Annotated in this window: 56 protein-coding genes and 2 tRNA genes; 38 read left to right on the plus strand and 20 right to left on the minus strand. The window is 71.2% G+C overall.

Annotation, left to right across the window (positions count from 1 at the left end):
* Positions 1 to 76: 76 nt before the first annotated feature.
* The 7 genes from birA (at position 77) to QFW80_RS14665 (ending at position 4,582) form a co-directional block, all read left to right on the plus strand.
* Complete coding sequence (gene birA / locus QFW80_RS14635; RefSeq protein ID WP_280602715.1) at positions 77 to 1,072, plus strand: bifunctional biotin--[acetyl-CoA-carboxylase] ligase/biotin operon repressor BirA; 996 nt, start codon at positions 77 to 79, stop codon at positions 1,070 to 1,072.
* A complete protein-coding gene (locus QFW80_RS14640; protein ID WP_280602716.1) occupies positions 1,069 to 1,806 on the plus strand; it encodes a type III pantothenate kinase in 738 nt (245 codons plus the stop codon). Before birA ends, QFW80_RS14640 begins: the two co-directional genes overlap by 4 nt.
* A gap of 9 nt (positions 1,807 to 1,815) precedes the next feature.
* Entirely contained in the window at positions 1,816 to 2,598 is a 783-nt protein-coding gene (locus QFW80_RS14645; RefSeq protein WP_280602717.1) for an SPOR domain-containing protein, read from the plus strand.
* Between the two features lie 44 nt (positions 2,599 to 2,642).
* Positions 2,643 to 2,718 (plus strand) — tRNA-Thr (locus QFW80_RS14650).
* 147 nt (positions 2,719 to 2,865) lie between these two features.
* On the plus strand, positions 2,866 to 3,789 hold the full coding sequence (gene rocF, locus QFW80_RS14655; RefSeq protein WP_280602718.1) for an arginase: 924 nt from the start codon (positions 2,866 to 2,868) through the stop codon (positions 3,787 to 3,789).
* 182 nt (positions 3,790 to 3,971) lie between these two features.
* Positions 3,972 to 4,115 carry an entericidin A/B family lipoprotein gene (locus QFW80_RS14660; protein WP_425603585.1) on the plus strand — a complete coding sequence of 48 codons (144 nt, stop codon included), beginning with the start codon at positions 3,972 to 3,974 and terminating at the stop codon, positions 4,113 to 4,115.
* A 266-nt stretch (positions 4,116 to 4,381) separates the two neighbouring features.
* Complete coding sequence (locus QFW80_RS14665; protein WP_149103621.1) at positions 4,382 to 4,582, plus strand: CsbD family protein; 201 nt, start codon at positions 4,382 to 4,384, stop codon at positions 4,580 to 4,582.
* Between the two features lie 232 nt (positions 4,583 to 4,814).
* Here the strand turns inward: QFW80_RS14665 and QFW80_RS14670 are convergent, their stop codons facing one another.
* Positions 4,815 to 5,663 (minus strand): hypothetical protein, encoded by an 849-nt coding sequence (locus QFW80_RS14670; protein ID WP_280602720.1) that lies wholly within the window; start codon positions 5,661 to 5,663, stop codon positions 4,815 to 4,817.
* Between the two features lie 128 nt (positions 5,664 to 5,791).
* On the opposite strand from QFW80_RS14670, the gene QFW80_RS14675 reads away from it, so the two are divergent.
* The 3 genes from QFW80_RS14675 to QFW80_RS14685 all read left to right on the plus strand — a co-directional run bounded on the left by QFW80_RS14675 (position 5,792) and on the right by QFW80_RS14685 (position 8,478).
* Positions 5,792 to 7,138: a tryptophan--tRNA ligase gene (locus QFW80_RS14675; RefSeq protein ID WP_280602721.1), complete on the plus strand. Its 1,347-nt coding sequence runs from the start codon at positions 5,792 to 5,794 to the stop codon at positions 7,136 to 7,138.
* Complete coding sequence (locus tag QFW80_RS14680) at positions 7,135 to 7,446, plus strand: hypothetical protein (protein WP_280602722.1); 312 nt, start codon at positions 7,135 to 7,137, stop codon at positions 7,444 to 7,446. The genes QFW80_RS14675 and QFW80_RS14680 overlap by 4 nt, the downstream gene beginning before the upstream one ends.
* A gap of 84 nt (positions 7,447 to 7,530) precedes the next feature.
* Positions 7,531 to 8,478, plus strand: a complete 948-nt coding sequence (locus QFW80_RS14685; protein ID WP_280602723.1) for an MBL fold metallo-hydrolase — start codon at positions 7,531 to 7,533, stop codon at positions 8,476 to 8,478.
* A 162-nt stretch (positions 8,479 to 8,640) separates the two neighbouring features.
* On the opposite strand, the gene QFW80_RS14690 is transcribed toward QFW80_RS14685, so the two are convergent.
* The 6 genes from QFW80_RS14690 to QFW80_RS14715 all read right to left on the minus strand — a co-directional run bounded on the left by QFW80_RS14690 (position 8,641) and on the right by QFW80_RS14715 (position 16,906).
* Positions 8,641 to 9,024: a VOC family protein gene (locus QFW80_RS14690; RefSeq protein WP_280602724.1), complete on the minus strand. Its 384-nt coding sequence runs from the start codon at positions 9,022 to 9,024 to the stop codon at positions 8,641 to 8,643.
* Positions 9,025 to 9,040: 16 nt separating this feature from the next.
* Complete coding sequence (locus QFW80_RS14695) at positions 9,041 to 9,424, minus strand: VOC family protein (RefSeq protein ID WP_280602725.1); 384 nt, start codon at positions 9,422 to 9,424, stop codon at positions 9,041 to 9,043.
* Between the two features lie 4 nt (positions 9,425 to 9,428).
* A complete protein-coding gene (locus tag QFW80_RS14700) occupies positions 9,429 to 10,874 on the minus strand; it encodes a dihydrolipoamide acetyltransferase family protein (RefSeq protein ID WP_280602726.1) in 1,446 nt (481 codons plus the stop codon).
* Positions 10,875 to 10,974: 100 nt separating this feature from the next.
* A complete protein-coding gene (locus QFW80_RS14705; RefSeq protein ID WP_280602727.1) occupies positions 10,975 to 12,006 on the minus strand; it encodes an alpha-ketoacid dehydrogenase subunit beta in 1,032 nt (343 codons plus the stop codon).
* On the minus strand, positions 12,003 to 13,076 hold the full coding sequence (pdhA, locus tag QFW80_RS14710; RefSeq protein ID WP_280602728.1) for a pyruvate dehydrogenase (acetyl-transferring) E1 component subunit alpha: 1,074 nt from the start codon (positions 13,074 to 13,076) through the stop codon (positions 12,003 to 12,005). Before pdhA ends, QFW80_RS14705 begins: the two co-directional genes overlap by 4 nt.
* Before the next feature lie 257 nt (positions 13,077 to 13,333).
* Complete coding sequence (locus QFW80_RS14715; RefSeq protein WP_280602729.1) at positions 13,334 to 16,906, minus strand: lamin tail domain-containing protein; 3,573 nt, start codon at positions 16,904 to 16,906, stop codon at positions 13,334 to 13,336.
* A gap of 122 nt (positions 16,907 to 17,028) precedes the next feature.
* Here QFW80_RS14715 and QFW80_RS14720 point away from each other — a divergent pair, with 122 nt between their 5' ends.
* The 5 genes from QFW80_RS14720 (at position 17,029) to QFW80_RS14740 (ending at position 23,101) form a co-directional block, all read left to right on the plus strand.
* A complete protein-coding gene (locus QFW80_RS14720) occupies positions 17,029 to 17,889 on the plus strand; it encodes a tryptophan 2,3-dioxygenase (protein ID WP_280602730.1) in 861 nt (286 codons plus the stop codon).
* A gap of 5 nt (positions 17,890 to 17,894) precedes the next feature.
* Positions 17,895 to 18,344 (plus strand): NUDIX domain-containing protein, encoded by a 450-nt coding sequence (locus QFW80_RS14725; protein ID WP_280602731.1) that lies wholly within the window; start codon positions 17,895 to 17,897, stop codon positions 18,342 to 18,344.
* Positions 18,341 to 19,942: an AbgT family transporter gene (locus QFW80_RS14730; RefSeq protein ID WP_280602732.1), complete on the plus strand. Its 1,602-nt coding sequence runs from the start codon at positions 18,341 to 18,343 to the stop codon at positions 19,940 to 19,942. Before QFW80_RS14725 ends, QFW80_RS14730 begins: the two co-directional genes overlap by 4 nt.
* A gap of 206 nt (positions 19,943 to 20,148) precedes the next feature.
* The gene (locus QFW80_RS14735) at positions 20,149 to 21,642 is read left to right on the plus strand and encodes a peptide MFS transporter (RefSeq protein WP_486624502.1); all 1,494 of its coding nucleotides are present in this window, start codon (positions 20,149 to 20,151) and stop codon (positions 21,640 to 21,642) included.
* Between the two features lie 115 nt (positions 21,643 to 21,757).
* Entirely contained in the window at positions 21,758 to 23,101 is a 1,344-nt protein-coding gene (locus QFW80_RS14740) for an MFS transporter (RefSeq protein ID WP_280602734.1), read from the plus strand.
* A gap of 53 nt (positions 23,102 to 23,154) precedes the next feature.
* On the opposite strand, the gene QFW80_RS14745 is transcribed toward QFW80_RS14740, so the two are convergent.
* Complete coding sequence (locus QFW80_RS14745; RefSeq protein ID WP_280602735.1) at positions 23,155 to 23,634, minus strand: MarR family winged helix-turn-helix transcriptional regulator; 480 nt, start codon at positions 23,632 to 23,634, stop codon at positions 23,155 to 23,157.
* Between the two features lie 92 nt (positions 23,635 to 23,726).
* Here QFW80_RS14745 and hppD point away from each other — a divergent pair, with 92 nt between their 5' ends.
* The 4 genes from hppD (at position 23,727) to QFW80_RS14765 (ending at position 28,030) form a co-directional block, all read left to right on the plus strand.
* Positions 23,727 to 24,836 (plus strand): 4-hydroxyphenylpyruvate dioxygenase, encoded by a 1,110-nt coding sequence (gene hppD / locus QFW80_RS14750; RefSeq protein WP_280602736.1) that lies wholly within the window; start codon positions 23,727 to 23,729, stop codon positions 24,834 to 24,836.
* Positions 24,837 to 24,940: 104 nt separating this feature from the next.
* Entirely contained in the window at positions 24,941 to 26,236 is a 1,296-nt protein-coding gene (hmgA, locus tag QFW80_RS14755; RefSeq protein ID WP_280602737.1) for a homogentisate 1,2-dioxygenase, read from the plus strand.
* Positions 26,237 to 26,363: 127 nt separating this feature from the next.
* Positions 26,364 to 27,029, plus strand: a complete 666-nt coding sequence (locus QFW80_RS14760) for a hypothetical protein (protein WP_280602738.1) — start codon at positions 26,364 to 26,366, stop codon at positions 27,027 to 27,029.
* Positions 27,030 to 27,085: 56 nt separating this feature from the next.
* A complete protein-coding gene (locus QFW80_RS14765; protein WP_280603072.1) occupies positions 27,086 to 28,030 on the plus strand; it encodes a sodium:calcium antiporter in 945 nt (314 codons plus the stop codon).
* Positions 28,031 to 28,069: 39 nt separating this feature from the next.
* Here QFW80_RS14765 and QFW80_RS14770 read toward each other — a convergent pair whose 3' ends face one another.
* From QFW80_RS14770 to QFW80_RS14795, 6 genes are read right to left on the minus strand one after another with little or no spacing between them, the layout of a single operon-like run.
* On the minus strand, positions 28,070 to 28,483 hold the full coding sequence (locus QFW80_RS14770; RefSeq protein ID WP_425603597.1) for a Na+/H+ antiporter subunit G: 414 nt from the start codon (positions 28,481 to 28,483) through the stop codon (positions 28,070 to 28,072).
* Complete coding sequence (locus tag QFW80_RS14775; RefSeq protein WP_280602740.1) at positions 28,483 to 28,764, minus strand: K+/H+ antiporter subunit F; 282 nt, start codon at positions 28,762 to 28,764, stop codon at positions 28,483 to 28,485. The genes QFW80_RS14770 and QFW80_RS14775 overlap by 1 nt, the downstream gene beginning before the upstream one ends.
* Entirely contained in the window at positions 28,761 to 29,249 is a 489-nt protein-coding gene (locus QFW80_RS14780) for a Na+/H+ antiporter subunit E (RefSeq protein WP_280602741.1), read from the minus strand. The genes QFW80_RS14775 and QFW80_RS14780 overlap by 4 nt, the downstream gene beginning before the upstream one ends.
* Before the next feature lie 13 nt (positions 29,250 to 29,262).
* The gene (locus QFW80_RS14785; RefSeq protein WP_280602742.1) at positions 29,263 to 30,810 is read right to left on the minus strand and encodes a monovalent cation/H+ antiporter subunit D; all 1,548 of its coding nucleotides are present in this window, start codon (positions 30,808 to 30,810) and stop codon (positions 29,263 to 29,265) included.
* Positions 30,810 to 31,181, minus strand: a complete 372-nt coding sequence (locus QFW80_RS14790) for a Na+/H+ antiporter subunit C (RefSeq protein ID WP_280602743.1) — start codon at positions 31,179 to 31,181, stop codon at positions 30,810 to 30,812. The genes QFW80_RS14785 and QFW80_RS14790 overlap by 1 nt, the downstream gene beginning before the upstream one ends.
* Positions 31,181 to 33,961 (minus strand): monovalent cation/H+ antiporter subunit A, encoded by a 2,781-nt coding sequence (locus tag QFW80_RS14795; protein WP_280602744.1) that lies wholly within the window; start codon positions 33,959 to 33,961, stop codon positions 31,181 to 31,183. Before QFW80_RS14795 ends, QFW80_RS14790 begins: the two co-directional genes overlap by 1 nt.
* Positions 33,962 to 34,065: 104 nt before the next feature.
* On the opposite strand from QFW80_RS14795, the gene QFW80_RS14800 reads away from it, so the two are divergent.
* The gene (locus QFW80_RS14800) at positions 34,066 to 34,986 is read left to right on the plus strand and encodes an NAD-dependent epimerase/dehydratase family protein (RefSeq protein WP_280602745.1); all 921 of its coding nucleotides are present in this window, start codon (positions 34,066 to 34,068) and stop codon (positions 34,984 to 34,986) included.
* Here the strand turns inward: QFW80_RS14800 and QFW80_RS14805 are convergent.
* The 3 genes from QFW80_RS14805 to QFW80_RS14815 all read right to left on the minus strand — a co-directional run bounded on the left by QFW80_RS14805 (position 34,970) and on the right by QFW80_RS14815 (position 37,371).
* Positions 34,970 to 35,881 (minus strand): DMT family transporter, encoded by a 912-nt coding sequence (locus QFW80_RS14805; protein WP_280602746.1) that lies wholly within the window; start codon positions 35,879 to 35,881, stop codon positions 34,970 to 34,972. The genes QFW80_RS14800 and QFW80_RS14805 overlap by 17 nt on opposite strands.
* A 4-nt stretch (positions 35,882 to 35,885) precedes the next feature.
* Positions 35,886 to 36,386, minus strand: a complete 501-nt coding sequence (locus tag QFW80_RS14810; protein WP_280602747.1) for an Mpo1 family 2-hydroxy fatty acid dioxygenase — start codon at positions 36,384 to 36,386, stop codon at positions 35,886 to 35,888.
* 88 nt (positions 36,387 to 36,474) lie between these two features.
* Positions 36,475 to 37,371 (minus strand): phosphoribosylaminoimidazolesuccinocarboxamide synthase, encoded by an 897-nt coding sequence (locus tag QFW80_RS14815; protein ID WP_280602748.1) that lies wholly within the window; start codon positions 37,369 to 37,371, stop codon positions 36,475 to 36,477.
* Positions 37,372 to 37,459: 88 nt separating this feature from the next.
* Between QFW80_RS14815 and QFW80_RS14820 the strand changes: the two genes are divergently transcribed.
* From QFW80_RS14820 to QFW80_RS14875, 12 genes are all read left to right on the plus strand, one after another.
* Positions 37,460 to 37,798, plus strand: coding sequence for a J domain-containing protein (locus QFW80_RS14820; RefSeq protein ID WP_280603073.1), 339 nt, complete (start codon positions 37,460 to 37,462; stop codon positions 37,796 to 37,798).
* A gap of 63 nt (positions 37,799 to 37,861) precedes the next feature.
* Entirely contained in the window at positions 37,862 to 38,536 is a 675-nt protein-coding gene (gene rpe, locus QFW80_RS14825) for a ribulose-phosphate 3-epimerase (protein ID WP_280602749.1), read from the plus strand.
* A gap of 565 nt (positions 38,537 to 39,101) precedes the next feature.
* The gene (yegS, locus tag QFW80_RS14830; RefSeq protein WP_280602750.1) at positions 39,102 to 40,046 is read left to right on the plus strand and encodes a lipid kinase YegS; all 945 of its coding nucleotides are present in this window, start codon (positions 39,102 to 39,104) and stop codon (positions 40,044 to 40,046) included.
* Positions 40,047 to 40,241: 195 nt separating this feature from the next.
* Positions 40,242 to 41,732 (plus strand): anthranilate synthase component I, encoded by a 1,491-nt coding sequence (trpE, locus tag QFW80_RS14835; protein WP_280602751.1) that lies wholly within the window; start codon positions 40,242 to 40,244, stop codon positions 41,730 to 41,732.
* A 60-nt stretch (positions 41,733 to 41,792) separates the two neighbouring features.
* Positions 41,793 to 42,509, plus strand: coding sequence for a hypothetical protein (locus QFW80_RS14840; RefSeq protein ID WP_280602752.1), 717 nt, complete (start codon positions 41,793 to 41,795; stop codon positions 42,507 to 42,509).
* A 5-nt stretch (positions 42,510 to 42,514) separates the two neighbouring features.
* Positions 42,515 to 43,573 (plus strand): hypothetical protein, encoded by a 1,059-nt coding sequence (locus QFW80_RS14845; protein WP_280602753.1) that lies wholly within the window; start codon positions 42,515 to 42,517, stop codon positions 43,571 to 43,573.
* Entirely contained in the window at positions 43,570 to 44,409 is an 840-nt protein-coding gene (locus tag QFW80_RS14850; RefSeq protein WP_280602754.1) for a polysaccharide pyruvyl transferase family protein, read from the plus strand. Before QFW80_RS14845 ends, QFW80_RS14850 begins: the two co-directional genes overlap by 4 nt.
* Before the next feature lie 15 nt (positions 44,410 to 44,424).
* Positions 44,425 to 45,006 (plus strand): anthranilate synthase component II, encoded by a 582-nt coding sequence (locus QFW80_RS14855; protein WP_280602755.1) that lies wholly within the window; start codon positions 44,425 to 44,427, stop codon positions 45,004 to 45,006.
* A 193-nt stretch (positions 45,007 to 45,199) separates the two neighbouring features.
* Positions 45,200 to 46,240 carry an anthranilate phosphoribosyltransferase gene (trpD, locus tag QFW80_RS14860; RefSeq protein WP_280602756.1) on the plus strand — a complete coding sequence of 347 codons (1,041 nt, stop codon included), beginning with the start codon at positions 45,200 to 45,202 and terminating at the stop codon, positions 46,238 to 46,240.
* 61 nt (positions 46,241 to 46,301) lie between these two features.
* Positions 46,302 to 46,664, plus strand: a complete 363-nt coding sequence (locus QFW80_RS14865; protein ID WP_280602757.1) for an antibiotic biosynthesis monooxygenase family protein — start codon at positions 46,302 to 46,304, stop codon at positions 46,662 to 46,664.
* A 178-nt stretch (positions 46,665 to 46,842) separates the two neighbouring features.
* On the plus strand, positions 46,843 to 47,670 hold the full coding sequence (trpC, locus tag QFW80_RS14870) for an indole-3-glycerol phosphate synthase TrpC (protein WP_280602758.1): 828 nt from the start codon (positions 46,843 to 46,845) through the stop codon (positions 47,668 to 47,670).
* Entirely contained in the window at positions 47,667 to 48,380 is a 714-nt protein-coding gene (locus QFW80_RS14875; RefSeq protein WP_280602759.1) for a haloacid dehalogenase-like hydrolase, read from the plus strand. Before trpC ends, QFW80_RS14875 begins: the two co-directional genes overlap by 4 nt.
* A gap of 166 nt (positions 48,381 to 48,546) precedes the next feature.
* On the opposite strand, the gene QFW80_RS14880 is transcribed toward QFW80_RS14875, so the two are convergent.
* Together QFW80_RS14880 and crp are read right to left on the minus strand one after the other, a co-directional pair.
* Positions 48,547 to 49,020 (minus strand): GNAT family N-acetyltransferase, encoded by a 474-nt coding sequence (locus QFW80_RS14880; RefSeq protein WP_280602760.1) that lies wholly within the window; start codon positions 49,018 to 49,020, stop codon positions 48,547 to 48,549.
* Positions 49,017 to 49,652, minus strand: a complete 636-nt coding sequence (gene crp / locus QFW80_RS14885; protein WP_425603598.1) for a cAMP-activated global transcriptional regulator CRP — start codon at positions 49,650 to 49,652, stop codon at positions 49,017 to 49,019. Before crp ends, QFW80_RS14880 begins: the two co-directional genes overlap by 4 nt.
* Before the next feature lie 182 nt (positions 49,653 to 49,834).
* Between crp and speD the strand changes: the two genes are divergently transcribed.
* Entirely contained in the window at positions 49,835 to 50,629 is a 795-nt protein-coding gene (gene speD, locus QFW80_RS14890; protein ID WP_280602762.1) for an adenosylmethionine decarboxylase, read from the plus strand.
* 214 nt (positions 50,630 to 50,843) lie between these two features.
* Here the strand turns inward: speD and coq7 are convergent, their stop codons facing one another.
* A complete protein-coding gene (coq7, locus tag QFW80_RS14895) occupies positions 50,844 to 51,554 on the minus strand; it encodes a 2-polyprenyl-3-methyl-6-methoxy-1,4-benzoquinone monooxygenase (RefSeq protein WP_280602763.1) in 711 nt (236 codons plus the stop codon).
* Between the two features lie 202 nt (positions 51,555 to 51,756).
* On the opposite strand from coq7, the gene rplM reads away from it, so the two are divergent.
* The 5 genes from rplM (at position 51,757) to QFW80_RS14920 (ending at position 54,770) form a co-directional block, all read left to right on the plus strand.
* Complete coding sequence (gene rplM, locus QFW80_RS14900) at positions 51,757 to 52,185, plus strand: 50S ribosomal protein L13 (RefSeq protein ID WP_280580204.1); 429 nt, start codon at positions 51,757 to 51,759, stop codon at positions 52,183 to 52,185.
* Between the two features lie 3 nt (positions 52,186 to 52,188).
* A complete protein-coding gene (rpsI, locus tag QFW80_RS14905) occupies positions 52,189 to 52,581 on the plus strand; it encodes a 30S ribosomal protein S9 (RefSeq protein ID WP_280602764.1) in 393 nt (130 codons plus the stop codon).
* 48 nt (positions 52,582 to 52,629) lie between these two features.
* Positions 52,630 to 52,704, plus strand: a tRNA-Gln gene (locus QFW80_RS14910).
* A gap of 102 nt (positions 52,705 to 52,806) precedes the next feature.
* Positions 52,807 to 53,550 carry a 2OG-Fe dioxygenase family protein gene (locus QFW80_RS14915; protein ID WP_280602765.1) on the plus strand — a complete coding sequence of 248 codons (744 nt, stop codon included), beginning with the start codon at positions 52,807 to 52,809 and terminating at the stop codon, positions 53,548 to 53,550.
* Positions 53,551 to 53,780: 230 nt separating this feature from the next.
* A complete protein-coding gene (locus QFW80_RS14920) occupies positions 53,781 to 54,770 on the plus strand; it encodes a fumarylacetoacetate hydrolase family protein (protein WP_280602766.1) in 990 nt (329 codons plus the stop codon).
* Positions 54,771 to 54,971: the final 201 nt, after the last annotated feature.

Here is a 54,971-nt window from a genome sequence, read left to right on the forward strand (position 1 = left end):
CGGCCGGCCGGCCCTGCCGTCCCCGCACGCGTGGGCCGATCCCCGATAATCCGGCCATGCTTTCGACCTTCCGTCCATGACGTCCTCCGCCGACCGCGCGCTGCTGCTGCGCCTGGCCGCCGGCCCGGCCTCGGGCGACGCCCTGGCACGCGACGCCGGGCAGACCCGGGCCGCGGTGTGGAAGCGGATCCAGGCGCTGCGCGAGGCAGGGGTGGCGATCGAGGCCCGTCCGGGGCGTGGCTATGTGCTGTCGGGAGCGGTCGACCTGCTCGATGCGGAGCGCATCCGGGCCGAGCTGCCGGCCGCCCTGAGCACCGGAATCGATTCGCTGGAGGTGGCCTGGTCGCTGGACTCGACCAGTTCCGAGCTGCTGCGCCGCAGCCAGCCGAAGGATGGTGTGCAGGTCCTGCTGGCCGAGCGCCAGACCGGCGGGCGCGGGCGCCTCGGCCGCCCCTGGACCTCGCCGCTGGCGGCCAACCTGTATCTCTCGGTGGCGCGCCGCTTCGAGGGCGGCCTGGCGCGGCTGGGCGGGCTGAGCCTGGTGGCCGGGGTCGCCGTGGTCAACGCGCTGCGCGCCCTGGGGGTCGACCGCGCGCGGCTGAAATGGCCCAATGACGTGGTGGTGGACGACGGCGCGCGCCTGCGCAAGCTGGGCGGGATCCTGGTCGAGGGCGGCGGCGAGTACGGCGGGCCGGTGCGCGCGGTGATCGGCATCGGCCTCAACGTGCGGATGCCCGACGCCGCCGGCGCCCGGATCGACCAGCCCTGGATCGACCTGCAGGCCTTGTGCGACCCGCCGCCGCGCGACGCGATCGCCGCCGCGCTGCTCGGGGCGCTGCTGCCGGCGCTCTCCGCCTTCGACCGTGAAGGACTGGCGCCGGTGCTGCCGCGCTACGCGGCCTGCGACGTGCTGTGCGGCCGCGAGGTCCGGGTGCAGGCGGCGGACGGGCACCAGGACGGCATCGCGCTCGGCCTGGCGGCGGACGGCGCGCTGCGCGTGCGCACGCCTTGCGGCGAACGCGTCTTCCACGCCGGCGAGGCGAGCCTGCGCACGGTCGGGAGCGGGACGTGAGCGCGTGGGTGTTCGATCTGGGCAATTCGCGGCTCAAGTGCGCGCCGCTCGGCGAGGACGGGCGCCCGGGCGACGTACTGGCATTCGCCCACGATGGACGCGCGCTGGACGCCGGGTGGGAGCGCGCGCTGCCGATGCGGATCGAGGCCGCGCACGTGGCCAGCGTCGCCGCGCCCGCATTGCGGGTGGCGCTGCTCGAGGCGCTGTCGGCGCGCTGCGCGCGCATCGGGCTGGCGTCCACCCAGCGTGCCTGGGGCGGCGTGCGCATCGCCTACGCCGCGCCGGAGCGGCTCGGCGTGGACCGGTTCCTGGCGATGCTCGCCGCGCATTCGCGGGGCGGCGCGTGGCTGGTCGTCGGCGTGGGCACCGCGCTGACGATCGACCTGGTCGACGCGGACGGTCGTCACCACGGCGGCCGGATCGCGCCCTCGCCGGCGCTGATGCGCGAGGCGCTGCACGCGCGCGCGACGCAGCTGCCCCCTGTCGGCGGGCATTACCGCGAATTCGCGACTGACACCGACGATGCCCTGGCGTCGGGCTGCACCGGGGCCGCGCTGGCGCTGGTGACGTGCAGTGGCGAGGCCGCGGCGCAGCTGTGCGGACGCCCGGTGCCGGTGCTGCTGCACGGCGGCGGCGCCGACGCCCTGCGGCCGCACCTGCCCGATGCGGTGCATGCGCCCGCGCTGGTGCTCGAAGGCCTGGGCTGCTGGGCCCAGGTCGGGCGCACGCCCTAGAATCGGTCGATGTTCGCGCGCGCCCTCATCGTCCTGCTCCTGATCCTCAATCTCGGGGTCGCGCTGTGGTGGGCCACGCGCGAGGAGGCGGTGCCGGCGACGTCCGTCGCGCTGCCGGCGGGCGCCGAACCCCTGCAGCTGCTGGGCGAAGCGCCGCCACCGCCGGCCGGCGCAGCTGCGCGCCCGGCGGAGACGGCGTCGGCGCGCGCGTCGGTGCCTGTTCCGGTGGCCAGTGGCGCCGATGGGGCCCCGCCACCTGCCACGGTGTCGTCCGATCCTCCTGCGGTCGCCGGGTCCCTGCCCGCGGCGAGCCAGTGCCACGCGTTCGGCCCCTTCGATGATGCCCAGGCCGCCGCGCGCGCCGCGGCGGCGCTGCGGCCCGCCGTGCTGCGCGTGGCCACGCGCGAGGTGCGCGAGGCGCGCGGCGCGTCGCGCGGCTGGGATGTCCGGCTGCCCGGGCTGTCCGATCGCGCGGCCGCGGAGGCGATGGCGGCGCGCCTGACGGCGGCGGGATTCCGGGACCATTACCTGATGCCGGCCGATGCGGCGGGCCGGGTCGACATCGCGCTCGGGCGCTTCGGCGGCGAGGACGCGGCCCGGCGCCACCGCGCCGCGCTGCAGGCGGCGGGGTTCGAGGCGGTCGAGGCCCCGATCGGCGATGGCGGGCCGGTCCGGCACTGGGTCGACGTGGCCGCGGGTCCGGAGGCCGACCTGCCCGTGCTGCAGCAGGCCGCTGCCGCCACGCAGCGCGAGCGCATCGAGTGCGACCGGTTCGCGGCAGCGGGGCGCTGAACCGCTTGGGCTAGAATGCCGCCGTCCGGCCGCGCCGGCCCGTTGCCGCTTTAGCTCAGCTGGTAGAGCAACCGCCTTGTAAGCGGTAGGTCGTCCGTTCGAATCGGACAAGCGGCACCAGCGCCGGACCTGCCCCTCGCACATGGAATCCGCGCCGGCGCATGGCGCGCCGCGGCCCGGGCCCGTGGCCGGATGTTGCGCCGCGCCACCGCGCCGCAGCGACGCATCGCTAGACTGCGGGCCCGATCCACCCAGGAGCGCTGCCCGATGCCACGACGCTATCCCCCGGTCTCGATCTTCGGCGTGCCGACCGACGTCGGCGCAGGCACGCGCGGCGCTTCGATGGGGCCCGAAGCGCTGCGGGTCGCGGGCCTGGGCGAGGCGCTCTCCGCGCGCGGCGTCGACGTGGCCGACGCCGGCGACGTGGTCGGGCCCAAGAACCCGTGGCGCGGACCTGAGGCGGGCTATCGCCATCTCGACGAAGTGGTGGCCTGGAACCGAGGCGTGTTCGAGACGGCGTCGGCGATCCTGCGCGACGGCCGGATGCCCGTGATGCTCGGCGGCGACCACTGCCTGGCGATCGGCTCGATCGCCGCGGTCGCCCGGCACTGCCGCGAGGCCGGCAAGCCCCTGCGCGTGCTGTGGCTGGATGCGCACACCGATTTCAACACCAGCACGATCACGCCCTCGGGCAACGTCCACGGCATGCCGGTGGCGTGCCTGTGCGGGATCGGGCCCGAAGCCCTGACCGGCATCGGCGGGCACGTGCCGGCGATCGTGCCGGCGCAGGTGCGCCAGCTCGGCATCCGTTCGGTCGACCAGGACGAGAAGCGCCTGGTCAAGGAGCACCGCCTCGACATCTACGACATGCGCTACATCGACGAGGTCGGGATGAAGCGGGCGATGGAGCAGGCACTGCAGGACCTCGCGCCCGGCACCCACCTGCACGTGAGCTTCGATGTCGATATCCTCGATCCGACGATCGCGCCGGGAACCGGGACCCCGATCCCCGGCGGCGTGAACTATCGCGAGGCGCAGCTGATCATGGAGATGATCGCCGACACCGGGCTGCTGGGCTCGCTGGACATCGTCGAGGTGAACCCGGCGCTGGACGCGCGCAACGCCACCGCCGAGCTGGCCGTCGACCTGGTGGAAAGCCTGTTCGGCAAGTCGACGCTGATGCGCGATTGAGGCCGGCGTTGACGCTCCATGCACATGGATGAACGGCGCGCAGGCGTGGAATCCGGGCGCGATCGCGGCAACGGGGCATTCAACGCGGCGTTCACGCGGGCGGCGGTCTGATGTCTCCCGACGGGCGCGGACTCCCGCGACCGCATCGACGAGACCCGAGGAGAAACCAGATGAAGCGTTTGATGGCCATGATGCTGCTTGCCATGTTTTCGGTCGGCATGCTGTCGGCGTGCAACACGACCAAGGGCTTCGGCCAGGATGTCGAGAAGGTCGGCGACAAGATCGAGGGCGCGGCCGAAGACACCGGCGGCACCGATCCGAACTGATCGACGACGCCAGTCGTAGCGAAGAAGCCGGCGCAAGCCGGCTTTTTCGTTGCGGCCGGTGGCGATCCGCACGCAGGCCGACGCTGCCATCGATCGTGCGCCCGGCCTACAGCTGAACGTGCGCGCCCCGCCAGTCAGGCTTGTGATCGGCGACTTACGAAAACTTGATGCGACCGTGATGGTGCGGAGCCGATGATCGATTCATCGATGCGCAGACAGCCATTGCGCAGCGATGACATTCCCACATTTCTTCAAGGATTCGAGCCATGAACAAAGACATCATTGCCGGCAAGTGGACCCAGCTCAAGGGTCAGGCCCAGGCCAAGTGGGGCGACCTGACCGACGACGTGTTCGATGTTGCCGAGGGCGACAGCAAGTACCTCGCCGGCAAGCTGCAGGAGCGCTACGGCTGGGAGCGCGAGCGCGCCGAGCAGGAAGTGCGCGATTTCGAGAAGACCCTCAACTGATCCGCACGCGCCTGCGATACGTGGGAGGCTGCCTACAGCTCTCCCACGCGCAGGCGGTACTGCGATGCACACCCAGGGGTGTGCGAGGCAAGAGGCCGGCATCGCCGGCCTCTTTTTTGTTGTCCTACCGGACACCCGCTCTGCTGTCGCGCGGGGACATAGCGCTGGAATGCCCCTCCTCGCCAGGACTCGCGCATACGCATTTGCGGGCCGAGCCGGGTGGGCGCCGCGCTCAGCGCCACCGGCCCGGCGGATCGGGGACGAATGCGCCCGGGAACGGCTGGGGCCGCCGCGCTCCGGGATCGCGCCATCCATGCGGCAGGATGCCGCGTGCCGCCAGCGCATCGGGCGCGTCGTAGCGCAGCTGGCTGACCTGCACGGGATGCCGGCTGGCGCGCACGAACGAGGTCTGTCCCGCAGGTGACCATTCGCGTGCGCCGTGGCCCGTTCCGATCTGCTGGCGCGCTTGCCCATGACCTGTCGCGTGATCTGCCGCGCCGCGCTCGGCGGCGCTCGACTCCGGACGGGCCGCGGACGCGTCAGCGTCGCGGTCCGCGTACAGGCCAGGCCGGTCGCTGTTGCGTACGACAGGCGGCGCCGGGGCGGACGGCGCCGCGACGGGCGCCTCGTCGCTCCATCCGCGCTCGCGGAACACCGCCACCCCGATCGTTCCGACGTTGCCGGGGCGGCCGGTGCGCGCCGCATAGCTGTCATCGACCGCGGTGAAGACGAACGCGGCCACATCCGCGTGCGACTTGCGCCAGCCGTTGATCTCCGCGCTCTGCCAGGGCGCGAGCACGTAGCCGGTCTGCGCCGGGTGCGCGGTCTGGCCGGTGACGGCGTTGACGCCGTCGATCGACAGCACCACCAGCATGCGTTCGCCGCTGGTGTTGGTCAGGCGCACGCCGTAGCGATGCCCCGGGGCGCCGGCGATCCACGATTCGCCGTCGAAGGGCAGGGCAGGCAGCCAGCGATCGCGGTCGCGATCGACGATGGCCACGCGCACCAGCGGGTCGGCGGCGGCGGGCAGGGCGGTCGCCCACAGGGCGAGGAGCAGCAGGGGGACGATGGAGCGTCGCATGGCGCAGGTCTCGTGAATGGGACCACGCGGCGAACGTCTGGCGGCCGGCAGCGGGGTTGCGGCGAGGGCGCGCGCGGCAGCGGTTAAACTTCCTGTCCACCTCCGCAGTCGCCTCCGGTGCCCACGCAATGCCCGCACGTCCCACCCGCGTCCTGACCGGCATCACCACGTCCGGGACCCCGCACCTGGGCAACTACGTCGGGGCGGTGCGGCCGGCGATCGCCGCCAGCCGCGATCCCGGCAGCGAGAGCTTCTATTTCCTGGCCGACCTGCACAGCCTGATCAAGGCGCAGGATCCCGCGCGCACCCAGCGCTCGACGCTGGAAATCGCCGCGACCTGGCTGGCGGCGGGGCTGGAGCCGGACCGGGTGTGGTTCTACCGCCAGAGCGACATCCCCGAGATCACCGAGCTGACCTGGCTGCTGACCTGCGTCGCCGGCAAGGGCATCCTCAACCGCGCCCACGCGTACAAGGCCGCGGTCGACCGCAACCGCGCCGAGGGCGAGGACGACGACAGCGGCGTGACCGCCGGACTGTTCATGTACCCGGTGCTGATGGCTGCCGACATCCTGATCTTCGACGCCGACAAGGTGCCGGTGGGCCGCGACCAGGTGCAGCACATCGAGATGGCGCGCGACTTCGGCCAGCGTTTCAACCACGTCTACGGGCGCGAGTGGTTCGCGCTGCCCGAGGCGGTCGTGGAGGCGCACGTGGCCACGCTGCCGGGCCTGGACGGGCGCAAGATGAGCAAGAGCTACGACAACACCATCCCGCTGTTCGTGCCGCCGGCCGAACTGCGGCGACTGGTGTTCTCGATCGTCACCGACTCGCGCGCGCCGGGCGAGCCCAAGCCGGTCGAGGGTTCGGCGCTGTACGAGCTGTATCGCGCCTTCGCGTCGGCCGACGAGAGCGCCGCCTTCGCCCAGGCCTTCGCCGACGGCATCGCCTGGGGCGAGGCCAAGCAGCGCCTGGCCGACCTGCTGGAGCGCGAGATCGCGCCGCTGCGCGAGCGCTACCTGGACCTGGTGGCACGCCCGGGCGACATCGAGGACATCCTGCGCGACGGCGCCCGCCGCCTGCGCGAACGCCACGCCACGCCGCTGATGGCGCAGCTGCGCGAGGCGGTGGGGTTGCGCGACCTGTCGCAGGTGCGGCTCGGGGCTTCGGCGTCCGCCGCCCCCGACGCATCGGGGGCGACGGCGAAACCGCCGCTGGCGACGTTCAAGCAGTACCGCGAGGCCGATGGGCGGTTCTACTTCAAGCTGGTGGAAGGCGAGCGCGTGCTGCTGCAGAGCCATGCCTTCGACGCGCCGCGCGAGGCGGGGCAGGCGATCGCGGCGCTGCGCCGCGGCGACGTGCCGCTGGCCGAGGCCCCGGCCGACCTCGTCGAGGGCGTCGCCGAGTCCGACGTGCGCGCGGCGCTGGACGCGATCGCGGCCGCCGACGCGGCAAAGGCCGCGAAGGCATCGACATGAATCCGCTGGTCGAGCTCAACCTCACCCTGATCCTGTTCCTGCCCTGGTTCGCGATCCTCGCCACGCTGTACTGCTGGTTTCCGCGCCAGCCGCGCGGCGCGGCGCGCGTGGCCTACGACGTGGCGACGCTGGCGCTGTCGGTGGGCGCGTTCCTGTGGAGCGTGTACTGGTCGGTGGACAATGCCGATACGCAGTACGGCCGGCTGTGGCCGCAGATCCTCGCCACCGCGCTCGGCTACGGCGTGTTCCTGGGCGTGCTCGGGCTCGCCTTCCTCGTCCGTCGCCGCGTGCTGCGCCCGCGGGACTGAGGCCGCCGGGGCGTCGCGCCGGACGGTCGACCGCGGCCCCGGCATCGGCGACACTGCGGGCCGGGCATGCGACGGAGACGCACGATGGCGCAGGACGACGGCATCACGCTCATCGACACCGGCTACCTGCGGCCGCGGCTGTGCGCGGCGTACCTCGTGCATGGCGAGGGCGGTCGCGCGGCGCTGGTCGACTGCGGCACCGCGCCCTGCGCGCCGCGGGTGCTGGAGGCCATCGATGCCGCGGGCGTCGCGCGCGACACGATCGACTGGGTGCTGGTCACCCACGTGCACCTGGACCACGCCGGCGGCGCCGGCCCGCTGATGCAGGCGCTGCCGGGCGCGCGGCTGGTGGTGCATCCGCGCGGCGCACCGCACATGATCGACCCCTCGCGCCTGATCGAAGGCGCGCGTCGCGTGTACGGCGAGGCGATGTTCGCGCGCGACCATGCCGGCATGCTGCCGGTGGACGCAGCGCGGGTGGTGGCGGCCGCCGACGGCCACGTCGTGCCGCTGGCCGGGCGTCCGCTGCGCTGCACCGATACCCCGGGCCATGCGCTGCACCACTACAGCGTGTGGGACGCGGCCACGCGCAGCTGGATCGCCGGCGACGCGTTCGGCCTGAGCTATCGCGAACTGGACACGGCGCGCGGCGCGTTCGCCGTGCCCACCACCTCGCCGGTCCAGTTCGATCCGGAGCAGATGAAGGCGTCGATCCGCCGGATGGTGTCCGAAGGTCCGGCGGCGATCCGGGTGGCGCACTACGGCATCGTGACCGAATGCGCGCGCCTGGCCGACGACCTGGTCGCGCGCGTCGATGCGATGGTGGCGATCGCGCGCGGGGTGGAGGATGCCGAGGCGCGCCATGCCCGGATCGTCGACGGCCTGACCATGCTCTACGTCGAGGCTGCGGCCGAGCACGGCATCGACGAACCCGCGCAGGCGGTGGCCGCGGTGCTGGGCGGCGACATCGAGATCAACGCGCAGGGCCTGGGCGTGTGGCTGGACCGGATCGCGAAGACGCGCGGCGACTGATGGTCGGACCGCGAGCGCACCGCGTGCCCGCGTCTGGCGGCATCCGCCACGCCACGCGGTCATGTCGTGTGGCGGGTTGCCTACGGACCGCTGCTCCGGATCCCGCCGATGCCGTCTGCCACGCCACCGCCATCGCCGGACGCGCCGGAATGAAGACGGGCTTCAGTCCCAGCGGTTGAGGTGCGGTCCGAACGGCTTGCGCTGCTGGCGCACCACGCAGAAGCGGTGGCCGCTGGGCGCTTCCATCACCACCCAGGTGTGCACCTGCTCGAGCCTGCGCGCGCCCAGGGCGACGAGGCGCTCGACCTCGGCCTCGACGTCGTCGGTCTCGATGTCCAGGTGGATGCGCGAGGGATGGGACACCTTCTGCAGCAGCAGGATCGGCTCGTCGGCGGCGGTGTCGAGCTTGGCGTACTTGCCGTCGCCGTCCTCGTCCAGCGTCTCGACGCGCTTGCCCAGCGCGCGGCTCCAGAATTCGACGTGCGGGGCGAGGTCCCCGGTTTCGCAGTCGAGCACGAAGCTGCACAGGCGGCTGTGGTGGGGCATGGCGTCCTCCGGTCGGTCAGCAGGGCGGGGCGGCCGGCGCGCCGAACTGCAGCAGCGTGCCGTCAGGATCGTGGATGCCGAATTCGCGCATGCCGTAGGCGAACGTCTCCGGCGGATAGGACACGCGCGCGTGGCCCTCGAGCGTCGCCCACAGCGCGTCGACGGCCGCCGCATCGGCAAGCCGCACGTACAGCGAAACCGTCGCTGCGCCGGCCGCCGGCTGCGTGTGCGTGGTCGCCAGCATCAGTTCGACGCCGTCGCGCGCCACGCTCGCCCAGCCGTCGGCGTCGCTGCGGCGGAGCAGCGAGAAGCCGAGCGGCCCGCAGTAGAACGCCAGCGCGCGGTCCAGGTCGGGCGTGCGCAGCATCGGGACCACGGCGCGGAACGTCGGGCCGGGCATGCGCCTACTCCGGCAGCGCCAGGTCGTCCAGCAGCGCCTTGAGGAAACGCGCGGCCTCGCCACCGGTGCAGGCGCGGTGGTCGAACGTGAGCGAGATCGGGATGACCCGGCGCGATTCGAAGCCGCCCACCACCGGCACCATCTGGTGGCGGCCGCGGCCGGCGGCGACGATCGCCACGCTCGGCGGCACCACCACCGGGGTGGCGTAGCGGCCGGCGAACATGCCGAAGTTCGACAGCGAGATGGTGTGGCCGGTCAGTTCGGACGCGGGAATGCTGCGATCCTCGACCTGGGCGCGGAGCCGCTCGACGCCTTCGCGGATGCCGCGGGCGTCGAGTAGGTCGGCATTGCGCAGCGCGGGCACGAACAGGCCGTCGGCGGTGTCGACCGCGAGCCCGAGGTCGACGTGCGGGTGCAGGGTACGGGTGAGCGTGTCGCCGTCGAACCAGGCGTTGAGCGCGGGCACCGTGCGCGCGGCGACGCAGATCGCGCGCACCAGGCGCGCGGTCATGTCGTTGCCGGGTCGCCAGGACTGGATGTCGCCATCGTCCACCAGGGTGGTCGGCACCACCTTCGCGTGCGCGTCGGCCATCACCCGGGCCATGTTGCGGCGGACGCCGCGCAGGGGCTCGGGCTGGCCGCTCGCGGCGACGGTCGGCGGACGGGTGCGCATCGGCTTCCCCGTGGCCGACAGCGCGGTGCGCTCATCGGGACTGCGGCGCGAACCGCCGTCCGCGCGCGATTCGCCGCCCTCGCGTGCCGCGCCCGCGGCGCGCGTCTGCCCGGCCGCAGCGCCCGTGGACGCCGAGGCCGTCCCGTCCGCGGCCGCCTGCTTCACGTCGGCCATGGTCACCACGCCGTCGGCGCCGCTACCGCGCACGCGCGAGATGTCGACCTTCAGCTTGCGCGCCAGCGCGCGCACCGCGGGCATCGCGCGCACGCCGCCGGACGCCACGGCCGCCTCGGCGTGCACCTGGTCGGAGGCCTGCATCGCGCCGACGACGGTACCGCTGTCGGCGCGCTCGCCGTCGCCCGGCTCGGACTTCTGTTCCGGCGGCGACCCGCCGGTCTGTTCGATCGCCCCGCCCTCGGTGGAGGCCACCACGCGGTCGTCCGGCGCCGGATCCTGGCTGCCCACGCCCTTGCGCGGCGGCGCGCCGTGGTGGTGGCCGGTGTCCTGGCCTTCCGCGCGCTGCGGCTGCGAGGCGTCGAGTTCGAACTCGGCCAGCATCGCACCGGTGGTGATCACGTCGCCGGCGGCGCCGGCCAGCTTCAGCACCTTGCCCGACACCGGCGACGGGACGTCGACCACCGCCTTGGCGGTCTCCATCGACACGAGGTTGTCGTCGAGGCGGATGGTGTCGCCCTCGCGCACGTACCACTCGACGATGGTGGCGTCGGGCAGGCCCTCGCCGAGGTCGGGAAGCAGGAAGGTCTTGGTGTTCGCCATGTGGTGATTCCGTCGGGCGGGCGATGCCGCCATGTCCATGTGGAGTGACGCGCCGTCCGCCGTCGTGTCGCGTCCGGTGTGCTCGGCCCCCGCGGAGGCGCTACGAATTCGCCACGGTGCGCTTCGCCGCCGCGACCACCTTGTCGACGCTGGGCATGTACTTCATCTCCAGCCGGAACAGCGGCATGTGGGTGTCGTAACCGGTGACGCGTTCGACCGGCGCCACCAGGTCGTACATCGAGTGCTCGGCCAGGCGCGCGGCGATCTCGGCGCCGAAGCCGGCGGTGCGCGGCGCCTCGTGCACGATCACGCAGCGGCCGGTCTTGGCCACCGATTCGGCGATGGTGGCGAAATCCAGCGGCTTGAGCGTGGCCACGTCGATGACCTCGGCGCTGATGCCCTCTTCGGCGAGGCGCTCGGCCGCCTCCAAGGTCTCCTTCACCTGCGCGCCCCAGGTGACCAGGGTGACGTCGCTGCCGTCGCGCAGCACGTAGCACACGTCCAGCGGCAGCGCCTCGCCGTCGTCTGGCACCAGCTCCTTGTACTGCCGGTAGATGCGCTTGGGCTCGAAGTAGATCACCGGGTCCGGTTCGCGGATCGCCGCCAGCAGCAGGCCGTAGGCGCGCGCGGGCGAGGAGGGCAGCACCACGCGCAGGCCCGGCACGTTGGTGAACATCGCCTCGTTGGCTTCGCTGTGGTGCTCGGGGGCGCGGATGCCGCCGCCCCAGGGCACGCGCAGCACCATCGGGCAGGTCAGCCGCCCGCGCGTGCGGTACCGGAAGCGCGCGGCATGGCAGATGATGTGGTCGAGCATCGGGTAGATGAAGCCGTCGAACTGGGCCTCGGCCACCGGCTTCATGCCCATCGCGGCCATGCCGACGGTGAGCCCGGCGATGGTGGTTTCGTCGAGCGGCGTATCGAGCACGCGCATCGGCCCGAACTGCTGCTGCAGCCCGGCGGTGGCGCGGAACACGCCACCGTTGACGCCCACGTCCTCGCCCAGCACCACCACCGAGTCGTCATGGCGCATTTCCCAGGCCAGCGCCTGGGTGACGGCCTCGATCAGGGTGATGGCCTTGCCGGCCGGCGCGTCGGCGGGGTCGATCTTCGAGCGGTCCACGGCGGTCTTCATGCGCGACCCTCCAGCGCCAGCAGCTGCGCGCGCTGTTCGAGGATGTCCGGCGGCAGGTCGGCGTAGAGATAGTCGAACATCACCTCGGGCGGCTGGGTCTTCGTGTCGAGGTAGGCGTCGATCTCGATGTCGACCAGGCGCGCGCATTCGGCCAGCCAGTCCTTCTCCCGGGCCTCGTCCCACAGCCCCTGCCCGCCGAGCCAGGTGCGCAGGCGCGTCACCGGGTCGCGCGTCCAGGCCTCCTTCACCTCGGCCTCGTCGCGGTAGCGGCGCGCGTCGTCGGCGGTGGTGTGGTCGTGCAGGCGGTAGGTCATGAACTCGATCACGCTGCCGCCTTCGCCGGCGCGCGCGCGCTCCATGGCGCGGCGCATGCCTTCGAGCACGGCGAACAGGTCGTTGCCGTCCACCTGCAGGCAGTGCAGGCCGCCGGCCAGGCCCTTCTGCGCCAGCGTCTGCGCGCCGGTCTGCGCGCTGCGCGGCACCGAGATCGCCCAGCCGTTGTTGATGATGCACTGGACGAAGGGCAGGGTGTACGCACCGGCCGCGTTGATCGCCGCGTAGGTGTCGGTCTTGGAACTGCCGCCGTCGCCGCAGCAGGTGACGGCCACGCGCGGTTCGCCGCGCAGCTTGAACGCCAGCGCGGCGCCGGCCGCGTGCAGGCACTGGGTGGCGATCGGCACCGCCCACGGGAAATCGTGGCGCGCGTTCTGGAAATCGTTGCCGCGCTCGTCGCCGCCCCAGTACATCAGGATCTCGCGCAGGCGCACGCCGCGCAGGATCTGCGCGCCGTACTCGCGATAGCTGGGCGCCAGCACGTCCTCGGGGCGCATCGTCGCGCCGATGCCGATCTGGGTGGCCTCGTGGCCGAGGCACGGTGCGTAGGTGCCGAGCTTGCCGGTGCGCTGCAGGGCGACCGCCTTGCCGTCGAAGGCGCGCAGGAACAGCATCTGCTTGAACAGCGCCAGCACCTCGTCCGGCGGTGGCGCCGTGGCCGGCAGGTCCGCGACCATGCGGCCGTCGGCATCCAGGTACTGCAGGTATTCGATCTCGAAGCTCGCGGCAACGCGCATGCACGGCCATCCGGTCGTCGTCGGACCGACGATGATAAGGTTTCTCCGGTAAGGATCTGTTGCGCAGCGCGTCATGCGCGCGGCCGCCGTGCGTGGCTGCGTGGGTGCGCGTGTCGGCGCCTGCGGCCGTGCGCCGCGTCCGGTGCGCGGCACGCCTCCCGCCGCCTGCTGCCGGCCCCGGCCCCGCGCCGGATGACGGAGAACCCGGGCCGGACGGCCCGGGTTCCGTGCGCGCGCGCCGGCTGCGTGCTGCCGGCCTAGGGCGTGACGTTCGCGCGCAGCGAGACGCGCGCGAAGGCACGCACGCCCGAGACCCGCACGAACCAGGTCCCCGGGGCCGGCGTCGCGATCGCCACCGTCTCGTTGTTGCCCGGGCGCTGCGAGCGGCCGTCGAAGTCGTCGGGCGTCGGCAGGCGCTCGTGGGCCAGGTGCACGCTCACGTCGCCGCTGCCGCCGTAACTGAGCACGCGCAGGCCGCTGGCACCCACGGGCACCTCGATGCGGTAGAGCAGTTCGTCGCCGGCCGCGCCCGAGAGCCCGCCGACCGTGACGCCGTCCTGCAGCCACGGAATGCCGGCGAACGGATCCTCCACCAGGACCGCCGCACCCGCCTCGTTGTTGCCGGTGTCCGGATCCTCGGTCTGCGCGGTGGCGGCGGCGGCCAGTGCGATCTCGCGGCCTTCCGCATCCGCCGGCGCGGTCGCGGTCAGCGCGAACACCGCCTCGTCGCCGGCCGCCAGCGCCTGCGCGTTGCAGGCCATCGTGGTGGTGCCGTCCTCGACCAGCGGCGCCTCGCAGCTCCAGCCCGCCGGCACGGCCACGGCCACGTCGCCCAGTGCGGCGTCGAACACGAAGCCGGCGCCCGGGAAGTCGGCCCCGTCCGGCCCGCCATTGGCGACCACCGCCGCGAACTCCATCGCCGCGCCGGGCGCGACCGTCGGCGCCAGCGCCTCGAGCGTCACCGACACGTCGGCGAAGCGCACCGCCGCCATCCGCACCAGCAGCAGCGCGGGGTCGTGGTCGGACAGCCGCGCCGGGCTGTCGGCCTCGTTGCGCGCGACCTCGGGCAGGTCGGCGTTGATGCGCGCATGGCTCAGCTCGAGCCCCGCGACCAGCGGCGAGTCGAACAGCGCATCGTTGACCAGCACGTGGTCGAGCGACTGCGCCTGGTAGTCGAACACGAACGAATAGCGCTCGTCCGCATCGGCCAGCAGGGTCAGGTTGTGCAGGTTCGGCTCCACGCGATCGACGCCGTCGCCGTCCACGGCGGTCTGCGCATCCGGCGCGGGCAGGCCGGTGACCGTGCCCATCGCGTCCACCAGCCCGTCGTTGAACTCGAACGCGTTGAAATCGCCCATCACCACCAGGTTGCGGGCCGGGTCGCCGGTCTGCAGGTCCTGCACCAGGTCGGCGAGGAAGTCCGCCTGCGCCTGGCGCTTGGCGCGCACGCGCTGGCCCTGGGTCAGCCAGCCGCTGCTGCCGGACTCGTCGCTGTCGACGTCGTTGAGCGAACGCTGGTGGACGACGATCGCGGTGACCGGCCAGCTGCGGCCGTCATTGAAGTGGACCACGCCCTCGAGCGACAGCGGCGGGCGGTCGTTGAGCAGGCTGGTGCTGCCGTCCGGGTTGTCCAGGACCTCGGCGGCACCATGCTGGCGCACGTCGAGCACCTCGACCCGCGGCGTGCCGGCCGCCACCTCCGCGCTCCTCACCAGGAAGCCGACGTCGATGCCGCCGACGTCGTTGCCCTCCAGCAGGTGCGCGGTGTAGCCCGGATCCGCGCCGCCGGCCGCGACCGCATCGGCATTGATGCGTTCGGCCAGGCGCTGCAGCACGGCCAGGTTCTCGACCTCGACCACGCCGACCACGTCGGGCGCGTGCAGGTAGCCGCGGATCGCCAGCGAGGCCTTGCCGAGGCGGCGTTCGAAGGCTTCGGTGGACAGCACCGGTTCGCCGATCGCCGGGTCGTTGACGTCGTCGAAGAAGCGCTCCAGGTTCCAGGTCGCGAGCGTGGCGTCGTCCGCGGTCGGCGCGCGCGCCGGCGCCGGCAGCCCGGTGGCGCTGCAGTCGACGTTGAGCGCCCCGTCCGGATACACGGTGTAGCGGCGGAAGGTGTAGTCCAGCGGGCCGACCAGGCTCGCATCGACGATCAGGCAGCCGGCGGCGACGTTGGCGGCCGGTGCGCCGATCGTGGTGCTGTTGACCGCGATCAGCTCCGGGTTGAAGTCCCAGCGCGGGATGTCGGTGGCGCCGGTGCCGAGCGGATCGGGGTTGGGCACCGGGATGCCGGGCTCGCGGAACGGGCGCGCCTGGCCGGTGACCACCACCGCGAAGCGGCCGTTGCTGGTGGCGGTGGCCTGGGCTTCGTTGACGTTGCCGCCAGTGGGCGCGACCACCGTGGCGCTGGGCACCACGACGCGCATCGCCTCCAGCGGTTCGAGCTGGTCGAGGCCGTCGGCCGGATTCGGCAGATCGAGTGTCAGCGCCACCGGCGCCGGCAGCGCATGGCCGCCCGACAGCGCGGTCACGCTCGCGTTCACCAGTTCGGTCAGCGGCAGCTGGTGCGGATCGGCCGCGGGAACGTATTCGTCCACCGTGCCCTGCACCAGCACCCGGTTGCCGACCGCGGCCGCGTCGGGCGGCGTGGTCGAGGTGAACACGAACACGCCTTCGGACGTCGCGGGATTGCCGTCGTCCTCGCCATCGGGCGTCTGCAGGAAGAAACCGTTGTTCTTGCGCGCGGTGACGATGCCGGTGGTGGCCACCGCCATGCCGTTGTACGGCGATAGCTGCCCGGCGCCCTGGATCGCGGAGATCGCGACGGTTTCGACGTCGTCGTTGAGGATCGTGCCGGTCGCCTGCGCGTCGGCGAGTTCCGCGCCGACCGCGCCGGACAGGTCGACGAAGAAGATCTCGTCAGCCTCGGTCGCGGTATCGCCGACCACATCCACGCCAATCGTGACCGAGGTCGAGCCTTCGGCGATCGTCGCGGTGCCGCCGGCGGCGATGTAGTCGCCGTCGGCGACCGTGGCGGTGCCGTCGGCGGTGGCCCAGGCGACGCTCACGCCACCCGCGCCGGCGGGTTGGTTGAGCTGCACGGTGAAGAAGAACGGCGTGGTGCCGCTGTCGCCTTCGGCCGCGGCGGTGTCGGCGATACTGGCGTAGACGATGCCGCCGCCGGCGCAGGGCGCGGGGATCGAGGCACGATTGCGCGGCGCGGGCGCGGCGCTGGAGAAGTCGGCGGCGTTGTCGTCGCTGTCGGTGCAGCCGCCGTCGGCGCGGAACGCGGCGCTGGCATTGTTGAGCGCCGGCGCGGCGCCGCCGCCTTCGAAGAAGTTGGCGCCGCCGAAGCCGACCAGGTCGACGATCAGCGCCAGCTGCGCCGGCGTGCACGGGGTGCTGCCGCCGTTGCATCCGAGCGAGGTGGTGGATTCGACCAGCGCCACCTTGCCCGCGCTGCCGGACATGTTGATGGTGCCGGTGGCGTCGGCCGCCGGCAGCGGCGCGCCGTTGCTGCCGCCCGCCAGCGCCACGAGGAAATACTGGCCGGGTTCGAGCGTGGCCGCGGGCAGCACCAGGATCTGGCTGCTGCCGGCGCCGAAGTTGCCGGTGCCGGTGGCGCTCGCGTACTGCACCGACAGGCCGTCGAGCGACGCCGCCTCGGTCCCGCGGTTGAACAGCTCGACGTAATCCTGCGTGTACGGCGCGCCGCTGTTGCCGCCGCCGCCGTAGACCTGGCTGACCACGACCTGCGCCTGCGCGGTCGCGGCGCAGAGGCCGGAGATAAGGACCAGGGCCGGCAACAGCCGGCGGACGAGGCGAATGCCCACTGCACGCTCCTGTGTGTCAGTCCGCTCGGACTGGGTGGCCGGCCCCCCTGCCAGGGGCCGATTGTGCACCGGTCCGGTGTCGGTTGCATGACGCCGCGGCGCGATGCGTTTACCCTCGTGCGATGGGCATCGAAGACAATGAACGGCCGCTCGAGGAAGGCATCCACACCGACCTCGACGGCAGGATCACCTACGGCGGCTACCTGCGGCTGGACCTTCTGCTGGGGGCGCAGCAACCGCTGTCGTCGCCGCCGCACCACGACGAGATGCTGTTCATCGTCCAGCACCAGGTCTCGGAGCTGTGGCTGAAACTGGCAATCCACGAGCTGTCGGCGGCGATCGGTTTCCTGCGCCGCGACCAGGTGTGGCAATGCCAGAAGGTGATCGCGCGCTGCAAGCAGGTGCTGCGCCAGCTGACCGAGCAATGGTCGGTGCTGGAGACGCTCACGCCGTCGGAGTACATGGAGTTCCGCGACGTGCTGGGCCCGTCGTCGGGCTTCCAGTCGCTGCAGTACCGCACGCTCGAGTTCCTGATGGGCAACAAGAACGCGGGCATGCTCAAGGTATTCGCGCACGATCCGGCCGGCCAGGCCGGCCTGCGCGACGTGCTCGAGGCGCCGGGGCTGTACGACGAGTTCCTGATGTATCTCGCGCGTTGGGGCCACGCCATCCCCGAACACCACCTGCGGCGCGACTGGACCCGTCCGCACGTGCGCGACGAGGCGCTGCTGCCGGTGTTCGAGGCGATCTACGAGAACACGGCCCGCTACTGGCGCGAGTACGCGCTGGCCGAGGACCTGGTGGACCTGGAGACGCAGTTCCAGCTGTGGCGCTTCCGCCACATGCGCACGGTGATGCGGATCATCGGCTTCAAGCGCGGCACGGGCGGTTCGTCCGGCGTGGGTTTCCTCAAGCAGGCGCTGGAGCTGACCTTCTTCCCGGAACTGTTCGACGTGCGCACCCAGATCGGCCCGGGACGCTGACGCGCGTGGCGCACGACTGCGTCGGCGCGCTGCTGGTCCGGGACGCCCGCGTGCTGCTCGGCCTGCGCGCCCCGGACGCGGCGTGGCTGGCCGATGCCTGGGACATCTTCGGCGGCCACGTCGAAGCGGGCGAGACGCCGGAGGACGCGCTGCGGCGCGAGCTGCGCGAGGAACTGGGCATCGAGGCCGGCGTGCTCGAGCCGATGGGCGAGATGGCCGGCGAATCGCCCGAACCGTGGCGGCTGCGCGTGTATCGCGTGCGTGCGTGGACCGGCACGCCGCAGGCGCATCGCGCGGGCGGCCACGTGGCGATGCACTGGTGCACGCACGACCAGGCGCGCGAGCGGCTGCTCCCCGCGCATCCGGGCTTCGACCGCCTGCTCGCGGCCGCATTCGCGCCGGGCGCTGCTAGCATCGGGGCCGGTCCAGACCTTGATCCGGGGAGTGCCAGATGAATCCAGCCCACGACGCCGCGGCGCCGAAATCCACCGTCGTCACCCGCATGCTCGATGCGATCGAACGCGTCGGCAACCGGTTGCCCGATCCGGCGGTGCTGTTCCTGCTGCTGATGCTGGCGGTGTGGGCGGTGTCGGCGCTGCTGTCGGGGGTGCAGTTCAGCGAGATCGACCCACGCACGGTCAACGCCGAGAATCCGGGCGGCACGCCGATCCAGGTGGTGAACCTGCTCTCGGGAACCAGCCTGACCGGCTTCATGGCGCAGATGGTGCAGACCTTCGTCACCTTCCCGCCGCTGGGCGTGGTGCTGGTGGCGATGCTGGGACTGGGCGTGGCCGAGCACACCGGCTTCATCAGCGCCGGCCTGCGCTCGCTGCTCGCGTTCACGCCGCGCAGCCTGCTCACGCCGATGCTGATCGCGGTCGGCATCCTCAGCCACGTCGCGGTGGACGCCGGCTACGTGCTGGTGATCCCGCTGGGCGCGGTGATCTTCTATGCCGCCGGGCGCCATCCGCTGGCGGGCATCGCGGCGGCGTTCGCGGGCGTGTCGGGCGGCTTCAGCGCGACCATGTTCGTGCCCTCCAGCCTGGATCCGCTGCTCGCCGGGCTGACACAGGCCTCCGCGCACCTGCTCGACCCGGCGGTGCAGGTCAATCCGCTCAACAACTACTACTTCACCACCGCCTCGGCAGTGCTGGTGATCGGGCTGGGCTGGTTCCTGACCGACCGCGTGATCGAGCCGCGCCTGCGTGGCACTGCGGTCGATGGCGATCCGTCGGCGATGCCGGTGCTCGATCCGCTGACGCCGGGCGAACGCCGCGGACTGACGGCCGCGGTGCTGGCGATGCTGGCCACGCTGGCGCTGTTCGCGGTGACGCTGTGGCTGCCGGGCACGCCTTGGGCCGCGCCCGCCGACCAGGTGCCGCCGGCCACGCACCCGCTGCTCGCGCCCGCCGCGCCGCTGATGCGTTCGATCGTGCCGCTGATCCTGATCTTCTTCCTGGTGCCGGGCGTGGTGTACGGCTATGTCGCCGGCACCGTGAAGAGCCACCGCGACATCGTCCAGGGCATGAGCAAGGCGATGGCGGGGATGGGCTACTACATCGTGATGGCGTTCTTCTGCGCGCAGTTCATCTTCGCTTTCGGCCAGAGCAACCTCGGCGCGCTGCTGGCGATCAAGGGCGCGAACGTGCTGCAGGCGATGGGGCTGCACACCAGCGTGACCCTGGTCGGCATCGTGCTGCTGTCGGGCTTCGTCAACCTGCTGATCGGCTCGGCCTCGGCCAAGTGGGCGCTGATCGGCGCGATCATGGTGCCGATGATGATGCAGCTCGGGATCTCGCCCGACCTCACCCAGGCCGCCTACCGCGTTGGCGATTCCAGCACCAACATCATCACCCCGCTGCTGCCGTACTTCCCGCTGATCGTGGTGTTCTGCCAGAAGTACGTGAAGGGCAGCGGGATCGGGACCCTGATGGCGCTGATGCTGCCGTTCTCGGTCAGCCTGCTGGTGCTGTGGAGCGCGTTCCTGCTCGGGTTCTGGGCCTTCGGGCTGCCGCTGGGCGTGGGCGCCAGCCACGCGTATCCGGCCGGCTGAGGGGCGGGGCGGGCTCTCGTTCGACGCGTGGTCGCGCCGGGCGAGTTCCCAAGACCGCCACCACCGGCTAAGTTACCGCTGCAACGACCGCAGGCCGTGGCCGCCGATTCCGGCGGACGCGGACTGCGCGAGTCCACCGTCCACCGTCGTCCTCGGGGAGTCCCCACCGCATGAGTTCCAATCGCGTCGAGCCCGCAGGCCCGGGCATGGAGCGGCCCGTGTCCAGCGCGCCAATCCCCGAATTTCCCCAGGTCATGGGCCATCCGCGTCCCCTGTGGATGCTGTTCATGACCGAATTCTGGGAGCGTTTCGCCTTCTACGGCATGCGCTGGGCGCTGGTCCTGTACATCGTGGCCCAGTTCCATGCCGGCGATTCCGCCGGCGAGGCGCCGGCGAGCGAGCTGTATGGCGCCTACCTGGCGCTGGTGTACGCGGCGGCGATCTTCGGCGGCTACGTCGCCGACAAGCTCATCGGCTACCAGCGCGCGATCCTGCTTGGCGCCGTGTTCATGGCCGCGGGCCTGTTCCTGATCACGGTGCCCAGCGATGCGTGGCTCAAGCTCGGCCTGGCCACGGTCATCGTCGGCAACGGGCTGTTCAAGCCGATCATCTCGACGATGGTCGGCAAGCTCTACGCCACCGGCGACGAACGGCGCGATTCGGGCTTCACGATCTTCTACATGGGCATCAACATGGGCGCCTTCATCGCGCCCATCCTGACCGGCCTGCTGGCCGACAAGGTGTTCGGCAGCGAGGGCATGCCCGCCTACACGGTCGTGTTCATCGCCTCCGGCATCGGCATGCTGCTCAGCCTGGTGTGGTTCTGGTTCGGGCGCAGCCAGCTGAAGGGCGTGGGCGCCGCACCGCCCGGGGGCGAGGGGATCGGCCGGGTCCTGATGGTCGCCGTCGGCACGCTGCTGGCGATCCCGCTGTTCTATTTCCTGCTCACCATCGAGGCCGGCCTGCTCAACTGGATCCTGCTGGCGCTGTTCGTGGTACCGGCGATCATGCTGCTGGTGGAAGGCATCCGCGAGGGATCCCGCCAGCGCGACATGGTGATCGCGATGCTGATCATCTTCGGGTTCAACGTGCTGTTCTGGATGTTCTTCGAACAGGCCGGCAGCTCGTTCAACTTCCTGGCGCAGAACATCGTCGACCGTGACCTCGGTGGCTGGACGTTTCCCGTCGGGTGGTTCCAGTCCGTGAACTCGATCGCGATCATCACCCTGGCGCCGGTCATCGCCTGGCTCTGGGTGAAGATGCGCAGCGCAAATCCTTCGATACCGCGCAAGTTCGGCCTCGGGCTGATCTTCAACGGCCTGGCCTTCCTGCTGCTGATGTTCGCGCTGTCGAGCCTGGTCGACCCGGAGACGCTGAAGATCCCGTTCTGGACGCTGTTCATGGTCTATGTCATCCAGTCCATCGGCGAGCTGTGCCTGTCGCCGATCGGCCTGTCGATGACGACCAAGCTGGCGCCGGCCAAGCTCACCGGCCTGGCCATGGGCGGGTGGTTCCTGTCGATCGCGATCGGCAACAACCTTTCGGGCATCTTCGCCTCCAGCGTCAGCGGGGAGGGCGGCATGACCGTCGCGTCCGCGCATGCCGGCTACACGTTCGGATTCTGGGCGCTGCTCGGAGCCGGCGTGCTGCTGTTCCTGATCGCGCCCCTGATCCAGCGGCTGATGCACGGGGTGAAGTGATGCCACGGGGGGCGCGTCGCGGGCCACCGCGTCGCACCGGCCGCGGGCAGGGTTCACCGCGGCCCGCCGGTCCTCACCGGTCCGGCGGCGCCGCAATCCGACCGAGCGCAGGCCAATGACCGATCCCACGACCGCGGCATTGCCGCGCCCCTCGCCCGCGCAGCGCTGGCTGGCGCTGCTGTTCGTCAGCGTGGCGATGTTCGGCAACTACTACGTCTACGACGCGTTCGGCCCGGTGGTCGACCTGCTGCGCGAGCAGGAAGGCTTCACCTACGACCAGATCAGCATGATCTTCAGCGCCTACAGCGTGGCCGCGGTCGTGGTCCTGCTGCTGGGCGGCTACGTGATCGATCGCTGGGGGACCAAGCGTTCGATCGCCCTGTTCGCGCTGATCTGCCTGGCGGCCGCCGCGCTGATGGCATCCACGGCGCGCTTCGAGACCATGCTCGCCGGCCGCTTCCTGCTCGGCATGGGCGCCGAGCCGCTGATCGTCGCGGCCACCGCTGCACTTGCCAAGTGGTTCAAGGGCAAGGAACTCTCCTTCGCATTCGGCATCAACCTGTCGATCGCCCGGCTGGGGTCGGCGTCGGCCGACTGGTCGACGTCGTTCGCGAGCCCGCTGTACGACAACTGGCAGGACCCGCTGTGGCTGGCCACCGGCGTCGCCGCGGTCGGGGTCACCGCGGCGATGCTGTACTGGATGAGCGAATCGCGCCTGGAAGGCCGGGTTGATCTCGGCCAGGCCGATGCCACCGACCGGCTGAGCCTGAAGGGCATGTACGCGTTCAGCGCGTCGTACTGGTACATCGTCGGGCTGTGCGTGGTGTTCTATGCCACGGTATTCCCGTTCCGCGCGTTCGCGATCGACTATTTCCAGCAGGCGCACGGCCTCGACCGGGGCACCGCGGGCATGCTCAGCAGCCTGCTGCCGGTGGCGGCGATCGTGGTCACCCCGCTGTTCGGCCTGTGGGTGGACCGCGTGGGGCGCCGCTCGCTGTTCATGGCGGCCGGATCGCTGGTGATGCTGCCGTTGTTCCTGCTGGTGACGTATGCGCCGCCGGGGCCTGCGGTCGGCGTCTGGATCCCGTTCGCCGGAAGCGCGCAGGTGCCACTCACCCTGCTGCTGGTGATGCTCCTGCTGGGGAGCGTGTTCTCGCTGATACCGGCGGTGATGTGGCCGTCGGTGGCCTACCTCGTGCGGGAGAACCGGCTGGGGGCCGCCTATTCGATGATGACTCTCTGCCAGCAGGTCGGCGTGGCCCTGGTGCCGCTGGCCGTGGGCCGGTTCAACACCGCCTTCGCGGCCGGGCCGGCGAACCCGGCCGGCTACGCGCCGGGCATGTGGTTCTATACCGGGCTGGCAGGGCTGGGGCTGCTGTTCTCGTGGCTGCTGTGGCGCGCCGAGTCCGGGCCGCACGCGCACGGGCTGGAGTACGCCTCCGGGCGCGTGCCGGGCTGAGGTGGGAATGTCGGGACCGGAGCGCGATCAACGCGCGATCCGGACGGTCGTGCTCAGATGTGGCGCAGCATCTCGTCCATGCCTTCGCCGGCGAGCTTGTCGATCAGGCCCGAGAGCAGCGTGCGTTCCTCTTCCGACAGCGGGCCGAGCAGGCGGCGTTCGCAGGCCAGGGTCATCGGCGCGACCTCGTCGTACACCGAGTAGCCGGCCTCGGTGAGGGCCAGCACCGAGCGGCGGCGGTCGTCGCCGTGGATGTCGCGCTTGAGCAGCTCGCGCTCCAGCAGCCGGGCCACGGCGCGGCTCACGGCCACCTTGTCCATCGCGGTGCGCTCGGTGACCTCGCGCGCCGACAGGCCCGGGTAGCGGCCCAGCACCGCCATCACACGCCATTCGGTGATCGCCAGCCCGAAGCGGCGGTGGTACTCGCTGGAAATGGCGTTGCTGATGCGGTTCGACAGGACGCTCAGTCGGTAGGGCAGGAAGCGTTCCAGGTCGAGGTTCGCATGCTCCTGTGAGACAGCTGGGTCGGACATGATGCGCTGCACCTTGCTGTTGGTTTCGCGTGAAACTATAGAATAGGCGGTCCCGGCGCCCGGCCGTTCCGCTTCCCCGCGAGGAGTATCACATGACAGCGCAATCACAGCCCGCCGCGCATGCGGGCATGCAGGTCGCCACTTTCGAGAACCCGATGGGGATCGACGGCTTCGAGTTCGTCGAATACGCCGCGCCCCCCGGTCAGGTCGGCCACCTGCACGACTACTTCAAGCGGCTGGGCTTCGCCCAGGTCGCGCGCCACAGGACGCGGCCGATCAGCACCTACCGCCAAGGGGACTGCACCTTCCTGATCAACGAGGATCCGGATTCGTTCGCCGCGCGGTTCGCCGCCGAGCACGGGCCGAGCGCCTGCGGCTTCGCGATCCGCTTTTCCAAGCTGGCCGAGTGGGTGCGGGTGCAGGCACTGAAGAACGGCGCCGAGGCCTTCGACGCCAGCGACGAACTGAGCAAGGCCGTGGCCGCGCCCGTGATCAAGGGCATCGGCGGCTGCATGCTGTACCTGGTGGACCGCTACGACGACAAGGGCACCATCCACGACCCCGACTACGAGGTGCTGCCCGGCGCCGACCTCAAGCCGCGCGGCTTCGGCCTGACCTTCATCGACCACCTCACCCACAACCTCTACCAGGGGAACATGGCGAAGTGGTCGGACTACTACGAGCGGCTGTTCAACTTCCGCGAGATCCGCTACTTCGACATCAAGGGTGCCAAGACCGGCCTGCTGTCCAAGGCCATGACCGCGCCCGATGGCATGGTGCGCATCCCGCTCAACGAGTCGAGCGATCCGAAGTCGCAGATCAACGAGTACCTCGACACCTACCACGGCGAGGGCATCCAGCACATCGCCTGCTTCACCGACGACATCTACGCCACGGTCGAGGCGATGCGCGCGGAAGGCGTCGAGTTCCTCGACACGCCGGACACCTACTTCGAGGTCATCGACCAGCGCATTCCGGACCACGGCGAGGATGTCGAGCGGCTGTCGCGCAACAAGATCCTGATCGACGCCGACCCGGAGACCAAGCAGCGCAAGCTGCTGCAGATCTTCACCCGGAACGCGCTGGGCCCGATCTTCTTCGAGATCATCCAGCGCAAGGGCAACGAGGGCTTCGGCGAGGGCAACTTCCAGGCCCTGTTCGAGAGCATCGAGCGCGACCAGATGCAGCGCGGCGTGCTGTAGTCCGTTCCGGCCCGGTCGCGCGAGGCTGCCGGGCCGTCCGTTCCCAACCCGCCGCGCCTGCGGCAACATCACGCAAGCGCAGGCCCGTCCACCGGATCGCACTCATGGAATCTCCCGGCTACCAATCCGGTTTCGGCAACGAATTCGCCACCGAGGCGATCCCGGGCACCCTGCCGGTCGGGCGCAACTCGCCGCAACGGGTCGCGCACGGGCTGTATGCCGAACAGCTGAGCGGCACCGCGTTCACCGCGCCGCGCGGCGAGAACCGGCGCAGCTGGCTGTACCGCATCCGACCGGCGGCGATGCACGGTCGGTTCGAACCGTTCGCCCAGCCGCGCTTCCACGACCGCTTCGGCGAGGCGCCGGTCTCGCCCGACCAGATGCGCTGGAACCCGCTGCCGCTGCCGGAGGCGCCGACCGACTTCGTCGAGGGCCTGTACACCGTCGCCGGCATTGGCGCGAGCGATGCGCACGCCGGCGTGGGCATCCACCTGTACGCGGCCAACACCGCGATGCGCGGGCGCTACTTCTACAGCGCCGACGGCGAGCTGCTGATCGTGCCGCAGCAGGGGCGGCTGCGGGTGGCCACCGAGCTCGGCGTGCTGGATGTCGCGCCGCAGGAGATCGTGGTGGTCCCGCGTGGCGTGCGCTTCCGGGTCGAACTGCCCGACGGCGCGTCGCGCGGCTACGTGTGCGAGAACTTCGGCGCGCTGCTGCGGTTGCCGGACCTCGGCCCGATCGGCTCGAACGGCCTGGCCAACCCGCGCGATTTCCTCACCCCGGTCGCCGCGTACGAGCAACTGGACGGCGGCTTCGAGCTGATCGCCAAGTTCGGCGGCCACCTGTGGCATGCGCCGATCGACCACTCGCCGCTCGACGTGGTGGCCTGGCACGGCAACTACGCGCCGTACAAGTACGACCTGCGCCGCTTCAACACCATCGGCTCGATCAGCTTCGACCATCCCGACCCGAGCATCTTCCTGGTGCTCACTTCGCCCAGCGACACGCCCGGCGTGGGCAACATGGACTTCGCGATCTTCCCGCCGCGCTGGCTGGTGCAACAGGACACGTTCCGCCCGCCGTGGTTCCACCGCAACGTCGCCAGCGAGTTCATGGGCCTGGTGCACGGCGCCTACGATGCCAAGGCAGAGGGCTTCGCGCCGGGCGGCTGCTCGCTGCACAACTGCATGAGCGGGCACGGGCCGGATGCGGCCACGTTCGAGAAGGCGTCCGCCGCCGACCTGTCGAAGCCGGACGTCATCGCCGACACCATGGCCTTCATGTTCGAGACCCGTGGCGTGCTCAAGCCGACCCGGCAGGCCGCCGACGCGCCGCACCGCCAGCGCGACTACCAGGCCTGCTGGGCCGGCCTGCGCAGCCACTTCTCGCCGCCGGGCTGACGCGGCTCGCCGCACGCCGGCGGCGTTGCGCAGCGCTGCGGAACGCGATCAGCGCGCGTGCCGCCTCCGCACCACGCTCACGCGGCCGCTGGCAGGCTGCGCCCGGACCCCACGACCGGAGCGCCGCATGCGACTGCACCCGTGCCTTCTTGCCGCCACCCTGATGACCCTGTGCGCCTGCAGCGCACAGCGCGACGACGCGGCCGCCACGCCGTCCCCCGCCGGGCAGCCCGACGCACCCGCACCGGTGGCGGCTGCGCCCGACCAGCCCGAACGCGATGTGCCGCCCGCCACGGCCGGCCAGGCCACCGGGTCGCTGCGTGTCGACGGGCCCGCGGAAGGCACGATCACCTTCGCCGGGTTCGGTCCGGCCGACTTCGGTGCGACCGCCGAAGCGGTGCGCCAGGCCTGGGGCGGCGACCTGGGCGATGCCCAGCCCTCCGAACCGGGGGGCTGCTACTACCTGATCCCGCAGCCGCTGGGCGCAGAAGGCTTCCGCACCGCCTTCATGATCGAGCGCGACCGCTTCGTGCGCATCGACGTGCGCGACGCGTCGGTCACCGCGCCCGGCGGGGCGAAAGTCGGCATGGATGGGGACGAGGTGCGCGCGCTGTACGCCGACCGGATCACCGAGCAGCCGCACAAGTACGATCCGGACGGGCGCGTGCTGCGCGTGACCGATGCCGGCGGCGGAGAGGCCGCGCTGGTGTTCGAACTCGACGGCCGGGGACGGGTCGACCAGTGGCGGATCGGGATGCCGCCGCAGGTGGACTACGTCGAGGGCTGTTCCTGACGCCCGTCGCGCATCCGGCTTAGAATCGCGCCACTTCGATGGACGGGGGCGTCGCGATGCTGGGTGCGCTGTTCTACTTCGTCGCCGGCATCGTGCTGCTGGCGCTCGGTGGCGACTCGCTGGTGAAGGCGGCCTCCGGGCTGGCGCGGCGCTTCGGGCTGTCGCCGTTCACCACCGGCCTGGTGCTGGTGGCCTTCGCGACCTCGATCCCGGAACTGGCGGTCAACCTGCGCGCGCTGTGGATCGGCGATGCGGCGCTGGCGCTCGGCAACGCCGTCGGCAGCAACATCGCGAACTTCGGCCTCACCCTCGGGGCGGCCGCGCTGTGCGCGCCGCTGCTGATCCGCTGGAAGGCGCTGCCGTCGCTGCTGGTGTGCCTGGTGGTGGCTACGTTGGCGACGATCCTGCTGGGCCAGGACGGGCGCCTGACCCGGCTGGACGGCGTGGTGCTGGTGGGCGCGTTCGTCGCCGTGCTCGGCTTCGCCTGGGCATTCGGCCGGCGCCAGCCGGAACTGCGCAGCCAGTTCGCCGGATTCGCCGAGACACGCACCGACCCGGTGCTCAACCTGGTGCGGCTGGCGATCGGGATCGCGCTGCTGTCCTTCGGCGCCAAGTGGGCGGTGCAGGGCGGGCTCGGGCTCGGCCAGGCGCTGGGGATGGAATCGCTGCTCACCGGCCTGCTGGTGGTGGCGATCGGCACCGCGCTGCCGGAGATGTCCGCGGCGATGGCCGCGGCCCGGCGCGGGCAGGGCGACATCGTCGCCGGACACGTGATCGGCTCGAGCCTGGTGAACCTGCTGCTGGTGGTCGGCGGCATGGCGCTGGTGCGCGACGTGCCCGTGCCGGCCTCGTTCCTGCGCTTCGAACTTCCGGCGGCGCTGGTGCTGGCGGCGCTGATGCTGCCGATGCTGCGCGGCGAGATGCGCATCAGCCGCGCCGAGGGCGCGGTACTGCTGCTGGCGTTCCTGGCCTGGGTCGCGGCGGAACTGCTGATGCTGTGAGCGGCGTCGCCGCGATCCGGCGGCGCGGACGATGCGCTGCTACCGGCGGGGCCCGCGGGCGTGCCCCTCGTGCTCGCGGGCGTGCTTCTCCGCGCGTTCGTCGACGTCGTCGCGGATATGGCCCTCCGGCTCGATCGGCAGGGACGGATCCTCGGGCCGCTTGTCCATCAGCGACAGCGCGGCGCGCGACATCATGTGCGCGGCCACCGGCGCGGTCAGGAACAGGAACACGGTGACCAGCAGTTCGCGCGGGTGCAGCCCCGACCCGTGCACCGCGTGATAGGAGATCGAGGCCGCCAGGATGCAGCCCACGCCCAGCGTGCTGGCCTTGGTGGGGCCGTGGATGCGATGGAAGAAGCGGGTCAGCTTGACCAGGGCGAAGCTGCCCAGGAACACGAAGAAGCAGCCCACCACCAGCAGGACCACGGTCAGCAGGTCGACCAGCCAGGTGATCATTCGACGATGTCCCGGCGCACCACGTACTTGCTCAGCACCACGGTGCCGAAGAAGCCGAGCATGGCGATGATCAGCGCGACCTCGAAGTAGATCTCCGTGTCGAGGTACATGCCGAACAGCACCAGCAGCGCGATCGTGCTCACGTACAGCGTGTCCAGCGCGAGGATGCGGTCCGGCGCGGTCGGCCCGCGGACCAGGCGCCACAGCGACAGCAGCATGGCGACGCCGACCACCATCAGCCCGCCGGCGATGAACAGGTCGACCTCGATCCCGATCATGGGAACACCTTCAGCATCGGCGCCTCGTAGCGACGCTTGATCTCGTCGATCATCGCCTGCGGGTCGTCGACGTCGAGGCAATGCACCAGCAGGTGGCGCCGGTCCTCGGAAAGTTCGGAGCTCAGCGTGCCGGGGGTGAGGGTGATGATGCTGGCCAGGGCCGAGATGCCGTGGATGTTGGTCAGGTCCAGCGGCACCCACACGAAACGCGAACGCAGCCGCGCCTCCGGGCCCAGCACCTGGCGCGCGACCGTGACGTTGGCGATCACGATGTCGACCATCAGCCGGCCCGCAAGCGGTACCAGGATCCAGACGTTGCCCAGGCGCGCGAACTCGCGTTCCAGCCGCGCGGCGATGTGCGGCATCAGCCACGCCAGCAGCGCGGCCATGAGCAGGGTGCCCGGGCGGTAGTCCTCGGCCATCAGCACCCAGAAGGCGAAGACGGTGAGGCTTTGCGGGATCGAGGGGAACAGGCGTCGTCTCATGGCGGGACTCGTATCAGGGTTGCCGCACGGCGGGCGTCGCCGCGCGGACTTCGCGCACATAGTCTTCGGGCGCCAGCAACTGGCGCGCGGTCATCTGGGTGTATTCCAGGATCGGCGCGGCGAACACCGTCATGGCCACGCCGTAGCCCAGCAGGACGAACGTGCCGAACAGCTCGCGCTTGCGCACCCGCGGCTTGCGTGGCGCAGGAGCGCCCGGCACCGGTACCGCGACCTGTTCGGCCTCGCTCGTGCGCCAGAACAGGCGCGTGCCGGTGCGGCTCAGGCCGATGAGCGCCAGCAGGCTGCCCGCCAGCACGGCGGCATACACCGCGCCGGTGTCCGCCGGCGGCACCGCGGCCAGCAGCAGGGCCTTGCCGATGAAGCCCGACAGCGGCGGCAGGCCGACGAGCGAGATGGCCGCGACCATGTACACCAGCCCCGTCAGGCGCGGCATCGGCGGCGCCTGCGGCAGCAGGCGGTCGCCGACTTCGCCGCGTTCGCGCTGCACCGCGTGCGCGATCATGAACATCGCCGCGCTGGCGAAGCAGCTGTGCGGCAGGTAATAGAGGCCGGCGGCGATGGTGCCGGGCTCGGCGAGCGCGAATGCCACGAACAGCGTGCCGGCCGACAGCAGCACGAGGTACGAGGCCGAGATCCGCAGCCGCAGCGCGCCGACCACCCCCAGGCCGCCCAGCAGCAGGGTCACCAGGCCGAACGCGAGCAGCATGCCGCGCCCGAATCCCGCCAGCGCACCCGCCTCGTCGCCCAGCATCAGCGTGGTGACGCGCAGCAGCGCGTACAGTCCGACCTTGGTCATGATGGTGAACAGCGCCGCGACCGCGGCCGGCGCGCGCGCATACGTCTCCGGCAGCCACAGGTACATCGGCAGCAGGGCGGCCTTGGCGCAGAACACCACCAGCAGCAGCCCCATCGCCGCCCGCACCAGCGCCGCGTCCTCCGCCGCGACCTCGCGGATGCGCACCGCCAGTTCGGCCATGTTGAGCGTGCCGAGGAGGCCGTAGATCAGGGCCAGCGCCACCAGGAACAGGGTGGAGGCGACGATGTTGAAGACCACGTAGTGCATGCCCGCCTTCATCCGTTCGCCGCGCCCGCCCGAGAGCAGCAGTCCGTAGGAGGCGATCAGCAGCACTTCGAAAAAGACGAACAGGTTGAACACGTCGCCGGTCAGGAACGCGCCGTTGAGGCCGGCCAGCTGGATCTGGAACAGGGCGTGGAAATGCAGCGCGCGCTTGTCCCAGCCCGCGCAGGCGTAGACCAGGCAGGGGATGGCGAGCAGACAGGTGGTGAGCACCATCAGCGCGCTGAGCCGGTCGAGCATCAGCACGATGCCGATGCGCGAGGGCCAGTCGCCGAGCAGGTAGACCTCGATCCCGCCGCCGGCGGCGCGCGCGAACAGGGCCAGCGACGCCGCCAGCAGCACGGCGAGCCCGATCGACGCGCCGATGCGCAGCACCCGCGTGCTGTGCCGGCGTTCGAGCAGCAGCAGGATGGCGCCGCACAGCAGCGGCACCAGGATCGGCGCGAGGACCAGGTGCTGCATCATGCCGGCGGCGGCGCGCTGTTGTCGGCCTGGCCGGGCTCGCGGCCGTCGACGTGGTCGCTGTGGAGGTCGGCATGGTTGCGCATCGCCACCACCACCACCACCGCGGTCATCGCGAACGCGATCACGATCGCGGTCAGCACCAGCGCCTGCGGCAGCGGGTCCGCGTAGTAGGCCGCGGTCGTCTCGACCCCGTAGCGCAGCACCGGCGGCTTGCCGACCGCCAGCCGCCCGGAGGAGAAGATCAGCAGGTTGGTCGCGTAGGACAGCAGGGTCAGGCCGAGGATCACGTCGAAGGTGCGCGCGCGCAGCAGCAGGTACACGCCCGCCGCCACCAGCACGCCGATCCCGCTGGCGATCGCGAATTCCATCAGTGTCCTCCTTCCTCGAGCAGTTGCCGGCGCCGCACCGTGCCCATGGTCGACAGCATCAGCAGCGCGCCGGCGAACACCACCACGTACACCCCGGTGTCGAACACGAGCGCGCTGGCCAGCGGCAGGTGTCCGATCAGCGGCAGGTCGAGGTCGACGTGGCCGCTGGTCAGGAACGGCAGGCCGAACACGAGCGAACCCAGGCCGCCGACGGTGGCGACGATCAGTCCGATCGCGATGCCGCGCAGGTAGTCGAACCCGAACGTCGCCTCCACCGCGCGCGCGCCCTGTACCACGTACTTGATCAGCACCGGCACCGCGATCGCCAGCCCGGCGATGAAACCGCCGCCGGGTGCGTTGTGGCCGCGCAGGAACAGGTAGATCGAGACCGTCAGCGCCAGGGGAAACAGCAGCTGGGTGAGGTCGGCGGGGATCGGCAGCTGCACCGGCGGGCCGGGCAGGACCTCGTCCGGACGCAGCCGTGCCCAGCGCAGCAGCGCGTGCACCACCAGCGCGGCGACCGCGAACACGGTGATCTCGCCGTAGGTGTCGAAGCCGCGGAAGTCGACCAGGATCACGTTGACCACGTTCGCTCCGTAGGCCTCGGGCAGCGAGCGGGCGAGCATCTCGCCCGAGATCGTCTGCTGCGGCGAGAGCATCATCGCGTAGGCCAGTCCGCCCACGCCGAGTCCCGCCACGATCGACAGCAGCCCGTCGCGCCAGCGGCGCAGCGGGGTGCGCGCCTGCTTCGACTGCTTGGGCAGGTAGTTCAGCGCCATCATCATCAGCGCGATGGTCACCATCTCGACCATCAGCTGGGTCAGCGCCAGGTCCGGCGCCGACAGCAGCGCGAACGTCAGGCTCACCAGCAGCCCGACCGCGCCGATCACGATCAGCGCCGTCAGCCGGCGTCCGTGCACCGCAACCGTGCCGAGGGTAGACGCCACCAGCACCGCCCACAGGATCCAGCCCAGCCAGGGCATCGACTGCGAACGCTCCAGGTCCGGCAGCAGGCGGTCGGGCGCGCCGAGGAACGGCATCGCGCCCACCACCAGCGTCACCACGATCATCCAGAACAGGCTGCGGCGGATTCCGCCGTCGGCCACGCGCTGGGTGAACCGGCCCGCGGCCATGAACAGCGCCTCGATGTTGACCTGGAACAGGTGCCGGCCCCAGGTACGCAGGATCGCGTCGTGGAGCGTGAACAGCCGCCGCAGCAGGAAGTAGAACGCCAGCCCGCCCAGCACGCCGCCGATGCTCATCGCCAGCGGCAGGTTCCAGCCGTGCCACACCGCGAGCGAGAACTCCGGCGCCGCGTCGCCCAGGGTCCCGGCGACCGCGGTCTTGAGCAGCGGCTCCACCGTCAACGCGGGCAGGATGCCGACCGCCAGGCACAGCACCACCAGCACCGCGACCGGGATCCGCATCCAGATCGGGGGTTCGTGCGGTTCCACCGGCAGTGCGCGCGGTCCGCGGCCGAGGAAGGCGTCGTGCACGAAGCGCAGGCTGTAGGCCACGCCGAACACGCCGTACAGCAGCGCGGCGATGCTGATCGCGATGCGGAAGGCGCGGTCGTCGCCGGCCTCCAGCGCTTCGGCGAAGAACATCTCCTTGGACAGGAAGCCGTTGAGCAGCGGGATCCCGGCCATCGCCAGCGAGGCCACGATCGCCAGCGCGGTGGTCCACGGCATGTAGCGACGCAGGTTGCCGAGCCGGCGCAGGTCGCGCGTGCCGCATTCGTGGTCGATGATGCCCGCAGCCATGAACAGCGAGGCCTTGAACGTGGCGTGGTTGAGGATGTGGAACACGCCGGCGACCACCGCCATCGGCGTCGACAGCCCGAACAGCAGGGTGATCAGGCCCAGGTGCGAGATCGTCGAATACGCCAGCAGGCCCTTGAGGTCGTGCTGGAAGATCGCGTACCAGGCGCCGACCAGCAGGGTGATCGCGCCGACCGTGGTGACTACGTAGAAGAACAGGTCGCTGCCCGCCAGCGCCGGATGCAGGCGCGCGAGCAGGAACACGCCGGCCTTCACCATCGTCGCCGAGTGCAGGTAGGCCGAGACCGGGGTGGGCGCGGCCATCGCCTGCGGCAGCCAGAAGTGCAGCGGGAACTGCGCGCTCTTGGTGAACACGCCGGCCAGCACCAGTGCCAGGATCGCCGGGTACTCGGCGCTGGCGCGGATCGCGTCGCCCGCGGCCAGCACCACGTCCAGCTCGTAGCTGCCGACCACGCGCCCGATCAGCAGCACGCCGCCCAGCAGCGCCAGGCCGCCCAGGCCGGTGATGGTCAGCGCCATGCGCGCGCCCTGGCGCGCGTCCTGGCGGTGGGTCCAGAAGCCGATCAGCAGGAACGAGCTGATGCTGGTCAGTTCCCAGAACACCACCAGCAGCAGCAGGTTGCCGGCCAGCACCACGCCCAGCATCGCGCCCATGAACAGCAGCAGGTACGAGAAGAAGCGCGACGAGCAGTCGTCCTCGCTCAGGTAGTAGCGCGCGTACATCACGATCAGCACGCCGATGCCCAGCACCAGCCCGGCGAACATCCACGCCAGCCCGTCCAGCCGCAGCGACAGCGCCAGCCCGGCCTCGGGAATCCACGGCAGGCTCGCGGCCGGCACCGCGCCGCCCATCACTGCCGGCGTGAACCACACCAGCACCCCCAGGCCCAGCAGCGGCGCGGCCGCAGCCAGCCAGGCGATGGTCCGTCGCGATGCGCCGCGGGCCAGCGCGATGGCCAGCGCCGCCACGAAGGGCAGGGCCAGGAGCAGGATCAGCATCGGGAATCCGGTGTGGGCGGGCCGGCGCGGCGCGCGAACGCCGTGCCGGCCCCCGAGTTTAGCCGACGCACCCGCATGCCGGTGCCCACGTTATGCTTTGGTCGATGACCGATCTGCCGGCCGCACCGTCCCGCGCCATGCCCGCGCGCTCCGATGGCGGCCGCCGCGCGCTGGTGTTCGGCGGCAGCGGCCAGATCGGCCGGCCGCTGCTGGCGCGGCTGCTGCATGCGGGCTGGAAGGTGCACGCGCTCTCGCGCGAGGCGCAGGAAGAGGGGCCGCCGGGCGTTCACTGGCTGCGCGGCGACCTCGCCACCGCGCGCGACCTGCCGCCGGACGTCGACGCGATCTTCAGCTGCGGCCCGCTGGATGCGTTCGCGCTGCGCTTCGCGCGCGGCGACCTGGCCGGCGCGCAGGTGGTGGCGTTCGGCTCCACCAGCGTCGCGGTGAAGCACGATTCGACCGACGCCGGCGAACGCGACATCGCCCGCCGCCTGCGCGAGGCCGAGGCGCGGCTGTTCGACGCCGCGTCCGCGCGCGGCATCGCGGCCACCGTGCTGCGGCCCACGCTGGTGTACGGCGCGGGCCGCGACGCCACGCTGACGCGGATCGCGCGGCTGGCGCAGCGGCTGCACGGGTTCGCGCTGCCGGCCGATGCCACCGGCCTGCGCCAGCCGGTGCATGTGGACGATCTTGCGGCGGTGGCGATGGCCTGCCTCGATGCGCCCGTCGCGGCCGGGCAGGCCTATGCCGTCCCCGGCGGCGAAACGCTCGCCTACCGGGAGATGGTGGCGCGGGTGCTGGCGTCGCTGCCGTCGCGGCCACGGCTGTGGACGCTGCCGCCGGCGCTGTTCCGGACGCTGCTGGCGCCGGCGCGCCTGGCGGGCGTCGCCGCGGGATTCAACGATGCCGCGCTCGCGCGCATGCGCGAGGACCTGGTGTTCGATGCCGCCCCGGCCGCGCGCGATCTCGGCTACGCGCCGCGCGCGTTCGCGCCCGACGCGGCGATGTTCACACCTCCGGCGTGACCTCGGCCACCGGCGGGCGCTTCTTCTGCAGCGTGCGGATCGCGATCACCAGTACTCCGCCCAGCACCATCGCGCCGCCGATCCACAGCGCAGGCCCCGGCCGGTCGCCCCAGAAGAAGATTCCCAGCAGCACCGCGAACACCGGCGTCATCAGCAGGTATGGCGTGACCTGCGCCACCGGATGGCGCTGCACCAGGCGGAAGAACAGCCCGTGCCCGAGCAGCGAGGCGAACACCGCCGCGTACAGCGCGCCGCCCCAGCCGATCCAGCTCGCCTCGCGCAGCGCCGCCAGCCCGCCGGGTTCGGCCACCAGGCTGATCAGAAGCAGCGGCAGCACGCTCAGCGCCGCGGTCCAGCCCTGCTGGTCGATCATGCCGACGCCGGTCATGCGTCGCATCAGCACGGTGCCGATGGCCACCATGGCGGACGACCCGAGCATCACGAACAGCGCCAGCGGGCGATCGAGCACCATCGGATCGAAGCCCAGCACCAGCACGCCGGCGAAGCTCAGCGCGATGCCCAGGCCCGTGCGCCAGGCGAAGCGCTCGCCCAGCCACCACCACGCCAGCAGCACCGCCATCGGCACGTAGGTCTGGGTCACGATCGCGGGCGAGGACAGGTTGCCGGCCAGCTTGAGCGCCAGGAAGCTGGTGCCGAAGTGCAGCACGCCGGTGAACATCGCGATCCCCGCCAGCCGCCACCACTGCGAACGCGGCGGCACGCGCATGAACGCCGCCAGCAGCGCCAGCACGATCGCCATGCGCAGCGCGCTGAACAGGAACGGCGGGATCTCCTGCAGCGCGTGCGCGGAGGTGAGGAAGTTGAACGCCCAGCACAGGCAGATCAGCAGCGCCAGCGCGAGGTCGCGCCCGCGCAGGCCCACGGTGGCGGTCAACGCCTCACCAGCGCAGGCCGAGCGTCCGGTACAGCTTCGACAGCACCCAGGCCGGGCCGATGAGCAGGTAGCGCAGGTCGGTGAAGAAGCTCGGCTTCCTGCCTTCGAACAACTTGCTGTGGCCGACGAACTGCGCGATCCAGGCCACCACGAACACGCCGACCGCCAGCCACAGCAGCCCGCGCGTGCCCAGCGTGCGCTCGATCCAGAAGGTCAGCCACAGCATCGCCACGAACACCGCCAGCATGCCGAACCCGATCACGCGCGAGGCGCGGAAATAGAACATCCACGCCGCGAAGCACGCCAGCCCGGCCCACAGCCCGCTGCGGAACCCGCTGTCGGCCGGCACCGGGATGCACCACAGCAGCGCGATCACGCTCCACAGGATCAGCGGCACCGCAAACACGTGGATCCACTGGTTGGCGTCGTTGCGGTGGTCGGCCGAGTAGCTGGCGAACCAGCGATCGATGGGGCGTTCGGACGGCGGGTCCTGGATCGCGTTCATGGCTTGCTCCAGACGGGGCCGGTGGCGCGCTCAGGATAGCGCAGCCGGGTACGGCGGGCCGCCGCGCCGCGCGCAGCGCGGGGGGCGCTCAGTCGACCGAGATCCCGGCCAGCCGCTGCAGCGCCTCGGCATAGCGCGCGCGGGTACGGTCGATCACTTCCGGCGGCAGGTGCGGGCCGGGCGGGGTCTTGTCCCAGTCCAGCGTCTCCAGGTAGTCGCGCACGATCTGCTTGTCGTAGCTCGGCGGGCTGGTGCCCACCTCGTATTCGTCCGCGGGCCAGTAGCGCGACGAGTCGGGCGTGAGCATCTCGTCCATCACGTACAGGCGGCCGTCGCCATCGGTGCCGAACTCGAACTTGGTGTCGGCCAGCAGGATGCCGCGCTCGGCCGCGAAGGCGGCGGCGTGCTTGTACAGGCGCAGGGTGGCGTCGCGCACCTGTTCGGCGAGGTCGGCGCCGGCCAGCTTCACCGCGGTGTCGAAATCGATGTTCTCGTCGTGGTCGCCGACGGCGGCCTTGGTCGAGGGGGTGAAGATCGGCTCGTCCAGCTGCTCGGCCTGGCGCAGGCCGTCGGGCAGGGCGATGCCGCTGACCCGGCCGGTGCGCTGGTAGTCCTTCCAGCCGCTGCCGATGATGTAGCCGCGCGCGATGGCCTCGATCGGCACCGGCCGCAGCTTCTTCGCCACCACCGCGCGGCGCGCGTACAGGGCCGGATCGACGCCCGCGGGCAGCACGCTGGCGACGTCGACGCCGGTGAGGTGGTTGGGCATCAGCGCCGCGGTCCGGTCGAACCAGAAGTTGCTGATCTGGCACAGCATCTCGCCCTTGCCCGGGATCGGGTCGGGCAGCACCACGTCGAAGGCGCTGAGCCGGTCCGTGGCCACCATCAGCAGCCGGTCGTTGCCGAGGTCGTACACGTCGCGGACCTTGCCGCGATGGCGCAGGGTCAGGCCGGGCAGGTCGGAGGACAGCAGCGTGGTCGCCAAGGAGGTGGCCTTCGGGCGGGCCGGCAAGTGTAGTGCCATTTGCCGCGGCGATGAACGGCCCGGCCGGCCGGGCGGCTACACTGTGCGGATGAACCGCTGGTACGGGAAATTGCTGGGTTTCATCGCCGGCTGGCTGCTGCTGCGGCATCCGGCCGGCGGGCTGATCGGCCTGATCATCGGGCATGCCTTCGATGCCGGCTGGATCGCGCCCGGGCGCGCCGCGCCCTATCGCGTGCTCGGCCTGACCGGCGACGCCAGCGACGCCGAGGTCGACCAGGCCTATCGGCGGCTGATGGCCCAGTACCACCCCGACAAGGTCGCGGGCGCGGCGCCCGAGCTGCGGGCGCAGGCCGAGAAGAAGGCGCGCGCGATCAACGCCGCCTACGACCGCATCCGCCGCCGCCGCGACGGCCGCCGCGGGTCCTGACCGGCCGCCTCGCGCGCCACCGGCAGCGACGTTTCCACTCCCACACCACCGGATCCATCGCCGATGCAAGCGCCCGTCATCGCCCCGTCCATCCTCTCCGCCGACTTCGCCCGGCTCGGCGAAGAGGTCGACCGCGTGCTGGCCGCCGGGGCGGACTGGGTGCATTTCGACGTGATGGACAACCATTACGTGCCCAACCTCACGATCGGCCCGCTGGTGTGCGAGGCGCTGCGGCGGCACGGCGTCACCGCGCCGATCGACGTGCACCTGATGGTCGAACCGGTCGATCGCCTGGTGCCCGATTTCGCGAAGGCCGGCGCCACCCTGATCAGCTTCCATCCCGAGGCCTCGCGCCACGTGCACCGCACGATCCAGCTGATCCGCGGCGAAGGCTGCCAGGCGGGCCTGGTGCTGAACCCGGCCACGCCGCTGGACGTGCTCGACCACGTGCTCGAGGACCTCGACCTGGTGCTGCTGATGTCGGTCAACCCCGGCTTCGGCGGGCAGGCCTTCATTCCCTCGGCGCTGGACAAGCTGCGCGGCGTGCGCGAACGCATCGACGCCACCGGCAGGCCGATCCGGCTCGAGATCGACGGCGGGGTCAAGCCCGACAACGTCGGCGCGATCGCCGCCGCCGGCGCGGACACGTTCGTGGCCGGGAGTGCGATCTTCGGCCAGCCCGACTATGCGCAGGTGATCTCCGCGATGCGGGCGGCGATCGACGCGGCCACGCGCTGAGCACCGCATCGCGCCTGCATCGGTCGCGCCGCCGCGGAGCGGGACGATGCGAAGGGCAGCGGGTGTCCGCGGGTGCGGCGGCGAGGATGCGTGTGGCGAGGATGCGTGCGGCGAGGAGCCGGGACCCGCCGTGCAGGCGCGCCGCTTTCCGGACCGACGGAATGCAAACGGAAGCGCGTCGCGCCGGTGGGGTGCAGGGGGCCGCTGCCGGCCACGCATCGCGGCGCGCAGGACGCTCGGGAGCCGTGTTCGCAGGGGAATGCGGATCAGGGCATGGACCGGCTCCGCCGCATCCTGGCGACGGATCCGCCTTGTCGCGGCGGATCCGTCGCCGGAAGACATGAGGGCAATCCCGCCCCCGCCCGTCGTCCCTGCTATGGCGTTCCATGCTGGGGACGCTCGATGACGCCGCGATGACGGTCGTGCGACGGTTCCATGGCCGCCCGGCGGCGCCCCCGCACCGGCGCTCCAGCGCGAGCGGAGTCGCGCCGGGCATCCATCACGGCCGCGTGAGGCCGGCGGCGCGCAGGCGTGCTACACATGCGCCCCGCACCGGCCTATCCCCATGCCCACTCCCCACTGGCGCCTGATCCTCAACGGCAAGTCCGCAGGCGACGATGACCTGCGCGAGGCGGTGGGGCGGCTGCGCGCCCGCGGCATCGCGGTGGAGGTGCGCGTGACCTGGGAAGACGGCGACGCCGCGCGCTACGTGGGCGAGGCGATCGCCGACGGCGCCGGCACGATCGTCGCCGCCGGCGGCGACGGCACCCTGAGCGAGGTCGCCACTGCGCTGGCCTCGCGCGACGAGGCGGCCGGCGCGCTGCCGGCGCTGGGGCTGGTGCCGCTGGGCACCGCCAACGACTTCGCGTCTGCGGCGGAGCTGCCCGAGGCGCCGGACGAGGCGCTCGACCTGATCGCCTCCACCCCTGCGCACGCGATCGACCTGCTGCGCCTGCAGGCGAAGGATCGCGTGCACTGGGCCGCCAACCTCGCCAGCGGCGGCTTCGGCACCCAGGTCACGGTGGAAACGCCCGAAGGCATGAAGAAGCTGCTCGGCGGCCTGGCCTACCTGCTCACCGGCCTGGCCAGGCTGGGGCGGATCGAACCGGTCGAGGCCACGCTCCGCGGTCCCGATTTCCAGTGGCGCGGCGGTTTCATCGCGCTCGGCATCGGCAACGGTCGCCAGGCCGGCGGGGGCCAGGCGCTGTGCCCCGATGCGCGCATCGACGACGGCCTGCTGGACGTCACCGTGATCCCGGAACTCTCGGGCGACGTCGCCGCCACGCTCGGCACCGTGCTCAGCGAGGGCAAGCTCGCCGCGCTCGAGCGCATCGCCACCCGCGCGCGCCTGCCCTGGCTGGAGATCGACGCTGCGCGTCCGCTGGCGCTCAACCTCGACGGCGAGCCGGTCGAGGCGACACGCTTCCGCATCGACTGCGTGCCGCGCCGGGTGCGCATGCACCTGCCGCGCGACTGTCCGTTGCTCGTGCAACCATCGCTGGCCGCCTGACGGTCGACCGGCCTCGGCGCACCGGAGGGGTCTCCGGCGTGCCAGGCGCGCGCCTGTAAAATCCGCCGCGAAGCCGTTACATTACGGCCATGGGCGCGTCCGCAATCCCGCATTTCCGTGCCGCCGGCGACAGCTGGCGATGGTGGCCCGCCGCCGCCGTCGCCATCGTCCGTCCGCTGTCCGAGGAAATGCCGCGTGTCCCCGCAAGACGAGTCTCCGCAAGCCGCGTTTGAGCGCCAGGCCGCCGAAGGCCACACCCGCATCCCGGTCGTGCGCGAGGTCCTGTCGGACCTCGACACGCCGCTGTCGGTCTACCTCAAGCTCGCCGACGGCCCGCACACCTACCTGTTCGAATCGGTCGAGGGCGGCGAGCGCTTCGGGCGCTATTCGATCATCGGCCTGCCGGCCACGCGCGTGTACGCCTTCCACGGCCACACGCTGACGGTCAGCGAGCACGGGGAGCTCATCCAGCGGCGCGAGGTGGACGATCCCTTCGCCGAGGTCGAGCGCCTGCGGGTCGAGCATTCGGTGCCGCGCGTGCAGGGACTGCCCGGCTTCACCGGCGGCCTCGTGGGCTGGTTCGGCTTCGAGTGCATCGAGTACATCGAACCGCGGCTGCGCGCCAACGCCAACCCCGACGAACTCGGCACGCCCGACATCCTGCTGATGCTCAGCGAGGACGTGGCCGTGTTCGACAACCTCAAGGGCCGGCTGTACCTGGTGGTGCACGCCGACCCGCGCGCGCCGCAGGCGTTCGCGCGCGCGAACCGGCGGCTCGACGCACTCGCGCACCGGCTGCGCCACGGTGGCGCCGGCTATCCCGAGACATTGCGCCCCGAAGCACTGGACGAGGCCCACTTCGAATCGGGCTTCACCCGCGAGGGCTTCCTCGCCGCGGTCGCGCGCGCCAAGGACTACATCGCCGCCGGGGATGCGTTCCAGGTGGTGTTGTCGCAGCGCATGAGCGTGCCGTTCAATGCCCGCCCGGTGGACGTGTACCGCGCGCTGCGGGCGATGAACCCGTCGCCGTACATGTATTTCCTCGACGTCGGCGGCACCCAGGTGGTGGGGTCGTCGCCGGAGATCCTGGTGCGGCTGCAGGGCGGCGAGGTCACCGTGCGTCCGATCGCCGGCACCCGCCCACGCGGCGACACGCACGAACGGGACCTGGCGCTGGAAGCGGAACTGCTGGCCGATCCGAAGGAGCGCGCCGAGCACCTGATGCTGATCGACCTCGGGCGCAACGACGTCGGCCATGTCTCCGAACCCGGCAGTGTCGCGGTCGGCGACAGCTTCGTGATCGAGCGCTACAGCCACGTCATGCACATCGTCAGCGAGGTGACCGGGCGGTTGAAGCCAGGACTGTCGTACGCCGACGTGCTGCGCGCCACGTTCCCGGCCGGCACCGTCAGCGGCGCGCCGAAGATCCGCGCGCTGGAGATCATCCGCGAGCTCGAACCGGTCAAGCGCAACGTCTACGCCGGCGCGATCGGCTACATCGGCTGGCACGGAGACGCCGACACCGCGATCGCCATCCGCACCGCGGTGATCCAGGACGGGCGCCTGCATGTGCAGGCCGGCGCCGGCATCGTCCACGACTCCGATCCGCAGACCGAGTGGGACGAAACCATGAACAAGGGCCGCGCGCTGTTCCGCGCCGTGGCGCAGGCGGCGAAGGGGTTGTGAAGCGTGTCGCCGGTTGACACACCATGGGCGCACGAGCGTATTCCGCTCCACGCTGGATCCGTGTTCTCCTCGTTGGAGGTGTTCGGCCGGGGAGAGCGCGGTGAGGGCTTGCGCGTGCTGCTGCTGCCGGCGGGCGAGCAGAGTGCCCCTTGCCTCGGCGATCCGGTCGAATGCGCGCTCCGCGTACTGTCCGGTCGGCTGCAACCGTGGCGGTTCGGCTATCTCCGTGGCGAGGTCGCACCCGGCTGGTATGCGGACCTGCCGGCGGATGCGTCCTCCCCAGAGCGTTCCGTGCTCGATGCGGCGTCCTGCTGGAGCGCGCAGGACCGGGCACCGCTGTTCCTCATGGGCTTCAGCAAGTCAGGGTTCGCGGCGCTCTCGATCCTGAGCCGGCATTGGCGCACCGGACTGTTCGCGGGCGCCGCTGCATGGGACGCGCCGCTCATGCTCTCCTCGCTGTCGAGGAAGAGCATGGTGCGCAGTTTTCGCACCGAGGCGGCTTTCGCCCGGCATCGGCTGGTCGATCGCGTCGGCGAGCTCGCGACGGCGGTGCGCACGGCAGGCGTGCGACTCGCGCTGGACGGCTTCGTCACGTGGGGCGTGCAGATGCGGGCCTTCGATCGGCTGTTGCGTGCCGAAGGCGTGCCGCGCTCCTATGCCGAACGACGCGCCGTCGCGCATGCGTGGGACCATGAGTGGATGGATCGCTGCGCGTCCGCCTTGGCGGCGCCCGTGGGCCCCGGGCACGCGAGCGGACAGTCGGAGCAGGTTCGATGAAGGTCTTGGTCCTCGCCAGTTCCCTGCGGACGGCCGGAAACTTCCAGCCGGTGATCGAGCGACTCCGCGCAAGGGGCGACACGGTCGAGCTGGCGTGGGTACCGTTGGGGGGCGCGCGGGGCGAAGACCCGTCGGTGCTCGGGTTCGGGCAGGTGTACCGGGCGCATATGCATGCGCGGACGGACAGCGGGCCGTTCTGGGACGGCATCGCTACCGTCATGGAAGGCAGCTGCGACCTTGTGCTTATGGACGACATGATCCACTGGCCGGCCCAGGAGCTGGCCGCCCGCGTGCGCCGGCTGACGGACGCTCCGCCGCTGGTGGCTTTCCAGCACGGGCTGCACCAGGCATGGAACCTGATGAACCGGGAGTTCCTGGCCGACTTCTTCTTGTGTTTCGGCCGCCGGCACGTGATGAACTTCGAGCAGGCGCACTGGTCGCGCGTGCTGCCGGTCGGGCTGCCCAAGCTCGACGTGCTCCAGCCGGTGGCGCCAGGCGGCTGCGAGATCCTGTTCGTGGCGCAGTCCGCGCCGGATGCGTCGATCATCGGCCCGCTGCTGGCCGACCTCGAGCAGGCGACCGGCTTGCGGGTGAGGATCCGCGCGCATCCCGGGCACGTCGGCCGCTACGCTTCGCTGCAATCCAGGTTCGAGTGCGCCGACCCATCGGAGCCGATCGAGGAACAGATCCGGCGCGCGGCCTGGATGCTGACGACGCACAGCAGCGCCGTGCTCGAGGCCATGCGGCTGGGCATCGATGCCGTGGTCCTGCCGTCGTTCGGACTGACCGATTTCACCTTTTATCCTGGGATTGCGGTGGATTTCCGCGCCGACAAGGTCCTGCACGCGCTGGGCGTGCTCCGACGGGACGGGGCTGCACGCCAAAGATTCATGGACGAGCACTGTTGTGGAATGCGGCGCGACGCGACCGCGCGTGCCTTGGTGGCGATCGACGCGATCGTGGCGGGCGCTCGCGACGGCAACGGGGAAGCGCGACGTGCGCTGGTCGCGTCGATGGGCCGCGACCATCCTTTAAACGGGCTGTCGGAGGCGATACCTGCATGAAGGTGCTCTTCGTCAACGACACCTCGGATTTTCACTGCGGCTCCTGGGCGGCGTGCCAGGTCATGACTAGCGCGATCAGAGCGCGTGGGCACGAGATCGTCGTGGAACGAACGCGCGCTGAGCTGGACCTGGAGGGACTCGAGGCCTGCGACGCGGTGGTGGTGAACGGCGAGGGGACGCTGCACGGCGACAGCCCACGGTCGCTACGCATCCTCGACCTGCTGCGCCTGGCGCAGGAGCGCGGTATGGGCACCGCGCTTTGCAACGCGTCATGGTTCGCGATGGGCAACGCGCATGACGACGTTCTCGCGCGGCTCGACCGGCTGGAAGTGCGTGAATCGCTAAGTCGGGAGGTGCTGCAGGACCGGCATGGGGTCGAGCCGGTACTCACGCTGGATGCGAGCTACTTCCATCCCGCGCGCGTGGTGGCCGGACGCGAGGCCCCTGCCCGGATCCGCATGACGGATCTCTACTGGCCCGCTGCGCGCGGCTTCGCGCGACCGACCGGCGGGCCGCTGGCTAGATTTCCTTTCATCGCCATGGATCAGCTCGACTGGCAGACGATGCTCGACCAGACCGGCGCCAGCGAGGTGCTTCTGACGGGACGCCACCACGGGGTGTACGCCGCCTGTCGCGCGAGGACGCCGTTCGTGGCGCTGTCGGGCAACACACCCAAGATCGAAGGACTTGTGGCGTGGTCTGGCCTGGAACTGCCCGTGACCGGGGATGTCGGCGCACTGGGCGGATTGCTCGCCGGCGTCCGCCGCTACCGCGCCGCGTTCGACGTCCTGTTCGACTGGATGGAGTCGCAACCACCGTGGTCGAGTCCTTTCTGATACAGGAAAATTTGCATGCTGTTGATGATCGACAACTACGACAGCTTCACCTGGAACCTCGTGCAGTACCTGCAGGCGCTGGGGGCCGAGGTGCGCGTGGTGCGCAACGACGAGCTGTCGGTCGCGGAGATCGAGCGGCTGGCGCCGGAGCGCATCGTGATCTCGCCCGGGCCGTGCACGCCGAACGAGGCCGGCGTGTCGGTCGAGGTGGTGCAGGCGCTGGGGGCGCGGATCCCGATCCTGGGCGTGTGCCTGGGCCACCAGGGCATCGGCCAGGCCTACGGCGGCCGGGTGGTGCGCGCGGGCCGGATCATGCACGGCAAGACCTCGCCCATCCGCCACCGCGGGCAGGGCGTGTTCGCAGGCCTGCCCGACGCCTACGAGGCCACGCGCTACCACTCGCTGGTGGTCGAGCGCGACTCGCTGCCGGAGGCGCTCGAGGTCACCGCGTGGACCGAACACGAGGGCGGCGCGTTCGAGGAGATCATGGGCCTGCGCCACCGCGAGCATCCGGTGCAGGGCGTGCAGTTCCATCCCGAATCGATCCTCACCGAGCACGGCCACGCGCTGCTGAAGAACTTTCTCGAGGGGCGATGAGCGGTCCGGACGCGCGGGCGCGTTGCCCCGGCGTCCAGTGCCGCCGCATCGCCCGCCATGTTCCGACGGCCGGGTCGGCCGGCTCCCGCATGATCCCGGTCGTCCGCTTCGCACGTTGCCATCGTGTCGTTCCAGGAACCACGAACCACGCGCCACCGATCCCCTTGTCCCACTCCCGATACCCGGCTCCAGCATGACCATCACCCCGCACGAAGCCCTGCAGCGCACTATCGAGCACCGCGAGATCTTCCACGACGAGATGATCTCGCTGATGCGCCAGATCATGCGTGGCGAGGTGTCGCCGGTGATGACCGCCGCGATCCTCACCGGGCTGCGGGTGAAGAAGGAAACGGTGGACGAGATCGCGGCCGCGGCGCGGGTGATGCGCGAGCTCTCGCGCACCGTGGACGTGCCCGATCGCCGCCACCTGGTCGACATCGTCGGTACCGGCGGCGACGGCTCGCACACGTTCAACATTTCCACCGCCAGCATGTTCGTCGCCGCGGCCGCGGGCGCGCGCGTGGCCAAGCACGGCAACCGCAGCGTGTCGTCCAAGTCCGGCAGCGCCGACGCGCTCGAGGCGCTGGGCGCGTCGATCGAACTGCAGCCCGACCAGGTGGCCCGCAGCATCGACGAGACCGGCGTTGGCTTCATGTTCGCGCCGATCCACCATCCGGCGATGAAGGCGGTGGCGCCGGTGCGGCGCGAGATGGGCGTGCGCACCATATTCAACATCCTCGGGCCGCTGACCAATCCCGCCGCCGCGCCCTCGGTGCTGATGGGCGTGTTCCATCCCGACCTGGTCGGCATCCAGGTGCGCGTGCTGCAGGAACTGGGCACCGAACGCGCGATGGTGGTGTGGGGCCGCGACGGCATGGACGAGATTTCGCTCGGCGCCGCGACCCTGGTGGGCGAGCTGCGCGACGGCGTGGTACGCGAGTACGAAGTGCACCCCGAGGACTTCGGCATCGCCATGGCCGCCAGCCGCAACCTGCGGGTCGAGGATCCGGCCGGGTCGAAGGCGATGCTGCTGGGTGCCCTGCGTGGCGAGGCCGGGCTGCCGCTGGAGATCGTCGCGCTCAACGCAGGCGCGGCGCTGTACGTTGCGGGCGTGGCGGAATCGATCGCCGACGGCATCGCCCGGGCGCGCGAGGCGGTGGCGTCGGGCGCGGCCATGGCCCGGCTGGAGGCGTTCGTCGTGTGCACCCGGCGGCTCGCCGCGGATGCGGGCTGACCGGGTCGGGCGCGTTTGCGACAATCCATCGGCGCCGGCACCCGCCGGCCGAGGACCTTCCATGCATCCGAGCGCCTTCGCCCGGCTTCCCAGACCGCCGTACTACGCCGTGATCTTCAGTGCCCAGCGCACGGACGTCGACGACGGCTACGGCGAGACGGCCGCGCGGATGGTCGAGCTGGCCGCGCAGCAGCCCGGCTTCCTGGGCGTCGAGTCGACCCGCGGCGAGGACGGCTTCGGCATCACCGTCGCGTACTGGGAGAGCGAGGAGGCGATCCTCGCCTGGCGCCAGCACGCCGAGCACGCCGCTGCACGCGAGCGCGGTCGCGCCGAGTGGTACCGCCACTTCGAACTGCGCATCGCGAAGGTGGAGCGCGCCTACGGCTGGGACCGGGACCAGTCCCGGGGCGGCGGAGCCGTGTGACCTGCGGCATCGTGTGCACGGCAGGCCGGCCCGCGCCGGCGACGTCTTGCCGCGGCGGAGCCCGCCGCGAGCGGGCCCGCGCCGGCTCGCGCGCGCGCGCGCGTCCTGCGATCATGCGCGCAGCGAGCGCGCGCCGGCTCCCGGCCGCGACGCAAGGACCGGAACAGGAGTTGCTGTCGTGAACCATCTGCTGCGCCCATCGCTGCCGCGTCGGGACGACATCCTGCAGCGCATCCTGGCGCGCAAGGCGGAGGAGGTGGCCGCGCGGGTCGCATCGGTGCCGCTGCCCGAGATGCGCGCGCGGGCGCTCGAGATGCCGCCGGTGCGCGGGTTCGCCGCGGCCATCGAGGCGAGGATCGCCGCCGGCGCGCCCGCGGTGATCGCCGAGGTCAAGAAGGCCAGTCCGTCGAAGGGCGTGATCCGTCCGGTGTTCCATCCGGCCGAGATCGCGCGCAGCTACGCGGCCGGCGGCGCGGCCTGCCTGTCGGTGCTGACCGATGTCGACTTCTTCCAGGGCCACGACGATTTCCTGCAGCAGGCGCGGGCGGCCTGCGCGCTGCCCGTGCTGCGCAAGGACTTCACGATCGATCCCTACCAGGTGCACGAGGCGCGCGCGCTGGGCGCGGACTGCATCCTGCTGATCGTCGCCGCGCTGTCGGACGGCCAGCTGGCCGAGCTCGCCGGGACCGCGATGCAGCTCGGCCTGGACGTGCTGGTGGAAGTGCACGACATCGACGAGCTCGAGCGCGCCATCCAGGTTCCCGCGCCGCTGCTGGGGATCAACAACCGCAGCCTGCGCACGTTCGAGGTCTCGCTCGACACCACGCTGTCGCTGCGCGAGGCGGTGCCGCGCGACCGCCGGCTGGTCACCGAGAGCGGCGTGCACGGACCGGACGACGTGGCGCGCCTGCGCGCGGCCGGCATCGAGGCCTTCCTGGTGGGCGAGGCCTTCATGCGCGAGCCCGACCCCGGCGCCGCACTGCAGCGGCTGTTCTTCCCGGCATGAGCGCGGCGCAGGCATCAGACGCCGCCGTGCCGGCGGTCGTGTTCGACTTCGACCACACCCTGTACGACGGCGATTCGGGCAGCCACCTGTTCGCCTGGCTGATCCGGCGGAGCGCCTGGCGCACGGCGCTGGCGCTGCTGGCCACGCCGGTGCTGGGGCCGATGGTCGCCTTCCTGCCGACCCGGCGCCGCGGCATCTCCGGCTACGTGTGGATCGGCACGGTCGGCATGCGCGGGCCGCGCACGCTGGACGCGGCCATCGACCGCTACGTGGCCGGCCACGATGCGCAGATCCGCGAACGCCTGCTGCCGATGGCCCTGGAGGTGCTGCACCGCCATCGCGAGGCCGGCGACCGGGTGGTGATCGCCACCGGCGCGCCGCCGGAGCTGGCGCGCGCGATCCTGGCCTTCGTCGCGCACGAGGCGGTGCCGGTGATCGGGACCCAGGTGGGCCCGCGACTGGGCGCGATCGTGGCCGTACGCCATTGCCACGCCGAGGAGAAGATGCGCATGCTGCGCGAGCGCGGCTACGGCGAGATCGCGATCGCCTACACCGACTCCAGCGCCGACCTGCCGCTTCTCAAGGCCGCGCGCGCGCCGGTGGTCGTCAACCCCAAGCACGGCAACGTGGCCCTGTTCGAGCGCACCCTGCCGGCGGGCACCCCGATCCTCAACTGGGGCTGTGCCGGCCGCGGCGGCACGCCCGCCTAGCGTTCGCGCGGACGGCGCCGGGGCCCGTCCCGCGATCCACGCGCCGGCGATGCGCGGACGGTCGAAGCGGGACACGGCGCGGCTGCCGGGCAGGCGTCGTCCGACCGAGAAACCGTCCTGAGGCAGTGTGAGGCTCACCCGGCGCGTGGGTGCGCCGGACGCGCGGCTATGCGTCGCCCAGGCGCTTGATGAAGCGCACCGTGCCGTCGCTGAACCCGCAGGCCTTGTAGAACGCGTGGGCATCGGTGCGCTGCGAGCCGCTGGACAACTCCAGCCGGGCGGCGCCGCCCGCCCGCGCGCGGCGTTCGGCCTCCTTCAGCAGCTGCCGGCCGAGGCCGGTGCCGCGGGCGCCGGAGGTGACCACCAGCGCGGTGATGCGGCAGGTCACCGTGTCCAGCGGCAGGTAGTACATGAAATCCAGCGCCACCAGCCCCGACACCACGCCGCCCACGCGCGCGACCACCAGCGCCTGGCGATCGTTCTCGCCGATGGCGCGGATCCGGCGCGCGGCGTCGTTGCGGTCGCAGGGATAGCCGAGTTCGCACAGCAGGGCGGCGACGTCGTCGGCGTCGACCAGGCTGGCGCTGCGCAGGTCGGCGTCGGGCAGGCTGCCGGGATGGCCGAAATGGCCGCCGCTCATCGCGTGCCGTAGAGCACGATGGTCTTGCCGCGGGCGTGCAGCTTGCCGTCGGCCTGCAGCTTCTTCAGCACCCGCCCGGCCATCTCGCGCGAACAGCCCACCAGCCGCGCCAGTTCCTGCCGCGAGACCCGCAGCTGGGTGCCCTGCGGGTGGCTCATCGCCTCCGGCTCGCGGGTCAGGTCGTGCAGGGTGCGGGTGATGCGGTCGGTGACGTCGAGGAAGGCCAGCCGCCCGGCCTTGCGGCTGGTGTCCAGCAGCCGGCGCGAGAGCTGGGCGCCGATGGCGTACATGATCGAGGTGGCATCGTTGGCCAGGGTGCCGTCGAACAGCTGGTACAGCCGCTCGTAGCTGATCTCGGCCAGCTCGCACTGGGTGCGGGTGCGCAGGATGACTTCGCGGGTCTCGGACTCGATGAACAGGCCCATCTCGCCCACGAACTCGCCGTTGCCGAAGTAGCCCAGCACCAGTTCGCGGCCGTCGTCCTCCTCGGTGATGATGCTGACCGAGCCGCTGATGACGAAATACAGCGTCCCGGCAGGATCGCCCGGGCGGAAGACCTCGGTGCGCGGCGGATAGCGTCGCCGGTGGCAATGGGCCAGGAAGCGTTCGATGGTCGCGGGCGCGGGCGCCATCGGGTGGGCAGGGCGACGATAGCTGCTGATCAGGGCCACAGGGCTGGGATTCATGCAGGGGGGAACGGGGGAAGCGCCGAGATTAGGACGTTGGCGCCTGCGGAGCAAACGCCTTGCCCCAACGGTCACGGGCTTTGCCGCATAATTCCGCCCTTCGCCCGCCCGACCGGGGACCGTCCGACGTGGTCAAGCCGCTGCCTCGCCTGAAGCTCCAGGGCTTCAACAACCTCACCAAATCGCTCTCGTTCAACATCTACGACGTCTGCTACGCGGCGTCGGAGGAAGAGCGCCGCCGCTACATCGAGTACATCGACGAGCAGTACGACGCCGACCGGCTGACCCAGATCCTGTCCGACGTGGCCGAGATCATCGGCGCCAACATCCTCAATATCGCCCGCCAGGACTACGATCCCCAGGGGGCGTCGGTGACCATCCTCATTTCCGAGGAACCGGTGATCGACAAGAAGGATGCGGGCAAGGGGCTGATCTCCGATGCGGTGGTCGCGCACCTGGACAAGTCGCACATCACGGTTCACACCTACCCGGAGACCCACCCGGACAACGGCATCGCGACCTTCCGCGCCGACATCGACGTGTCGACCTGCGGCGTGATCTCGCCGCTGAAGGCGCTGAACTACCTGATCGAGAGCCTGGAGTCCGACATCGTGGTGATGGACTACCGGGTGCGCGGCTTCACCCGCGACATCAAGGGCAAGAAGCACTTCATCGACCACAAGATCAACTCGATCCAGGACTACCTGGCCAAGAACATCAAGTCCCGCTACGAGATGCTCGACGTCAACGTCTACCAGGAAAACATCTTCCACACCAAGATGCACCTGAAGGACTTCGACCTCGACCAGTACCTGTTCGAGGAAAAGGCGCGCAACCTCTCGTTCAAGGAACGGATGAAGATCGAGGCGCGGCTCAAGCGCGAGATCGAAGAGCTCTACCACGGCCGCAACCTGCTCGACTGACGGCCGTCGCAGTGCGGCGCTCCGCGCGGGCGCCGCCTACAGGCAGGGCCCCGCGGGATGCGGGGCCTTTCGCGTCATGGGTGCGGAGGGAGGTGGCGGGATCGCGCTGCCGGCCAATGGGGGCGCCGCCAGGTTGCCGGGATCCTGCGCTGCGCATCGGGCGATGGACCCCCGGCGCCGGTGCCGACTCGGCGGACGTCGCGGCCCGCACTGCTCACAGCCGGTAGGCGACCGTTTTCATCAGCTTCGAGGCGGCGGCCATCAGGGTCGGGATCGGCTGCGGCAGGATGCGCGCGCCGGCAAGCTCGGCGTTGTCCGCGTGGCGGGCCTCGTCCGCCTTCATCTGGCGCAGGATCTCGCGGCTGCGCTGGTCGGCGCCGGGCAGGGTCTGCAGGTGTTCGTCCAGGTGCGCCTCCACCTGGCGTTCGGTCTCGACCACGAAACCGAGGTTCCAGCCGTCGCCGCGCAGGCCGGCCAGCACGCCCAGCGCGTAGCTGCCGCCGTACCACAGGGGATTGAAGACGCTGGGGCGGCTGTCGAGCTCGCGCAGGCGGTCGGCGCACCAGGCCAGATGGTCGGTTTCCTCCTGCGCCGCCTCCAGCAGGTGGTCGCGGGTGGATGCCTCGCGCGCCACGGCGGCCTGGCCGAAATACAGGCCCTGGGCGCAGACCTCGCCGACATGGTTGATCCGCATCAGCCCGGCCGCGTGCCGACGCTCGGCCGGGTCGAGGTCGGGGAGGGGCGTGTCGCCGGCGGGGTTGGGGCGATGGGCGGCCGGCTGGCCAAGCACGGTGTCGAGCGCGCGCTGGGTCTCGACCAGGAGCCGGTCGAACCGGCCCAGCTTGCGGCGCGGGCCAGGGGCCGTGCCGGGCGCGGGGACGGACACGAGGGCGCGGGAGGGGTCGCTGGCGGGGGCGTTGGGCATGCGGGGACGGGCGCGAGGGGACGCTGCATGGTGGCGCGGCGGCGTCCCCGATGCCAGCGCCGGGACCGGTGGCTTGCGCGTCCCCGGGATGCCGGCTAGAATTCCGCTTCTTTTTCCCGCATTCCACAACGCGCGGCGACGTTCCGCGGCCGTTCCGGCCCCGCAACCAGCCCGACCAGGCACCCGCCCGGAGTCCTTTTTGATGAAGACCTTTACCGCCAAGTCCGAGACCGTCCAGCGCGACTGGTATCTCGTCGACGCCACCGGCAAGACGCTGGGCCGCCTGAGTTCGGAACTTGCGCGCCGCCTGCGCGGCAAGCACAAGCCCGTCTACACCCCGCACGTGGACACCGGCGATTACCTGATCGTGATCAACGCCGAGAAGATCACCGTGACCGGCAAGAAGCTGAGCGACAAGCTCTACCACCGCTTCACCGGCCATATCGGCAACCTCAAGACCGAGACCCTGGCCCAGGCGCTCGAGCGCCACCCGGAGCGCGTGATCGAGATCGCGGTCAAGGGCATGCTGCCGAAGAACACGCTCGGCCGCGCCATGTACCGCAAGCTCAAGGTGTACAAGGGTGCCGAGCACCCGCACGCCGCCCAGCAGCCCCAGCCCCTGGATATCTAATCGATGGCTACCACCCAGAACTACGGCACCGGCCGTCGCAAGTCCTCCACCGCCCGCGTGTTCCTGCGCAAGGGCAGCGGCAACATCACCGTCAACGGCCGTCCGCTGGACGAGTTCTTCGGCCGTGAGACCGCGCGCATGATCGTGCGCCAGCCGCTGGAGCTGACCAAGAACACCGAGAGCTTCGACATCGTGGTCACCGCCTCCGGCGGCGGCACCACCGGCCAGGCCGGTGCGATCCGCCTGGGCATCGCCCGCGCGCTGGTCGAATACGACGAGACGCTGAAGACCGACCTGCGCAAGGCCGGGTTCGTGACCCGCGACGCGCGCGAGGTCGAGCGCAAGAAGGTCGGCCTGCACAAGGCCCGCCGCGCGACCCAGTTCTCCAAGCGTTAATTCGGTTTCGACGCCACCGCGCCGCGGTGGCGTTACAATCGGTCCCATAGCCCCGTCGCCAAGCGGTAAGGCACCTGACTCTGACTCAGGCATTCGGTGGTTCGAATCCATCCGGGGCTGCCAATCGAGATGCGACAAGACCCGCTGCGGCGGGTCTTGTCGTTTCTGCGCGCCCGACGCGCATCGGCCGTTCTGCCGCGGCGCGGATCCGGCGATAATCCGCCGATGACGGTTCCCTTCCTGCCCCCCCTGTCCGATGCCGGCCACGCGCTGGATGACGTCCGCGCGCGCGGCTATGCGGTCCTGCCCGCGGAGGCGTTGGCCGGGATCGCGCGAATGCCGATCGCCGCATTCCAGGCGCTGGAAGCGGGCTGGAACGACCTGCCGTCCGACGCCTACCTGCGCGACGGCGGCCGCTACCGCAGCCGGCGCCATTCCTGCTTCGTGGTCGAGGGCGACGCGCTGCGCCAGGTGCCGCATCGCGCGCACTGGCAATCGCTGGACTACAACGCGCTGCACGGCGGCATGCTGCGCATGTTCGAACCGGTCGCGCCGGAGACCGTCGCGGCGCCGGCCTGGCCGGCGCTGATCCGCGCCCTGGCCGGGTGGTGTTCGGCACTGAAGGGCGCGCAGCCCTGGTATGTCGAGGCCCACCAGTTCCGCATCGACACCGCCGACGGCATCGGCCGGCCCACGCCCGAGGGCGCGCACCGGGACGGCGTGGATTTCGTCGCCGTGATCCTCGTGGCGCGCCACGCGATCAAGGGCGGCGAGACCCGCGTGTTCCAGGCCGACGGCCCGGACGGCCAACGCTTCACCCTGCTGCAGCCGTGGTCACTGCTGTTCCTGGACGATGCGCGGATGATCCACGAGTCGACGCCGATCCAGCCCGAGTCCGACGCGGCGCCCGGTCATCGCGACACCCTGGTCCTGACATTCCGCTCCGGCGCCTTCCAGGGCGAAGACTGACGCGTCCGCCGGAGTCACCCGCGTCTGATTGGCGCGCGTGCCCCACTTTCCCGCCGGCCGCCGCGACGATCGCACGATCGCCCTCGCCGATCGTGGCGCGACGCCAGAGACGTGGCGCTGCCGCCGCCGCAGCCCCCGGCGCGTGGTGCGCACGCACGCGCCCGGGACGAATGGTCGCAACGGTTACAATCCCGGCCTGCGGCGCGCGACGCCAGTCCGATGGAGCCCCGATGAAGCTTGGATCCCTCAAGGAGGGCGGCCGCGACGGCACCCTCGTGGTGGTGTCGCGCGACCTGTCGCGCGCGGTCCGCGCGACCGGCATCGCGCCGACGCTGCAGCGCGCGCTGGAGGACTGGAGCAACGTCGCGCCGCGGCTCAACGCCCTGGCCCAGTCGCTGGAATCGGGTGACGCCGACGGCGTGTTCGACCTGGACCAGAACGCGATGGCCGCGCCGCTGCCGCGCGCCTACGAGTTCGTCGATGGCAGCGCGTACCTGCCGCACGTGGAGCGCGTGCGCCGCGCCCGCGGCGCCGAGGTGCCCGAGAGCTTCTACACCGATCCGCTGATGTACCAGGCCACCAGCGCGGGCTTCTACGGTCCGCGCGACCCGGTGCGCGTGGTCAGCGAGGACCACGGCATCGACCTGGAGGCCGAGATCGTGGTGGTCACCGACGACGTGCCGATGGCGGTGACGCCCGAGCAGGCGGCCGGCCACATCCAGCTGGTCGGTCTGGTCAACGATGTCTCGCTGCGCAACCTGATCCCCGGCGAGCTGGCCAAGGGCTTCGGCTTCCTTCAGTCCAAGCCGCGTTCGGCGCTGAGCCCGGTGTTCGTCACGCCCGACGAACTCGGCGACGCCTGGCAGGGCAACAAGCTGCATCTGCCGCTGGTCACGCATATCAACGGCGAGTGGTTCGGTGCGCCCGAAGCCGGCGTCGACATGCAGTTCGACTTCGCCCAGCTGGTGGCGCACGCGGCCAGGACGCGGCCGCTGTCGGCCGGCACCCTCGTCGGCAGCGGTACGATCGCCAACCAGGACACCTCGAAGGGCGCCTCGTGCTTCGCCGAGCGGCGCACGGTCGAGGCGCTGGAGACCGGCAAGCCGGTGACGCCGTTCATGGCGTTCGGCGACCAGGTACGGATCGAGATGCTCGACCGCGACGGACGCAGCATCTTCGGGGCGATCGAGCAGCGGATCGAGCGCCAGGCCGCGCCCTGACGGGCGGGGGGCTGGCGCGACGAATGGCGGGCGCCGCGCGCGCGCGGCCGTCACGATAGCTGGCGATGGCACGGCCGCGCCTGCATCCGGATCGCGTTACCTGTTGGACGAGGCGTCCCGGCGAACCGGTCGCGCACTCAGGGGAACGGCGCGCCGCGTCGCTGCCGGGGGAGGCACCGCCGCGCCGATCGGTGCGGACAC

The organism is Luteimonas rhizosphaericola, assembly GCF_029888045.1.
Lineage (GTDB): Bacteria > Pseudomonadota > Gammaproteobacteria > Xanthomonadales > Xanthomonadaceae > Luteimonas > Luteimonas rhizosphaericola.

Bases quoted from the DNA above. Each gene is read 5' to 3' on its own strand.
- birA (WP_280602715.1), top strand. From the start codon at position 77: ATGACGTCCTCCGCCGACCGCGCGCTGCTGCTGCGCCTGGCCGCCGGC.
- QFW80_RS14645 (WP_280602717.1), top strand. From the start codon at position 1,816: ATGTTCGCGCGCGCCCTCATCGTCCTGCTCCTGATCCTCAATCTCGGG.
- rocF (WP_280602718.1), top strand. From the start codon at position 2,866: ATGCCACGACGCTATCCCCCGGTCTCGATCTTCGGCGTGCCGACCGAC.
- QFW80_RS14660 (WP_425603585.1), top strand. From the start codon at position 3,972: ATGGCCATGATGCTGCTTGCCATGTTTTCGGTCGGCATGCTGTCGGCG.
- QFW80_RS14665 (WP_149103621.1), top strand. From the start codon at position 4,382: ATGAACAAAGACATCATTGCCGGCAAGTGGACCCAGCTCAAGGGTCAG.
- QFW80_RS14670 (WP_280602720.1), bottom strand. From the start codon at position 5,663: ATGCGACGCTCCATCGTCCCCCTGCTGCTCCTCGCCCTGTGGGCGACC.
- QFW80_RS14675 (WP_280602721.1), top strand. From the start codon at position 5,792: ATGCCCGCACGTCCCACCCGCGTCCTGACCGGCATCACCACGTCCGGG.
- QFW80_RS14680 (WP_280602722.1), top strand. From the start codon at position 7,135: ATGAATCCGCTGGTCGAGCTCAACCTCACCCTGATCCTGTTCCTGCCC.
- QFW80_RS14685 (WP_280602723.1), top strand. From the start codon at position 7,531: ATGGCGCAGGACGACGGCATCACGCTCATCGACACCGGCTACCTGCGG.
- QFW80_RS14690 (WP_280602724.1), bottom strand. From the start codon at position 9,024: ATGCCCCACCACAGCCGCCTGTGCAGCTTCGTGCTCGACTGCGAAACC.
- QFW80_RS14695 (WP_280602725.1), bottom strand. From the start codon at position 9,424: ATGCCCGGCCCGACGTTCCGCGCCGTGGTCCCGATGCTGCGCACGCCC.
- QFW80_RS14700 (WP_280602726.1), bottom strand. From the start codon at position 10,874: ATGGCGAACACCAAGACCTTCCTGCTTCCCGACCTCGGCGAGGGCCTG.
- QFW80_RS14705 (WP_280602727.1), bottom strand. From the start codon at position 12,006: ATGAAGACCGCCGTGGACCGCTCGAAGATCGACCCCGCCGACGCGCCG.
- pdhA (WP_280602728.1), bottom strand. From the start codon at position 13,076: ATGCGCGTTGCCGCGAGCTTCGAGATCGAATACCTGCAGTACCTGGAT.
- QFW80_RS14720 (WP_280602730.1), top strand. From the start codon at position 17,029: ATGGGCATCGAAGACAATGAACGGCCGCTCGAGGAAGGCATCCACACC.
- QFW80_RS14730 (WP_280602732.1), top strand. From the start codon at position 18,341: ATGAATCCAGCCCACGACGCCGCGGCGCCGAAATCCACCGTCGTCACC.
- QFW80_RS14735 (WP_486624502.1), top strand. From the start codon at position 20,149: ATGGAGCGGCCCGTGTCCAGCGCGCCAATCCCCGAATTTCCCCAGGTC.
- QFW80_RS14740 (WP_280602734.1), top strand. From the start codon at position 21,758: ATGACCGATCCCACGACCGCGGCATTGCCGCGCCCCTCGCCCGCGCAG.
- QFW80_RS14745 (WP_280602735.1), bottom strand. From the start codon at position 23,634: ATGTCCGACCCAGCTGTCTCACAGGAGCATGCGAACCTCGACCTGGAA.
- hppD (WP_280602736.1), top strand. From the start codon at position 23,727: ATGACAGCGCAATCACAGCCCGCCGCGCATGCGGGCATGCAGGTCGCC.
- hmgA (WP_280602737.1), top strand. From the start codon at position 24,941: ATGGAATCTCCCGGCTACCAATCCGGTTTCGGCAACGAATTCGCCACC.
- QFW80_RS14760 (WP_280602738.1), top strand. From the start codon at position 26,364: ATGCGACTGCACCCGTGCCTTCTTGCCGCCACCCTGATGACCCTGTGC.
- QFW80_RS14765 (WP_280603072.1), top strand. From the start codon at position 27,086: ATGCTGGGTGCGCTGTTCTACTTCGTCGCCGGCATCGTGCTGCTGGCG.
- QFW80_RS14775 (WP_280602740.1), bottom strand. From the start codon at position 28,764: ATGATCGGGATCGAGGTCGACCTGTTCATCGCCGGCGGGCTGATGGTG.
- QFW80_RS14780 (WP_280602741.1), bottom strand. From the start codon at position 29,249: ATGAGACGACGCCTGTTCCCCTCGATCCCGCAAAGCCTCACCGTCTTC.
- QFW80_RS14785 (WP_280602742.1), bottom strand. From the start codon at position 30,810: ATGCAGCACCTGGTCCTCGCGCCGATCCTGGTGCCGCTGCTGTGCGGC.
- QFW80_RS14790 (WP_280602743.1), bottom strand. From the start codon at position 31,181: ATGGAATTCGCGATCGCCAGCGGGATCGGCGTGCTGGTGGCGGCGGGC.
- QFW80_RS14795 (WP_280602744.1), bottom strand. From the start codon at position 33,961: ATGCTGATCCTGCTCCTGGCCCTGCCCTTCGTGGCGGCGCTGGCCATC.
- QFW80_RS14800 (WP_280602745.1), top strand. From the start codon at position 34,066: ATGACCGATCTGCCGGCCGCACCGTCCCGCGCCATGCCCGCGCGCTCC.
- QFW80_RS14810 (WP_280602747.1), bottom strand. From the start codon at position 36,386: ATGAACGCGATCCAGGACCCGCCGTCCGAACGCCCCATCGATCGCTGG.
- QFW80_RS14820 (WP_280603073.1), top strand. From the start codon at position 37,460: ATGAACCGCTGGTACGGGAAATTGCTGGGTTTCATCGCCGGCTGGCTG.
- rpe (WP_280602749.1), top strand. From the start codon at position 37,862: ATGCAAGCGCCCGTCATCGCCCCGTCCATCCTCTCCGCCGACTTCGCC.
- yegS (WP_280602750.1), top strand. From the start codon at position 39,102: ATGCCCACTCCCCACTGGCGCCTGATCCTCAACGGCAAGTCCGCAGGC.
- QFW80_RS14850 (WP_280602754.1), top strand. From the start codon at position 43,570: ATGAAGGTGCTCTTCGTCAACGACACCTCGGATTTTCACTGCGGCTCC.
- QFW80_RS14855 (WP_280602755.1), top strand. From the start codon at position 44,425: ATGCTGTTGATGATCGACAACTACGACAGCTTCACCTGGAACCTCGTG.
- trpD (WP_280602756.1), top strand. From the start codon at position 45,200: ATGACCATCACCCCGCACGAAGCCCTGCAGCGCACTATCGAGCACCGC.
- QFW80_RS14865 (WP_280602757.1), top strand. From the start codon at position 46,302: ATGCATCCGAGCGCCTTCGCCCGGCTTCCCAGACCGCCGTACTACGCC.
- QFW80_RS14875 (WP_280602759.1), top strand. From the start codon at position 47,667: ATGAGCGCGGCGCAGGCATCAGACGCCGCCGTGCCGGCGGTCGTGTTC.
- QFW80_RS14880 (WP_280602760.1), bottom strand. From the start codon at position 49,020: ATGAGCGGCGGCCATTTCGGCCATCCCGGCAGCCTGCCCGACGCCGAC.
- crp (WP_425603598.1), bottom strand. From the start codon at position 49,652: ATGGCGCCCGCGCCCGCGACCATCGAACGCTTCCTGGCCCATTGCCAC.
- coq7 (WP_280602763.1), bottom strand. From the start codon at position 51,554: ATGCCCAACGCCCCCGCCAGCGACCCCTCCCGCGCCCTCGTGTCCGTC.
- rplM (WP_280580204.1), top strand. From the start codon at position 51,757: ATGAAGACCTTTACCGCCAAGTCCGAGACCGTCCAGCGCGACTGGTAT.
- rpsI (WP_280602764.1), top strand. From the start codon at position 52,189: ATGGCTACCACCCAGAACTACGGCACCGGCCGTCGCAAGTCCTCCACC.
- QFW80_RS14915 (WP_280602765.1), top strand. From the start codon at position 52,807: ATGACGGTTCCCTTCCTGCCCCCCCTGTCCGATGCCGGCCACGCGCTG.
- QFW80_RS14920 (WP_280602766.1), top strand. From the start codon at position 53,781: ATGAAGCTTGGATCCCTCAAGGAGGGCGGCCGCGACGGCACCCTCGTG.